The sequence below is a fragment of the Exiguobacterium sp. s6 genome (assembly GCF_018618155.1).
Taxonomy (GTDB): domain Bacteria; phylum Bacillota; class Bacilli; order Exiguobacteriales; family Exiguobacteriaceae; genus Exiguobacterium; species Exiguobacterium mexicanum_A.
The window spans coordinates 1601266-1658936 of the sequence record NZ_JACSLN010000001.1 but is presented as its reverse complement, the minus strand read 5'-3'; the positions used below and the strand labels follow the sequence as shown (position 1 = coordinate 1658936).

The window sequence follows — 57671 nt, the reverse complement described above, 5'->3', positions numbered from 1 at the left end:
CAGACGCCGCCATACGTCGCTCAAGCATTTCACATACCGCAATTAGGACCGTTTGAACAAGTCCGATTCCGCCTCGAGGCGCCGAAGGGCGAGATGATTGACGCCGACCACGCACGCATCGTCCTATTTTTGGAGACACCGAAGTTTGGAGAGACGGGTATCGATTTGCTCGTCCAAAAGCGACACGTCTCGATCAAAGTGTTCAATGAACGGCACGATTTGAGCCCGTTCGTCAACGCTTATGAGCCGTCGCTCAGCAAGGCGCTTGAAGCGAGCGGCTATGAACTGTCACGCTTCTCGTTCGAAGAAAAGCGGGAATCCGTGCCAGACACGTTCGCCCCGCTCGGAAAGGTGGACCAACGCATATGACGGACCGTAAGCAAGCGATCGCCTTGTCCTACGAGCAATCGATGGATTCCCCACGTGTCGTCGCCAAAGGGGGCGGACTCGTCGCCGAGCGCATGCTCGCGCTCGCGCAGGAGAACGGGGTCCCGATCCATGAGGACCCGGCGCTATTGTCACTATTGTCCGCTTTACAGATTGAGGAGCATATTCCGGACGACCTTTATCAGGTCATCGCCGAGCTTTTCGTGTTTCTTTATCAGATGGAACAAGGAAAAATCGAAGATGTCTAGGGGTAGATGTGAAAAAAAGATGAAAACTTAAAGCAAGAACGATAGACAGCGCTTTCAGTTTTTCGTTACAATAGACGTGCCGATATTAAAGGGGACTAAGGGGGAAACGAAATGAATATCCATGAGTATCAGGCGAAAGAATTGCTTCGTGCGTTCGGAGTGGCCGTACCTACGGGCTATCCGGCGTTTAGTGTTGAAGAAGCAGTTACAGCCGCTGCCAAGCTAGACGGTGAACTAAAAGTTGTCAAAGCCCAGATCCACGCAGGGGGCCGCGGGAAAGCCGGCGGTGTCAAACTTGCGAAGACGGATGAGGAAGTCAAACAGTATGCGTCAGAGATTCTCGGCAAGACGCTCGTCACGCACCAGACTGGACCTGAAGGAAAAGTCGTGCAACGCCTTTACATCGAAGAAGGATCTGCGATTGATCAAGAATTCTACTTAGGACTTGTGCTTGACCGTTCGATCGGCCGAATTGTCATCATGGGTTCATCAGAAGGCGGTATGGACATCGAAGAAGTCGCTGAACATACGCCAGAAAAAATTCATAAAGAAGTCGTCGACCCGGTCGTCGGACTCCGTCCGTTCCAAGCGCGCCGTCTTGCCTTCAAGATGGAAGTGCCGACCAAGCTCGTCAACAAGTTCAGTGACATGGTCATGAAACTGTACAAAGTGTATGTCGAGACGGATTGTACGATCGCAGAGATCAACCCGCTCGTCACGACGAAAGACGGAAACGTCATCGCCCTCGATGCGAAGCTCAACTTCGACAGCAACGCGCTCTATCGTCATACAGACATCGTCGATCTTCGTGACACGACGGAAGAAGACCCGCGTGAAGTCGAGGCGTCGAAACACGACCTCAGCTATATCGCGCTCGATGGAAATATCGGTTGCCTCGTCAACGGAGCCGGTCTCGCTATGGCGACGATGGATATCATCAAGCACTACGGCGCCGAACCCGCTAACTTCCTCGATGTAGGCGGCGGTGCGACGAAAGAAAAAGTAACGGAAGCGTTCAAATTGATTTTGTCAGACGACCAAGTCAAAGGCATTTTCGTCAACATCTTCGGTGGCATCATGAAATGTGACATCATCGCTGAAGGTATCGTCGCGGCGACGAAAGAAATCGGTCTCGATTTACCACTCGTCGTCCGTTTAGAAGGCACGAACGTGGATGCGGGACGACGCATTCTCGATGAATCTGGACTTGCGATCACTTCGGCGAGCTCGATGGCTGACGGTGCAGAAAAAATCGCGGCACTCGTTCGATAAGGGGGAAACGACATGAGTATTTGGGCGAATCAAGATACAAAAGTGATCATTCAAGGGATCACGGGGAAACAAGGTCTGTTCCACGGCGAACAGATGCTGGCTTATAACACAAAATTGGTCGGAGGCGTGACACCTGGAAAAGGTGGCACGACCGTACTTGACGGCGTACCAGTCTTCAACACGGTGTCAGAGGCCGTCGAAGCAACGGGCGCGAACGCATCGATCATCTACGTACCACCGGCCTTCGCAGCCGATTCAATCATGGAAGCGGCCGATAGCGGGATTGAACTGATCATCTGTATCACAGAAGGCATCCCGGTCATCGACATGATTCAAGTGAAACGTTACCTCGAGGACAAACCGGCCCGTCTCATCGGACCGAACTGCCCGGGAATCATCACGCCAGGGGAAGCAAAACTTGGCATCATGCCAGGCTATATCCATACGAAAGGCCACGTCGGTATCGTCTCGCGTTCAGGGACGCTCACGTACGAGGCGGTCCATCAGTTGACGACGGCCGGGATTGGACAATCGACAGCGGTCGGAATCGGTGGAGACCCGGTCAACGGGACGAACTTCATCGATACGCTCCAAGCGTTCAACGAAGATGAGGACACGAAAGCGGTCATCATGATTGGTGAAATCGGTGGAACGGCCGAAGAAGAAGCTGCCGAATGGGTGAAGGCGAACATGACGAAGCCAGTCATCGGCTTCATCGGTGGTCAAACCGCTCCTGAAGGGAAACGGATGGGCCATGCGGGCGCCATCATCTCAGGCGGAAAAGGAACGGCCGCCGAGAAAATCAAGACGTTGAATGCCAACGGGATCGAAGTCGCCGAGACGCCTGCCGTCATCGGAGAGACGCTCATCCGGGTGTTGAAGCAAGAAGGATTGTATGAAGCTTGCGTGACGGGTCAACCGACCACGTAAACCATTCGGAAATGAGGGATGCGCGCCATCCCTCATTTTTTTAGAGGTGATTGTGATGAATCAAACAATCGCTCGATTCGCGGCTGAACGGCTGCCGGTCGAGTTCGTCCATCATTACTTATCGCATCCGGGTTCGAGCACTCGTCCCTTCCATCCGAACGTCTGGAACAAAGCAAAACGGGCGCTTCGTTCAACGGTCACGTACGACCGTTTTTTGACGTGGGAAGACGACGCGTTCCCGCGCGCGTTGCTCGACATTCCGAACCCGCCGTATTGTTTGTTTTACCGAGGCGATTTAGAGGTACTACAACAACAAACGACCGCTTTGGTCGGAAGTCGTGAATTGAATCGCATCAGCCATCGTCTCGTCGAGCATTTCTACCCTTTAATAGAAGAAACTGTCTCGGTATCGGGCGGTGCGCTCGGCATCGATGGTCTCGTCCATGAGTTGGCACTCCAGCATAACCGTCCGACGATCGCTGTCCTCGGAGCAGGCTTTTCACACATGTATCCTCAAGCGCATGCGCCGCTGTTCGAACGAATTTCGAGACACGGGTTACTCCTCACCGAATACCCACCGGAAACACCTGTCAAAAAATTTCAATTTTTAGAACGTAATCGTCTCGTCAGCGGACTCAGCGATCAGCTCGTCGTCATTCAGGCCCGTCAGAAGAGCGGGACGATGAATACGGTCGGACATGCGCTCGAGCAAGGAAAGACGGTGTTTGCGGTACCTGGAAGCCCGCTTGATCCGCTCGCGGCAGGTCCGAATCGATTGATTGAGGACGGGGCGATTCCATTGACGACTTCCGACCAAATTCTAATGCGTTCAAGGATTGGACGTTGACAAACGAGCGACAACATGAATATTATGGTAGGGATTTAAAACGACCTCTAAAAGGGGAGCAGATGTATGGCAAAATATTTGGTGATCGTCGAATCACCGGCGAAAGCAAAGACAATTAAACGTTATTTAGGATCGAATTACACGGTCAAAGCGTCAATGGGTCACGTCATCGATTTACCGAAAAGTCAACTCGGTGTCGACGTGGAACATGACTTTGAACCGAAGTACATTACGATTCGTGGAAAAGGCCCAGTTTTGAAAGAATTGAAGACGGCAGCCAAAAAAGCGACGAAAATCTTTCTCGCGGCTGACCCGGATCGCGAAGGGGAAGCGATCGCCTGGCATCTAGCGCGTGCCCTCGGTGTCGACGAAACGACAGAATGTCGGGTCGTCTTTAACGAGATCACGAAAGATGCGATCAAGGAGTCATTCAAGCACCCACGTAAAATCAATCACGATCTCGTCGACGCCCAACAAGCGCGGCGAATTTTGGATCGTCTCGTCGGATACGGGATGAGCCCATTATTATGGAAGAAAGTCAAAAAAGGCTTATCGGCCGGACGTGTCCAATCAGTGGCCGTCAAAATGATCATCGACCGGGAGCGGGAGATTAACGCCTTCGACCCAGAAGAGTATTGGACGATCAAACTCATGCTCAACCATGAAGGCGAATTGTTCGAGACTTCGTTTTATGGGAAAGACGGGAAGAAACTGGAGCTCAAGAGCGAGGCAGACGCCGACGCGGTGCTCAACGCGATCGACGACTCGTTCAAAGTCATCGATGTCACGAAGAAAGAGCGGAAGCGGAACGCCTCGCTCCCGTTTACGACAAGTTCGCTCCAACAGGATGCGGCCCGTAAGCTCAACTTCCGTGCCAAGAAAACGATGATGCTCGCGCAACAACTTTACGAAGGGATCGACCTCGGTAAGAAAGAAGGTACCGTCGGTTTGATCACGTATATGCGTACCGATTCGACACGGATCTCAGATTTGGCGAAAGAAGAAGCGAAATCGTATATCGAGTCCACGTTCGGTGAAGAGTATGTCGCATTGCAGAAACAAAAAGAGAAGAAGGCGGCAAACGCCCAGGATGCCCACGAAGCGATTCGTCCGACGTCGGCGTTACGTGACCCGGCCTCGGTCAAAGCATACCTGTCACGCGACCAGCTCCGACTGTACAAGTTGATTTGGGAACGTCTCGTGGCGAGCCAAATGGCGCCGGCCATCCTCGACACGGTAAAAATCGACGTCGAATCGAACGGCATGATTTTCCGTGCCAACGGATCGACCGTCAAATTCCCAGGTTTCATGAAAGTGTATATCGAATCGAAAGATGACGATATCGAAGATACGAATCCAGAAAAAGAAGGGTTGCTCCCACCGCTCGAAGTCGACGACCTCGTCAAGTTCGACACGATCGAGCCGAAACAGCACTTCACCCAACCGCCGCCGCGTTATAGCGAGGCACGGCTCGTCCGGGCGATGGAAGAGCTCGGGATCGGTCGTCCGTCGACATATGCACCGACGCTCGACACGATTCAAAAACGTGGTTACGTCGTCCTCGAAGAGAAGAAGTTCGTCCCGACGGAGCTCGGTGAACTTGTCATCGAGATGATTGACGAGTATTTCAACGATTTCATCACCGTACAGTTCACGGCCGACATGGAGACGCTCCTCGACTCGATCGAGAACGAGGAAGTCCAATGGACCGACGTCGTTGCCCCGATCTATCGCAGTTTCGAGAAACGCTTGAAACGGGCCGAGGCCGAGATCGAGAAGATCGAAGTGAAAGATGAACCGGCTGGTATCGACTGTGAAGTATGCGGTGCGCCGATGGTCATCAAAATGGGCCGCTACGGTAAATTTATGGCGTGCTCGAACTTCCCGAACTGTACGAACACGAAACCGGTACAAGTCGAGATCGGCGTCCCATGTCCGAGCTGCAAAGACGGACAAGTCGTCGAACGACGCAGTAAAAAAGGTCGTCTATTCTACGGCTGCTCGAACTATCCAGACTGTGAGTTCGTCTCATGGGACAAACCGGTCGCGAAACCGTGTCCGGAATGTGGTAAGATGATGGTCGAGAAAAAAATCAAAGACGGCGTGAAATATCAATGTACGAACTGTACCCATGCCGAGGTACATCAGTTAGAGGAGGATTAACTTTGCAGCAACGTGTAACTGTGATCGGAGCGGGCCTCGCCGGCTCCGAGGCGGCTTGGCAACTCGCGAAGCGCGGGATTCAAGTCGATTTGTATGAAATGAGACCGGTGCGAAAGACGCCGGCACACCATACGGACCAATTCGCGGAATTGGTCTGCTCGAACTCGCTCCGGGCGAACGGGCTCCAAAATGCGGTCGGTGTCTTGAAGGAAGAGATGCGTACGCTCGACTCGCTCATCTTGAAAGCGGCGGATACGGCGAGCGTACCGGCCGGCGGTGCTCTCGCCGTCGACCGTCACGACTTCGCAGGATTCGTGACCGACACGTTGAAAAACCATCCGAACGTGACCGTGCACAACGAAGAGATCACGGCGATTCCGGACGGGATCGTCATCATGGCGACCGGGCCGCTCACATCGCCTGACCTTTCGGCTTCGCTCAAAGCGTTCACTGGTGAAGACTATTTGTACTTCTACGACGCAGCCGCTCCAATCTTGGACGGCGAGACGATCGACCGGGACAAGGTGTACTTGAAGTCCCGTTACGATAAGGGCGAAGCGGCCTACCTCAACTGTCCGATGACGGAAGAGGAGTTCGACTTGTTCTATGACGAACTCGTCAAAGCCGAAGTCGTCCCGCTCAAAGAGTTCGAGAAAGAGATTTACTTCGAAGGTTGCATGCCGTTTGAAGTACTCGCCCAACGCGGCAAGAAGACGCTCTTGTTCGGACCGATGAAGCCGGTCGGCCTTGAAGATCCAAAGACGGGCAAACGTCCGCATGCGGTCGTGCAATTGCGGCAAGATAACTCGGCCGGGACGCTCTTCAATTTGGTCGGTTTCCAGACGCACCTGAAGTGGGGCGAACAGAAACGAATCATTCAATTGATTCCAGGTCTTGAGAACGCCGAGATCGTGCGTTACGGTGTCATGCACCGGAACACGTTCATCAACTCACCGAGCCTCTTGAAACCGACGTATCAGGCCCGCACACGCGACACGTTGTTCTTTGCCGGCCAGATGACCGGTGTCGAAGGGTATGTCGAGTCGGCGGCCTCTGGTCTCCTCGCCGGGATCAACGCGGCGAAGCTGATCGCTGGGGAAGAGCTTGTCGTCCTCCCGCGTGAGACGATGCTCGGTTCGATGGCGCACTACATCACGACAACGGACGGGAAACACTTCCAACCGATGAACGCGAACTTCGGTCTCGTGCCGTCGCTTGAAGACGCTCCGAAAAAGATGAAGAAACAAGAACGTTACGAGCGCTACGCGAACCGTGCCCTCGAAACGATTGAACAGTATAAAGAGATTTAAGGGAAAGGAGCCATTTTTTGGCTCCTTTTTGATGAATCTAAATTTCAATTGTGTAATTTGTACAACACTTTGAAAATTTTCAGATTATTGAAGAGGTATCTATTGTCACCTCTGACTGTGTATGCTATGCTAATTTCGATTTGACGGGAACATGCGTTTTTAAGCTGAAAACGAGGAGGCGAGAGGATGAGATTCGTTGACGATCAACAATCGTTTTTGCGCTATTGCCAAGTCGAACGCCGACTGTCTCCTCATACAAAACGCTCTTACGAGCAGACGCTCGACCAGTACGCCGTTTATTGCCAATCGACACATCAAGATCCTTATGATGTGCAGTCGGCGCGGCGTTATTTATATGCTCTTTATGAGGCAGACACCGCCACGACGACGGTCGCCCAAAAAGTATCGTGTCTCAAACAATTCGGGAAATTTGTGGCACGTGAAACGGGCGGTGAACCGTTGTTTCATGGTTTGACGTCACCGAAACGGCGAAAGTCGCTACCGACGTTCGCCGTGCCGAGCGAGGTCGAACAGCTTTTGAAGGCAGCCGAAGGGCAAGACGACCCATTCCTACGGGCACGTGATGTCGCAATCGTCGAGATGTTGTACGGGACAGGCATGCGTGTCGCCGAGTTGTGCGGCATGGACGTGTCGTCCTACGATGCGGGCCTCGCGTTCGTCCATGTCGTCGGGAAAGGGAAGAAAGAACGTTACATCCCAATCGGGCAGTTCGCCATCGAGGCGCTCGACCGTTACTTAGACATGCGGCAAACGTGCGCGACGACTCAGGAAACGGCATTATTTCTCAGTCAAAAAGGGAATCGGGTGACAACGGACCAAATTCGCTACGTCATGAAGCGACTCCGGAAGCTGGGAGGCCTTCACAAGCCGTTGACGCCACACTCACTCCGTCACAGTTTTGCGACGGACCTGCTCGAGCGCGGGGCGGACCTTCGCGCCGTCCAGGAACTGCTCGGACACGAGTCGCTCTCCACGACCGGACGTTATACCCACGTCTCGACCGAGCGTCTGCGAGCGGTCTATCAAGCTACACATCCGAGAAAGTAGGAGGTCATCAGATGTTTCATGCAACCACGATTTTCGCGGTCCGCCATAACGGACACGGCGCGATGAGCGGAGACGGACAAGTCACGTTCGGGAACGCCGTCATCATGAAAAACAAGGCCAAAAAAGTACGACGTCTTTATGGCGGCAAAGTCGTCGCCGGATTCGCCGGCAGCGTCGCCGACGCGTTCACCCTTTTCGAAAAGTTTGAATCGAAGCTTGAGATGTACAACGGAAACTTGCCGCGTGCGGCCGTCGAGCTGGCCAAGGAGTGGCGTGGGGATAAGATGCTCCGCCAACTTGAGGCGTTGTTGATCGTCATGGACAGTGATCACTTATTGCTCGTGTCTGGGAACGGGGAAGTGATTGAACCGGACGACGGCATCTTGGCCATCGGTTCGGGCGGGAACTACGCCCTCGCCGCCGGACGTGCCCTCGTGCGCCATTCGCCGGAGAAAACAGCAGAAGACATAGCCCGTGCCGCTCTCGAGATTGCCGGGGAACTGTGCGTCTACACGAACGACCAAGTCATCGTAGAAACGATCGGAGGCGATTCTGAATGAAACGTGAACTGACACCCCGCCAAATCGTAGCGGAGTTAGACCGCTTCGTCATCGGACAGAAAGATGCGAAGCGCGCGGTCGCGATCGCGCTCCGCAATCGCTATCGGCGTCAAAAACTGAGCGCCGACTTGCGCGATGAAGTGACACCGAAGAATATCTTGATGATCGGACCGACCGGTGTCGGGAAAACGGAAATCGCGCGACGGTTGGCCAAACTCGTCGGCGCACCGTTCGTCAAAGTCGAAGCGACGAAGTTCACGGAAGTCGGTTATGTCGGCCGTGACGTCGAGTCGATGGTCCGGGACCTCGTCGAAGATTCGGTCCGTCTCGTGAAGGAAGAGAAGAAAGAGGGCGTGAAAGAACAAGCCGAGGTCGCAGCGACCGAACGCATCCTCGACGCCCTGCAAGGGAAAGCCAAGGTCGAGCCGACCGCATCCAATCCGTTTGAGGCGCTGTTCGGGGGTCAAGGTCAAAAGACCGAGGAACCGACGAGCACACAGTCGTCCGATCGCGCGCAACTGCGCCGCTTGCTTGAACTCGGTGAGCTCGAAGAACGGTTGATTGAGGTCAACCTCGAAGAAAAACAGACCGTCGACCTGTTCCAAGGACAAGGCATGGAAGGGTTATCGAATCTCCAAGACATGCTCGGTCAAATCGTGCCGAAAAAACGGAAAAAGCGCAAACTGCCAGTCCGTGAAGCACGACCGCTCATCGTCGCTGAAGAAGCGGAGAACTTGCTCGACATGAACGAGGTTCATGACGAGGCCGTCCGCCGCAGTGAACAGATGGGCATCATCTTCGTCGATGAGATCGACAAGATTGCGACGAAGTCGCAAGATCACGCAGGTGTCTCGCGGGAAGGGGTCCAACGTGACATCCTCCCAATCGTCGAAGGGTCGACCGTCGTGACGAAGTATGGCCCGGTCAAGACGGACCACGTGCTGTTTATCGCCGCCGGCGCATTCCATATGGCCAAACCGTCCGATTTGATTCCTGAACTTCAAGGTCGGTTCCCGATTCGCGTCGAATTGGGCAGCTTGACCGAAGAAGACTTCGTCAAGATCTTGACCGAGCCGTCCCAAGCACTCATCAAGCAGTACACCGCTCTTCTCGAGTCTGAGGAGATCAGTGTCGAGTTCACGCATTCGGCCATCGAAGAGATCGCTCGTATCGCCACGCACGTCAACCGAGAGACGGACGACATCGGGGCCCGCCGCTTGTACACGATCATGGAGCGTGTGCTTGAGGACTTGTCGTTCGAGGCGGCCGATATGCCGCAGACACACGTTCAAATCACACCGGCTTATGTAAAAGAAAAAGTCGGATCGATCGCGGAAGATCGAGACTTGAGCCAATTTATACTATAAGATTCTGTATGCACATACAGGGAGGAAAATAAGAATTATGAACTTACTAGACAAAACACGCCAATTGAACACGATGCTTCAACAAGAGGCAAGCGCACACGTTGATTTTAAAGAAATGGCGGACAAAATGCGCGAAGTACTCGAAGCGAATACGTTCATCGTGAGCCGTCGCGGCCGCTTGCTCGGTTTCGCGATCAAACAACAGATCGAGAACGAACGGATGAAGGCGTTTTTAGTCGACCGCCAATTCCCGGAGCCTTATGCCTCGAACTTGTTCAACGTGAAAGAGACGACAGAAAACATCGGCATCGACAGTGAATATACAGCCTTCCCGGTCGAGAACCGTGAACTGTTCCTCGACTCGATGACGACGATCGTCCCAATCATCGGAGGCGGTGAACGTCTCGGGACACTCGTACTCGGCCGTCTCAACAATGAGTTCACGGAAGACGACCTCGTCTTGGCAGAATATAGCGCGACGGTCGTCGGAATGGAGATCCTGCGTGAGAAAGCGGCTGAAGCCGAGGCGTCGGCTCGTAAGAAGGCGGTCGTTCAAATGGCGATCAACTCGCTCTCTTATTCAGAGCTCGAAGCGATCGAACATATCTTCGAGGAGCTCGGTGGAAACGAAGGTCTGTTAGTTGCTTCCAAAATTGCCGATAGAGTGGGAATCACACGTTCGGTCATCGTCAATGCGCTCCGCAAATTGGAAAGCGCAGGCGTCATCGAATCACGTTCGCTTGGTATGAAAGGAACGTATATTAAGATACTAAATGACAACTTCTTGTTCGAATTACAAAAGTTGAAATCGAATTGAAATAAAGACAATTCAGTATATGAATTATAGGAAAGTCTATTGAATTAGGACTTTCGACTTATAAAGTCGCTTCCGATACGTCGGGAGCGACTTTTTTTAGTACAAAAGTAATTATTTTCAGAATTCGTCGTAAATTCGACAAAAACAGAAGATAGCATTTACCTGTTTTAACAAAAATATCTTTCAACACTGTTACAGATTTGTTTCAATGTAATAGTAGATTTTCCAAATAAGGTATATACATGCATTCTTTTGGTGAAAGTGAGTGAAACGCATGAATTGGATCGGCACCGACTATCAATTAATGAAGCAAGCGATCAATCATTCGGTCGTAAATCAGAAGGTCATCAGCCATAACCTGTCAAATATCGATACCCCGAACTTCCGGGCGAAACAAGCCGTGTTCGAACAGACGTTGAACAACGAGATGCGTCTCAAATTGGCGGGTGGACGTCCGAGCGAGCGAGCGGCAACGACGATCACGGACCGGGCCGGAGGAGCGATGCGAAGTGACGGGAACAACGTCGACCTCGACTATGAAATGAGCGAGTTGGCCCGGAACCAACTTCAATACGAAGCGATGATGGAACAATTGAACCGCCGGCTCGGCGGACTCAAGACCGTCATTAGAGGAGGACGTTAACGATGGGGATGTTTGATAGTTTTCATATCTCGGCGACGGCATTGACGTCACAGCGGCTTCGGATGGACACGGTATCCGCAAACATCGCGAACGCCCAGACGACACGAGGCAAACTCGTCGACGGAGAGTGGCAACCGTATACGCGGAAAATGACCGTCTTGCAGGAAGCACCGTTTCGACAACAGTTGTCCGCCGTCAGCGGCGGCGTCGAAGTATCACAAATCGTGGAAGATGAAAGCCCGTACAAGCTCGTCTATGACCCGAGCCATCCAGATTCGGATGACCGCGGCTACGTTCAAATGCCGAACGTCGACCTGTTGAAAGAAATGGTCGATTTGATGGGGGCGACCCGGTCATACGAGGCAAACATCGCAGCAATGAACGCCACGAAAGCGATGCTCGTCAAAGCGATGGAAATCGGTAAAGGATAAGGAGTGACAAACGATGCAAATTAACCCGATACAGTTGATCGGTACACAACCGACCGTCACGCCGACGGTAAAAGAGACACCGTCTCAGTTCGGTACGTATTTGAACGAGGCGATGCGCTCGTTGAACGATGTCCAACAAGCGACGAGTTCAGCCCGGGCCGACCTTGCTGTCGGCAAAGCAGATTTACATCAAGTCATGATTCAAAGTGAAGAGTCGTCGATTGCGATGCAACTCGCCATTGAGGTGCGAAACAAAGCGGTCGAGGCCTATCAAGAAATGATGCGAATGCAAGTTTAATGTAGAGGATGACGAGTTGCGATGAATGAAAAGTTAAAAGAACGATTCGGTTCACTGACCGGTTCCCTTCAAACGATGAAGACGAACCGTAAAATCTTTTGGGGCCTCGTCATCGCCGGCGTACTTCTCGTCGCGGTGGTCTTGACCGTCTGGCTGTCGCGCCCGAACATGGCTCCGCTTTATACGAACCTGTCCGCCCAAGAAGCGGGCGAGGTGACGGAGAAGCTGACGGCTGACGGTGTGAAAGCCGAAATTAAAGCGACATCGAACGGCGTGAGTGTATACGTACCGAGCGAACAGGTCGATCAATTGAAAGTCAGCCTCGCGGCAGCGGGCATCCCGAAGTCAGGCGCAATCGACTACAGTTTCTTCAGTGAAAATGCCGGTTTTGGAACGACCGACCGCGAGATGGCCGTCATCGAACGGAGTGCGATGCAGACCGAGCTCGAGCGGTTGATCACACAGATCGAAGGGATCAACCAAGCGAAAGTCATCATCTCGATTCCTGAGAAATCGGTCTTCTTGGCGGAAGACCAGGGCGAGCCGACGGCGTCGATTGTCTTAAATTTAGGAGCAGGTACGAATCTTGAACCGGCGACGGTCAAAGGGCTCTACCATTTGATTAGTAAGAGCGTACCGAACTTGAAACCAGAAAACATCTCGGTCATGGACCAATATTTTACGTATTACGATTTGGACCAAACGACGACGGCAGGAGGATCATCCACCGATCCGCTCGTCTTGAAGCGTCAAGTTGAGAAAGATGTCCGTCAACAGATTCAACAGATGCTTTCCGTCCTCTTAGGAGAGCGGAGCGTCCTCGTCTCGGTTACGGCCGATATCGACACGACGCAAGCGGCAGAAGAGCAGAACCTCGTGACACCTGTCAACGAGGACAGCATGGAAGGGATCGTCACATCGGCCGAACGAATCGCCGAAGCGTACACCGGCGGTACCGGCGCGGCGACCGCGGCGGGCACGGCCGAGAATGACACGGTCAATTTCCCAGCCGCCACCGGCACCGGGGAAGAAGAAAGCGAAAAGAATCATGAAATCATCAATTATGAAGTCAACCGCATCACGAAACAGATTCAAAACGCACCGTACTCGATTCGTGATCTCGGTGTTCAATTGATTGTCGAACCGCCAAACGGGGCGACGACGATTGACCCACAACTCGAAGGTGACCTCGAGACGATGATGTACTCGATTATCCGGACGTCACTCGCCAAGACCGGCGAGGCGCTCACAGAGGCGGAACTTGAACAGAAAGTCGTCGTCGTATCGCGTCCGTTCGCTGAGACGGAAGAAGCGGCTGCGGTCGAACAACCTACCCAGTGGTGGATGTATGCAGCAGCAGCAGGGGCCGTCGTCTTGCTCGCGCTATTGTTCTTCGCGATGCGTAAACGCAAACGTGAACCGATTGCCGAGTCGAACGAATGGGAAGTTCCATATGAAGACGAAGTACCGGACCTCGACCTTGAAGAACGAGGCGAAGGGGCCGTCAAGAAGAAACAGTTGGAGAAATTGGCAGAGAGCAATCCTGAAGAGTTCGCCAAACTTCTCCGTACTTGGATGTCTGAGGAGTGAGTACTGTGAATTACGCAAAACAAGCGAACCGGGAAAAAGCGGCCATGCTCATGATCTCGCTTGGACCTGAGGTGGCTGCGAACGTCTACAAACATCTGTCGGAAGAAGAGATGGAACAGTTGACGTTACAAATCTCGGCCTTGAAGAAAGTATCGTCCGAACAAAAAGAAGCGATCATGGGCGAGTTCCACGAGCTCGCCATGGCACAAAGTTATATCACGCAAGGCGGGATCGGGTTTGCGAAAACGGTGCTCGAGAAAGCGGTCGGAGAAGAGAAAGCGATGGCCCTCATCCATAGGCTCACATCGACGCTCCAAGTTCGACCGTTCGAGTTTGCCCGTAAGGCCGACCCGAAGCAGTTGCTCAACTTTATCCAGAACGAGCATCCGCAGACGATCGCCTTGATCTTGGCGCATCTCGAACCGGTCAAGTCGGGACAAATCCTATCGGAACTCCCGCCTGAGATTCAATCGGAAGTCGCCAAACGGATCGCGACGATGGATCGACTCAATCCGGACGTCATTCACGAGATTGAACAGATTCTCGAGAAAAACTTGTCCCAGACCGATATGCAAGACTACGCCCAGTCTGGCGGCATCGAAGCGGTCGTCGAAGTGCTCAACGGGGTCGATCGTACGACCGAGCGCACCATCCTCGATGCGCTTGAAATTGAAGACCCGGAACTGGCCGAGGAAATCAAAAAACGGATGTTCGTCTTCGAAGATATCGTCACGCTCGATTCACGTGCGATTCAACGAATCATCCGCGAAGTGGCAAACGACGACCTATTGCTTGCCCTCAAAGTATCGTCCGAAGAAGTCAAACAGATCATCTTCAAAAACATGTCACAGCGAATGGTCGAAACGTTCAAAGAAGACATGGAATTCATGGGGCCTGTCCGGTTGCGTGACGTTGAAGAAGCGCAAAGCCGTATCGTCGGCATCATCCGTCGCTTAGAAGACGTCGGAGAGATCGTGATCAGCCGCGGCGGAGGAGATGACATCGTTGTCTAACGTGATTAAACGCTATTACGCGACACCGCTCGAACCGCAACGGATCGACTCGAAACCGTTTCTTGAGCCGGTATCGGTGGAGCATTACGACCAAGAAAATGAGCAGTTGGAACAAAAGCGTGAACAACTCCGGTTAGACGAAGAAGCGCTTCAGAGTCGCCGTGCCTCGATAGAACAGGAACTCGCGGTGCTGAGAGAGGAAGTGTTGACGTCAGCCCGACAAGAAGGGTTTGACGCAGGGTTTGACCACGGTAGACGGGAAGGCAAGGCGGAGTACGACGAGTTGACGACGCGGCTGAACACCGTCGCCGTCGAACTTGAACAACTGTTCGATACGAAGTGGCGGGACGCGGAGCGACAACTCGTCGCCCTCGCCCTCGAGGTCAGCGCCCGCGTCACAACAGAGCTTGTCCGGAAAGATGAGGCGCTGTTCGCCGACCGGATTCGAGAACAGTTGCTCCGTCAGCTCGACGCCGAGTCGTTGACGGTGTACGTCCATCCGACCCGTCTCGCTTCGATTCAACGTTTCGATTCGGAGTGGGCGACACCAGACGGTCCGCCTTTGAAATATCGGGCGGATGCCGGTTTGAGCGAGACGAGCGTCCGGATCGAGACACCTCACCACGGTGACGAACTCGATTTGACTTACAGCTTTGAACGCATCCAATCCAAAATCGAGGAGGTTTTGGCCGATGGCGCTTATTGACCACGTCCTTCAGTCGATCACGGCATCCGCCGAGGACGAATACGTCCGGAAAGTCGGCCGGGTCTGTCGAGTCGTCGGACTGATGATTGAATCGACGGGGCCGAGCGCTTTTATCGGAGAGCGCTGTCTGATCGAACTCCCGTCCGGCCAACATGTCGAGGCGGAAGTCGTGGGATTCAATGAGGCCCGCGTGCTCCTCATGCCTTACGGGGAGACGACCCAAATCGCTCCGGGCTGTATGGTCAAAGGGACGGGTCGGATGCTCCAAGTCCCGGTCGGTGACGAACTGATCGGACAAGTGCTCGATGGTCTCGGCCGTCCTTTGTCCGGTGAAGCAGTCACTCCGGGAAAACGCTACGATGTCCTTCGGAAGCCACCGAACCCGCTCGAGCGACCGCGGATTTTAGATGTCTTGTCGACCGGCGTCCGCGTCATCGACGGTCTGTTAACGGTCGGTAAAGGGCAACGGGTCGGGTTGTTCGCGGGTTCAGGAGTCGGGAAGTCGACTCTGCTCGGGATGATCGCCAAACGCTCATCGGCCGACATAAACGTCATCGCTTTAATCGGTGAACGTGGCCGTGAAGTGAAAGAGTTCATCGAGAAAGAGCTCGGACCAGAAGGGATGGCCCGCTCGGTCGTCATCGTGGCGACGAGCGACCAACCGCCTCTCGTCCGATTGAAAGGGGCTTATACGGCGACGGCCATCGCTGAATACTTCCGGGACCAAGGCAAGGAAGTCGTCCTCATGATGGACTCGGTGACCCGCTTTGCCATGGCGCAACGGGAAATCGGTCTTGCGACCGGTGAACCTCCGACGTCAAAAGGGTATACCCCATCCGTGTTCGCGATGTTGCCGCAACTGTTGGAACGAAGCGGTACCGCTGTGACGGGCTCGATCACCGCTTTTTACACTGTCCTTGTCGACGGGGATGATATGAATGAACCGATCGCAGACGCGGTGCGAGGCATACTGGACGGCCACTTCGTCATGGACCGTTCGCTCGCGAACCGTGGCCAGTTCCCCGCGATCCACGTCTTAAAGTCGATTAGCCGTGTCATGAACCAAATTGCGGGGCCGATGCACCGTGAGGCCGCCCAAACGTTCCGCGGCTGGTTGGCGACGTACTTGGACGCCGAGGACTTGATCAATATCGGGGCCTATAAAAAAGGGACGAACCCGGCAATCGATACGGCGATTGAGCAATACCCAGCGTTATTGACTTTTTTAAAGCAATCCATCGAAGAAGAGGCCCCGCTCGAGCAATCGCTCGAACGTTTGGCCAAGATCGTGCGAGGTGAACCATGAACAGACTATTGTTAGAACGCATCATGCCAATCGCGGAACATGAGAAAGAAGAGTCCGCGACGGAGATGAGACAACAGAAAGCACGGTTCGAGACGGAGATGGAGGCGCTCTATCGGCTCGTGTTGACGTACGAGTCGCTTATGAAGAGTCAAGATGAACAGGATGGCGTCATCGACCTGCTCATGTCGCAATATCGTGAGCAGACACGCGAACGGCTGAAACGTCAAATCGAGACGCAACAGCTCGTCGTCCAGCAGGCGCGCAATCGGTACCATCTGTCACAAGAGCGCTTGCTCGGAAAAGTCGTTGAGGAAAAGAAATATGTAACGCTGCATGAAAAAGTCAGTCAACATGAAGTGGCTGCGACGAAGCTCATCGAGCAACATTTCATCGATGAGCTGGCAGTGATTCATCACGGGAAAGGGAAGTAAACCGATGGAAAAAGACAACTCGAAGCGGGGAAGACAGCTACTGGTCGCGCTCGTTCTCGTCCCGGCCATCTTTCTACTCGTTGGAGGGATCGTCGTCATGAACTATGCGATGGACCGTCCGTTGTTATCGGTCCCGTTTCTAGAGATCGGTGCGAAACAAGAGCCGGAAGAAAAAGTGAAGACGGACGTGAACGTGACCGGAATCGACGCGGATACCGCGAATCGTTTGAAAGTGGCGAACGCCGAGATTGAGAAGCTTCGAGCGGACAATGTCGAGTTGACGAACGAAGTGAAGGCGCGCCAAGAGGAAGTATCGAAGTTGATCAAAGAGCGTGACCGGCTCGTCGCGGAATTGGCGACGGCAAGTGCGGTCGAAGAAGAAACCTCGGACGTCTCTCGCGTCTATGAAGAGATGTCCGCGAAACAAGCTGCTGCCATCATGAATGAACTCGAGAGCCCGCAAGTGGCCAACTTATTGAAAGAATTGTCACCGAAGCAACAAGCCGACATTTTAGGACGGATGGATGCCCAACAGGCCGCCGTCGTGACCCAGTTGCTCCAATGACAGGAAAGGAGGACGTGATGATGAATATCGCCTTACTCGCCCAATCGCTACAAGGGACGACCCAAAAAGGCGGGGAAGCGGCTGCGACCCCGACCGGACAGTTTTTGGAGTTGCTCTCGGCGATGCTCGGGACCTCGACGCCATCTCCAGAGGTGGCGGTCGCCACGGAAGACGAGGAACCGCTTCCGCTCGAGAATGTATCGAACCGATTGGAGCAATGGCTCCAACAGCCCGACAGCCTGCAATGGTTGAAATCACTGCCGGCAGATGCTTACCGAAAGTTTATGGATGCTTATATTGGGATTTTAAATCAAGTCGCCCCGGATCAGTCAGCGGCAACTCTTGAGACGACATCGGCCGTGACGCCCGCACTCCTCGCTGGACAAATGGCGGCGCCGACAATCTCGTTCACGCTGACGAAAAAGGAAACGGAAGCACTCGTTACACCCGTGCCGACCGATCAAGTGGAAGAGAACGTGCGCATCATCCAACAAGTCGTTGCGCAGTTTAAAGGGACGCTCGGACAGACCCCTAAATCTATACCCGGACTTACTCAAACCGAAACACAAGTTGCGCAATTGCAACCCTCGGTAAAAGAGACCGAATGGATGCCCAAAGGGATGACCTGGTCGAAACCGCAAATTGATTCGGAAATGGTGATGTATGCCTCAAAAGGTTCACTGCCGGAGAATTTGCAGGCCCGAATCGAAGCCGCTTTGCAACGTGCACCGTTCAAGAGTGGAGCCGACGGATCCAAAGTGTTCACGGTCCGCCTCTATCCTGAACAGTTAGGCGAGCTCGTCGTCAAACTCGAACGTCAAAATGGGGAACTCGTCGTCAAACTGTTTGCGAGCAACCAAGAAGCGAAGCAGTTGCTTCAGTCACAGGTCCAACAGTTGCAACAGACGCTTCAACCGCTGACGCAAAACGTCCGTGTCGAGATCAACTTGACCCAACAGGCGCTCGAGACGAAAGGATCCGGATTCAACGAGTTCGACCAGCCGGAACCGGAGCAGCAGGAACAACCGAAAGGAGAACCAGAAGATGACGACCATCCAGCCGAAGACGAGTGACTATACGTTACCGGATCAATCGATGCCTAAAGCAACGAACCAATATGATCAAAGCATGTTCTTGAAGCTGTTGCTCGCGCAACTCGCCAACCAAGACCCGATGTCACCGATGGAAGACCGTGAGTTCATCTCCCAGATGGCCCAGTTCTCTTCTCTCGAACAGATGCAGACGATTTCGAAACAACTCGATTCGGCCCTTGTCGATCGGCAAATGGCTTCGATTTCGGAGTTCAGCAATATGATCGGTCAAACGGTCGATTATATGACGGAGACGGAAACCGAGACGATTGAAGGATCGGGTCGTGTCCTCTCGATTTCGAAGACCGAAGCTGGCTATGTCGCCGACCTTGAGGACGGGACGTCCATCAACGTGTATAACATCACTTCCATCAAACAAGCATAGGAGGATTCATCATGTTAAGAGCAATGTACTCAGGAATCAGTGGTTTAAAGAACTTCCAATCCAAGCTTGACGTCGTCGGGAACAACATCGCCAACGTCAACACGTTCGGCTATAAAAAAGGTCGGGTCACGTTCAAGGACCTCGTCAGTCAGCAAGTCGGTAGTGCGACCGCGGCGAACGGAGTCAGCGGCGGGGTCAACCCGAAAGAAGTCGGTCTCGGGGGCACGATGGCGACCGTCGACAACGTCTATAACCAAGGAGCCATGCAAAACTCAGGGCGAGCACTTGACGTCGGGATCTCAGGAGAAGGATTCTTCGCCTTGGATGTGAACGGTCAAACGCAATACACACGGGCCGGTAACTTCTATACAGATAACACGGGCGACCTCGTCAATGGAGATGGAGCCTACGTCCTCAGTACGACGGGTGACCGCCTCAACATCCCAGCCGGTGCGAAGTCACTCTCGATTGGTAAAGACGGACAAGTCAGCTATGTGAACAATGCCGGGGAATCGACGGTCGTCGGTCAAATCCAAGTCGTCACGTTCGCCAACAATGCCGGACTCTCGAAAGTCGGAGCAAACAACTTCATTCAATCGCAAAACTCAGGTGAACCGAACATCGGCATCCCTGGACAAGATGGACGTGGAGAACTCGTCTCGGGCGCGCTCGAGATGTCGAACGTCGACTTGTCGGAAGAGTTCACAGAAATGATTGTCGCTCAACGTGGTTTCCAAGCGAACACTCGTATCATCACAACATCGGACGAGATCCTCCAAGAACTCGTCAACTTGAAACGCTGATGATTCGCGTCACGACACTCCGGGGTGAAGAACTCGTATTGAACGCCTTGTTCATCGAGACGGTCAAGGCCGAACCGGATACGATCATTCACTTGTATAACGGAAAAACGTATATCGTCAGCGAGACGAAACAACAAATCATCGACCGGACGACGGCATTTTATGCCTCGATCGGTCTGATTGGAACGACAGGCATACGAGGTGAAGAAGATGAGTGAAGAAAAACAAAAAGGTGGCGCCATGAAGATGGTGCTCATCTTGCTAGTCGTCCTGCTCGTCATGGGCGGGGCCGGATTCATGACTTATAAATATTTGTTCGGAGACAACGTGACGGCGAAAACGAAACCGGTCACCGCCGAAGAGTTGGCCGAACGTAGCTTCACGACGGATGACATGACAACGAACATTCAAGATGAGCGTTTCATCAACGTCCAGTTCACAATCGTGACCGATGCCGCTGAAACGAAAGAAGATCTCGAACTTCGCAAGTTTCAAGTGCATAACGTCATCCTTGGTGATTTGGCCGGCATGACGAAAGCCCAGTTGACGACGAAGGAAGACATGCAGAAATTTGAGCAGTCGCTCCGTAAACAATTAAACGGACTGTTGGAGTCAGGTGAGGTCCAACGAGTCTATATGACGAAGAAAATCATACAGTGAGGTGGCATCATGGGAGAAGTCTTATCTCAACAAGAAATTGATGCCTTGCTATCGGCGTTAAGCAGTGGCGACGTCGAAGCCGACTCCTTTTTAAATCAAGAAGAAGAGCGGAAGGTTCGGCAATATGACTTTAAACGGGCGGTCCGCTTCTCGAAAGACCAAATCCGAAGTCTGACCCGAATCCATGAACATTTCACGCGCATGTTGACGACGTTCTTTTCGGCTCAGCTCCGGACATACGTGCAGTTCACGGTCAATTCGGTCGAGCAGCTCCCGTACGATGAATTCATTCATTCCATCCCAAGTATGACGATGATCAACTTGATTGAGGCTCCGCCGCTCAACGGCCGCTTCATCATCGAGGTCAACCCGAACATCTCATATGCGATGCTCGACCGTCTGCTTGGTGGTCCAGGGGTCGAAATCGAAAAAGTCGAGAGCTTCACAGAAATCGAGATGCGCATCTTGACCCAGTTATATAAACGAGCGTTTGCCGGATACGGGGAGGCGTGGGAGTCGATTGCCGAGATCAAGTCAGAGATGACCGCGGTCGAGGTCAATCCGCAGTTTCTTCAACTCGTCTCGCCAAACGAGACGGTCGTCCTTATCTCGATCGGTGTCACCATCGGCGAAGTGAGCGGCACGATCAACGTCTGCTTGCCGTTCGTGACGATCGAGCCGGTGTTATCCAAACTGTCGAGCCATTACTGGATGCAGGAGGCCAACCGCCGCAATGCGAGCGGCAACAGCAAGGAACCGCTCAAAGCCCAATTGATGAACTCGACGGTTGAGGTCGTTTCTCTGCTCGGTGAGACGACGATCACGTTCGGTGACTTGTTACATTTAGAGGTCGGGGATTGTTTGACGCTCGACCAATTGGTGAAAGACCCATTATCCATTATGGTAGGGGAAAATAAAGTGTTCAAAGGGCAAGTCGGTGTGAGCGGGAAGCGGATGGCCGTCCAAGTGCTCCACCGGCTGAAGGAGGAAGAGCAATGAGTGAGATGTTGTCACAAGATGAGATAGACGCGTTATTACGAGGGACGAGCGACTCGTCAAAACCAGAGGCGAAGCCCGAAGAGCATCTTGACTCGATGGAGAGCGACGCCTTAGGAGAGATCGGGAATATCTCGTTCGGTAACTCGGCGACGGCACTATCGACGTTACTGCAACAAAAAGTAGAAATCACGACCCCAATCGTCAGTGAAGTCACAATCGATGCGCTCCGTGAGCGTTATCCAACACCGCACGTGGCGCTTCGCGTCGGTTACACAGAAGGTTTGAAAGGCGAAAACGTCCTCGTGTTGACACGTGAGGATGCGGCCATCATCTCGGATTTGATGCTTGGCGGGAACGGGATCGATGTCGATCCGGAAGGGTTGGACGAAATTCGACTCTCGGCCGTGCAAGAAGCGATGAACCAAATGATGGGGGCAGCGGCGACATCTTTGTCGACGGTGTTCTCAAAAAAAATTGACATTTCACCGCCGCTCGTCGAAGTGTTCGATGCGACGAAGACCCAAACGATCATCGATCGTCTCGAACTTTGGGAGACGATGGTGTTGATCGAGTTCAATTTGAAGGTCGGTACGTTGATCGACTCAAAAATCGTTCAAATCGCACCGATTCAATTCGGGAAACAGCTCGTCAATGAATTGATGACGGCCACATCCCCTCAGCCGGTCGTGCCCGCTGCGGCCGCCCCGAAGCAAGAAGCGCCAAAAGCACCGGCCGCACCGGCTCCCCAACAACCTGTACGTCAGGAAGTGAAGTCGGCACCGGAAGTCGCTGTCAGTCAAGCGGAATTCATGCCGCTGCATGCGCCTGCGACGAACGATTCGATTCCAGCGAACCTCGGTCTGCTGTATGACGTGCCGCTCAGCGTGACGGTCGAGCTCGGACGGACGAAACGTTCGGTCCGCGAAGTGCTTGAGTTGTCGCAAGGCTCGATCATCGAACTCGATAAACTTGCCGGTGAGCCGGTCGATATTTATGTGAACCAACAACGGATTGCCCGCGGCGAAGTCGTCGTCATCGAAGAGAACTTCGGGGTCCGTGTAACAGAAATTATCCAACCGCACGAGCGGATTGGCATCGTTTAAGGAGGAAGAACAATGAGTGCAAAAATTTTGGTGGTAGATGATGCGGCGTTCATGCGCATGATGATTAAGGATATCTTGACAAAGAATGGATTTGAAGTCGTAGGGGAAGCGGAGAACGGTGTGGATGCGGTCGCAAAATATCGTGAACTCATGCCGGACCTCGTCACGCTCGACATCACGATGCCAGAGATGGACGGTTTGGCCGCTTTGAAAGAAATTCGTGGCTTTGATTCAAACGCGAAAGTAATCATGTGTTCTGCGATGGGACAACAAGCGATGGTTATCGACGCAATTCAAGCTGGGGCGAAAGACTTCATCGTCAAGCCGTTCAATGCGGAACGGGTCGTCGAAGCGGTTTCGAAAACGGTCGCACAATGAACAAGTGGTGGTTGATTATCCTTCTCGTGGTCGGGCTAAGCGTCCCGGCCACGGTCGAGGCCGCCACCGTCGATCAACAGTTCGAGCAACAACAGCCAGACGCTGAAGACCAGCCGGTGAAATCGGCCGTCTCATCGGTCGGGACAGCGATCAAGCTCATCTTGAGCATGGTCGTTGTCATCGGCGGTTTTCTCGTCCTCGTGCGTTGGTTGAACGCACGCACGCAAGGCGTCAAAACGGCACAGCATTTGACACATCTCGGCGGGGTACCGCTCGGCAAAGACCGATCGGTGCAACTCGTCAAGCTCGGCGAACAAGTTTACGTGCTCGGAGTCGGTGACTCGATTCAACTGCTTGATCGGGTCGATGCCGAAGCGATGGATGAAGCGGTCCACGACGCGCCAGCCTTGAACAACTCGAACACATCGGCTTTTCTCGACACGTTTAAACAGCAATTGGCCCAGATTGAAGAAGTGAGGAAGAAACGATGACGACGATTGAACAACTGATCAACCTAGAGACGCCAGACAGCACATCGACTTCGATCAAATTGTTAGTCGTGTTGACACTGCTCACGCTCGCGCCATCTTTCTTAATCTTGATGACTTGTTTCACGCGCGTCGTCGTCGTACTTTCCTTTATCCGTCCGGCGCTCGGTACGCAGCAAACGCCGCCGAACCAACTGATTATCGGGCTCGCCCTGTTCATCACGTTGTTCGTCATGTCACCGGTGCTATCGGAGTTGAATGACAAGGCACTATCGCCATACATGGACGACCGAATCAGTCAAGACGAGGCGTTCGAAGAGGCGGGGAATACGATGAAGCGGTTCATGGCCCAATACACGCGCCAAGAAGATTTGCAATTATTCATTAAATATGGGAACTATGAGCAACCTGAGTCGGTCGAAGACGTCCCACTCCTCGCGATGGTCCCGGCCTATGCGATTAGTGAACTGAAAACGGCATTTCAAATCGGATTCATGATCTTCTTGCCGTTCTTAATTATCGATATGGTTGTGGCGAGTGTCCTCATGTCGATGGGGATGATGATGCTTCCACCGGTCATGATCGCCTTGCCGTTCAAACTGTTATTGTTTGTGTTGGTGGATGGATGGCACTTGATTGTGGAGTCCTTGCTTAGAAGTATGTAGGAGGAACGAATATGACGCAGGAAATGGTCATCTATTTGGCGACGGAGAGTGTGTGGACGTTATTAAAAATCTCGATGCCGCTCTTGTTGATTTCACTCGTCGTCGGTCTCGTCATTTCGATTTTACAGGCGACGACACAGATTCAAGAGCAGACGTTATCGTTCGTCCCAAAAATCGTCTCGGTGTTTATCGGGCTCGTCATCTTTGGGCCTTGGATGCTGCAACAGATCGAAGGGTTCACCCGATTGATTTTTGAACTGATGGTCGAGGTCGCCTCGAAATGAACGTGGTCGATTTTATCAGTCTATACGGTTTGACGTTCGCACGTCTGTCCGGTTTCTTCGTGAGCGTCCCGTTGTTTTCATCCCGACAGCTACCTGTCATGCATCGCGTCGCTTTCAGTGCTTTTTTAGCCTACTATGCGATGTTCACGGTGACGGAGCCGCTCGAGCTCGGGCAAGCCTATATCTTGCAAGTGTTATACGAAGTGCTGATCGGCTTGGTGCTCGGCATATTGATCAATATTTTGTTCTTTGCGCCCCAGATTGCGGGAGGGGTCATCGATTTGCAGCTCGGACTCGCGATGGCATCGGCGTATGACCCGATGTTCGGAGGCCAGTCGCCATTGATCGGACGTTTTTATTACATCTTCACATTGTTTATCATGCTGTCGAGCAATTTACATTTACTGCTGATCGATGGCATCTATTATAGCTTTCAAATATATCCACCGGGCCAGCCGATCATCAACTTTAGTGAAGCGTCGCTCATGATGGCCGTGAAGGTCGTCACGATGACGATGATGGTCGCTTTACAGCTCGCCTTTCCGCTCATGGCATCGCTCTTGCTTGTCGACATGGCGCTTGGGTTCTTGGCGAAATCGGCCCCGCAGTTCAATATTTTTGCGATCGGATTCTCATTCAAACTGATTGCAGGTTTCTCGGTCATGGTCGTCATGATGGGGTTGACCTTGAACGGCATCAGCCAGTTCATCCCGATTTTACAAGAAGTGTTGCGTGATTTTATGACATTGCTAGGAGACGCCTCATGAAGCCTCTATATACCTTATCGGTCGATCTTCAATTTTTTGCAGGAGAAAAAACCGAAAAAGCGACCCCGCGTAAGCGGGAGGACTCGCGCAAGAAAGGGCAAGTCGCCAAGTCGGCCGATTTGACCGGCGCGTTCGCCTTGTTCGCGATGTTTCTCATGTTATCGTTTTTAGGTCCGTATCTCGGCAAGCAACTGTTCGGGTTGACGAAAGATTTGCTCGGTACGAGTTACTTGTTGTTCGATTTATCGAATGGATTATCCGGAATGCTTACCGACTTGTTGCTTCGTGTCGGTTTGATTGTGGGACCGTTCTTCGTCGTCGCGGTCGTGTTCGGGATCTTAATCAACTATCTTCAAATCGGGACGTTGTTCTCGGCAGAGGCGATCCAACCGAAACTCGAACGCATCGACCCGATCAAAGGGGTCAAGCGGATTATCAGTATGAAAGCGGTCGTCGAATTTTTAAAGTCCTTATTCAAATTATTGATTATCCTGACGACTGCTGTTGCCGTGCTCTGGCAAAACCAAAAAGAGCTGTCCCGGATGGCTGTCGAACATGTCCGTGAATCGGTCATCGCGCTCGCGAGCATCACGATCGAACTTGGACTATGGGTGAGCGTCGCCTTGCTCGCACTCGCGTTGCTCGACTTTTTCTATCAACGATTCGATTTTGAGAAATCGATTCGCATGTCGAAACAAGATGTGAAGGACGAGTATAAAAACAGTGAAGGTGACCCGCTCATCAAGTCAAAAATCAAACAACAACAACGGGAGATGGCGATGCGCCGCATGATGCAAGAGATTCCGAACGCGGACGTCGTCATCACGAACCCGACCCATTATGCCGTCGTCATTCGCTATGACGACACGAAAGACTTTGCGCCGCTCGTCGTCGCCAAAGGTGTCGACCAAGTCGCCTTCAACATCCGCGACGTGGCCAAAGAACATGACATCCCGATTGTGGAAAATAAACCGTTGGCCCGCGCACTTTACGCCCAAATGGATATCGGGGAAGTCGTTGACGAGTCGTTTTATCAGGCGATCGCTGAAGTGCTCGCGTTCGTCTATCAATTGAAACAACCGTCTTGAGGAGGAGTATGTGTTGGCTGTAAAAGCGAAAGATTTCGCGGTATTGATCGGCGTTCTTATGATCGTCGTTATGCTCGTCATCCCGTTACCGGGGTTCATATTAGATTTTTTAATCATTGTTAATATACTAATCGCCTTGCTGATCCTGCTCGTCGCGATGAACGCCCGCGAAGCGCTCGACTTCTCAGTCTTTCCTTCGCTCTTGTTGATCGTGACGCTGTTCCGGCTCGGATTGAACGTGTCGACGACGCGGTCGATTCTTTCGACCGGGTACGGGGGAGAAGTTATTGCGACGTTCGGGAACTTCGTCGTCGGAGGAAACGTGCTCGTCGGGTTCGTCGTCTTCCTCATCCTCGTCATCATCCAGTTCGTCGTCATCACGAAAGGGGCGGAACGCGTGTCGGAAGTATCGGCCCGCTTCACGCTCGATGCCATGCCTGGTAAACAGATGGCGATTGATGCCGACTTGAACTCAGGATTGATTGACGACAAGGACGCTCAAATCCGTCGGAAAAAAATTCAAAGTGAAGCTGACTTTTACGGATCGATGGACGGGGCCTCGAAGTTCGTCAAAGGGGACGCCATCGCCGGGATCATTATCGTCGTCATCAACTTGATTTTCGGAATCATCATCGGGACCGTCCAAATGGGTCTCCCGGTCGGTGAAGCGTTCCAGACGTTCTCACTCATGACGATCGGGGACGGGCTTGTCGGTCAAATCCCGGCGCTCCTCATCTCGACGGCGACCGGCATCATCGTCACGCGTGCCGTGTCGGATGGGAATTTAGGAGAAGACGTCGTCGACCAGCTCGGTCAAAACCCGACGCTCCTCTATATCGCCGGCTCGATTGTGATCATGCTCGGGTTCATCTCACCGAGTCTGCTCCCGGTGACGGTCATCATCGCCGGAGTCGCTTTCTATGGGGCGTATGCGATGCGCCGCAACATGAAACGAGTTATCGATACACCGCTACCGGAAGAAGAACCAATGGCACCGACCGAGACCGTCGTGTCGCTGCTACAAATCGATGCCATCGAGTTCGAGTTCGGTTACGGACTCATCCCGCTCGCCGATGAGTCGCAGGGCGGCGACCTGCTTGACCGGGTCGTCATGATTCGTCGTCAGCTCGCGCTCGAACTCGGCTTCATCTTGCCGACGGTCCGAATCCGAGATCATTTGCAACTGTCTCCGAACGCGTACCGCATCAAAGTGAAAGGCAACGTCGTCGCTGAAGGGGAGCTGTTGCTCGATCATTACTTGGCGATGAGCCCTGGCATTGAAGACCCGGAAGTATACGGCATCGAAACGACGGAACCGGCGTTCGGCCTCCCGGCTCTCTGGATCGACGAAGAGACGCGGACCCGCGCTGAAATGAGCGGGTACACCGTCGTCGATCCGCCATCGGTCGTCGCGACGCATTTGACGGAGACGCTCAAGAAACATTCGGCAGACCTTCTCGGCCGTGAAGAGACGAAACAACTCGTCGAACACTTGAAAGAGACGCACCCGGTGCTCGTCGAAGACGTGACACCATCCGTCCTATCGATTGGCGACATTCAAAAAGTGCTCCGTCATCTATTGAAAGAACACGTCTCGATTCGCAATTTACCGCTCTTGTTCGAGACGATGGCCGACTATGGAAAAGTGACGAAAGATGCCGATATCCTCGGCGAATATTGCCGCCAAGGCCTGTCCCGTCAATTGACGGACCAAGTCAGCCCGCCGGACGGACCGCTCTACGTCGTCACACTCGGTGGCCAGACCGAACAGCTCATTCAAGACGCCGTTCAAAAAACCGAGTTCGGCAACTATTTAGCGCTCGACCCGGAACAGGCGCGCGAGATTATCGAACGCTCGGGTGAGCAACTGTCGATGTTCGAACGCTACGGGGCTTCGGCCGTCATTTTATGCTCGCCGACGATCCGTTTGTTCGTGAGACAACTGCTCGAACGATATTATCCGGACGTGCCGGTTCTCGCCTACAACGAGCTGCTCAGCTCGATTGAAGTGAAAAGTATTGGGGTGATTTAAATGCAAATCAAAAAATATACCGGCAAGACGATGGCGGAAGCGATGGCGAAAGTCAAACAGGAGTTTGGTGACGACGCCGTGATTTTGAACTCCCGTCAAGTGAAGAAAGGCTGGCTCGGCCTGTTCGCATCGCAACACGTCGAAGTCATCGCTGCGCTCGAGAAAGCACCGCTCGCTGTCAAACCGCGTGCCGCGACGAAACCCGTCACACCATCGAAGCCCGTGAAGGCTCCGACGCGTCCACCGCAACAAACGAACGAATCAAGTCAGGCGGCGACCGTGTCGACGTCGAGACGGTTGCCCGCAGCGCTGGCGCATGTCGAATCACTGCTCGCCTCCGAGTCGTTCCGTGGTGAGACGTGGGACGAAGCGATCAACGAGCTGTATTACACGACAAAATCGGTGGAAGTCGTCGAACGCTACGTGCGTGATCAAATCCGGAGTTCCTTCTTGGCTGTCCCTGAACCGAAACGGTATATGATGCTCGTTGGTCCGACCGGGGTTGGCAAGACGACGACGCTCGCCAAACTTGCCGCTCACTACAAACTCGAGCATGGGCTCTCGGTCGGTCTCATCACGACGGACACGTACCGGATCGCGGCAATCGAACAATTGAAAACGTACGCCGAGATTTTAGACATCCCGGTCGAGGTCGCCTATGACTTCAATGACTTCAAACGAGCGAAACAACTGTTCGCACGGAAAGACATCATCTTGATTGATACGGCCGGTCGCAACTTCCGCGACGAGGCGTACGTCGAACAGTTCGAGCGACATCACGATTTCTCGGAAACGAGCTTGTCGCTCGTCCTCAGCTTGACGTCGAAGATGCGGGATATGGACATGATCTATCGCCAATTCGAACCGTTGCCGCTCCAGTCGCTCATCTTCACGAAAGCCGATGAGACGAGTGACATTCACGCGATGTATCGGATGGTTCGCGAGAGCGGACTGCCGGTCGCTTGGCTGACGGACGGACAAGAAGTGCCGGACGACCTTGTCGCCGGAGAGCCGGACCGATTGACGGATCGTTTACTTGAGAAAGAAGGGTGGACCCAATGGACCAAGCAAGACGTCTGAGGGCGAAAACGGAGACCGCACCGACGACAATCGCTTTTGCGAGCGGGAAAGGCGGGGTCGGTAAAACGAACGTCTGCGTCAATACGGCCATCGGTCTCGTCGAGCTCGGGAAACGTGTCTTGATCGTCGACCTCGACATCGGGATGGCAAACGTGCACATCTTATTGAACGCGTCGCGGTCACGAACGATGATGGATTCGGTAAAAGCGCGAATTCCGCTCGCCGCCTCGGTTCAGAAAGACGTGCATGGTGTCGATATATTACATGGGGGAAGTGGGCTCGACGAACTAGTCCAATTCTCACATGCAGATATGCAATTTTTTATGCGTGAACTCGAAGTGCTGACCGAATACGATTATGTGTTATTCGACATGGGGGCCGGTGCGACAGACACGTCGCTCCAGTTCATCGAGGGATGCGATGAGATGTTCCTTATCTTGACGCCTGAACCGACCTCGCTCATGGATGGATATGCCTATACGAAGCTCGTTCATCGTCAAAGTCCGGACTTACCGCTCGGTGTGATCGTCAATCGGGCCCAATCGGGTGAAGAAGCGCTGCAATGTTTTGAACGAATGGAAGTTGCATGTGAGCAGTTTTTAAAGAAATCGATTCGATTCCTCGGGTATTTACCAGATGACGCCACGGTCAGACGAGCGGTCATCGCCCAAGTCCCGTTTTACCATCTGGACCGGAAGAGTGACATCAGTTGGCGGCTTGAACGGATTTTAACGACATTGACCGGGACGCCACCGAAACCACGTCATTTTATGGAACGCTTGATGGGGAACTTGAAACGTCAGTGGAACCGAGTCTAACGACAGGGAGGCATTATAGATGGACGTGAACGAATACTTAGGATTGTTTTTAGACGAATCTCAAGAACATATCCAATCGGTTAACACCCAGCTGTTGAAACTAGAACAGACGGGCAGTCAGGAAGCGATTCAAGAGATTTTCCGCTCGGCACACACGCTCAAAGGGATGTCGGCGACGATGGGATACGAGAGTGTCGCCAACTTGACGCATGAGATGGAGAGCGCGCTCGATTTGGTTCGAGCCGGAAAGAAAGAGAGCAACCAGTTGTTGCTCGATACGATGTTCTCGGCAATGGAGCAAATCGAAGAGATGATCGCTGATATCGAGACGGGAGGCAGAGGCGCAAACATCGATGTGACGGCGACAGTGTCCGCGTTCCAGTCATTTATCGGTAGTACTCCGAAAGCAGTCGAGGTGGTCGATGAGACGGTCTTCACGGCCGACCTATATACCGATTCGGTCATCACGCAAGCGAAAGAGACCGGCTTCGAAGCGTTCCAACTTCATGTGAAGCTATCGGATGCCGTCGTGTTGAAAGCGGCGCGCGCCTACATGGTGTTCGATCGCCTCCAAGAACTCGGCGAAGTCGTCCGGACGGTTCCTGAGACCGAGGCGATCGAGCAAGAACAGTTCGATCTCTCATTTGACGTCTTGTTTGTGTCTCAAGAGTCAGCGGACGTGATTGAGCATGCCGTGTCCCAAGTGTCGGAAGTCGAGCACGTCCAAGTGACACCTTACACGAGTGCGGCAGCCGGTGCGCCGGAAGTCGCCGTCAGTGCCGAGAGCGTCGCCGTGGCCGAAGTGAAACCGAAAGCGGTGGAGACGGACGAACCGAAAGAACAGGCCGTCGCACAAGCGAAGACGATTCGTGTCAACTTAGAGCGGATCGACCGTCTGATGAACTTGTTCGAAGAATTCATCATCGATCGCGGTCGTCTTGAGCGGCTCGCCGACGAAGTCGGTCAACCTGAACTGAACGAAACGGTCGAGAAAATCAAACGCGGTACGAACGAACTTCAATCGCTCGTCTTGACCCTCCGCATGATGCCGATCGAGCAAGTGTTCAATCGCTTCCCGCGCATGGTGCGTTCGGTCGCGAAAGATATCCATAAAAAAGTCCAACTTGAGATCACCGGTGCTGAGACCGAGCTCGATCGGACAGTCATCGATGAGATTGGTGACCCGCTCGTCCATTTGATTCGTAACGCCATCGACCACGGCATCGAGTTGCCGGAAGTCCGCCTCGAAGCCGGGAAGCCGGAGCAAGGTCGACTCGCGCTTCGCGCTTACCATGGCGGTAACCGTGTCTTCATTGAAATCGAGGATGACGGGGCAGGGATCAATGTCGATAAAGTCCGCTCAAAAGCACTCGAACGAGGCGTCATCACGTCTGAAGAAGCGACGGCGATGACGGACAATGAAGTAGCCATGCTCATCTTCGCACCTGGATTCTCGACGGCAGACGTCGTCACCGATCTTTCAGGTCGCGGCGTTGGACTAGACGTCGTCAAAAACAAAATCGAATCGCTCGGCGGGGTCGTCACGCTCGAGACGGTCGTCGGACAAGGGACGAAATTCCAAGTCAGCTTGCCACTCACGCTCTCGATCATCTCGGCGATGCTCGTACAAGTCGGCGATGAGACGTACGCCGTTCCGCTGTCATCGATTCTCGAGACGACGCTCCTCGAAGAGGCCGACATATTGACGGCCCATCGCGAACGCGTCTTCGACTTCAGAGGTCAGCTCGTCCCGCTCGTTTATTTGAAAGAAATGTTCGCGATCGAAACGGAAACGAAGACGCAATTCCCGGTCGTCGTCGTCCGCAAAGGAAACAAGCTCGTCGGTGTGGTCGTCAATGACTTGATTGGCCAACAAGAGATTGTCATGAAGCCGCTCGGAACTTATCTCGAGGGCATCCCGGCCATCTCTGGTGCGACGATACTCGGAGACGGGCGTGTCGCCTTGATTGTCGACAGCAACGATCTGTTCTAAGGAGGAAGAAGGATGGAACAAAAATGGGTAGTCTTTTCATTGGGATCGAACACATACGGAATCGATGTCCAGTCAGTCCGCTCGATTGAACGGGTACAACCGGTCACACGCGTCCCGAACGCGCCGGCTCACGTCAAAGGTGTCATCAATCTGCGCGGGGTCGTCACACCGGTCATCGACCTTCGGCTCCGTCTCGGTTACGAGGCAGTCGAACCGACCGAAGAAACACGGATTTTGATCGCTTCGCTCAATCAAGGCGATGCCGGCTTTATCGTCGACCGGGCCAACGAGGTCGTGGAAAGTGAAGACGTTCGCATCGAGCCGATTCCGGAGTCGAGCCGAGACATGTTGTCGGCTCACTTGACGGCGATCGCCAAAGGCGAGGACAAATTGTTCTCGCTCCTCGATGCCAACGCATTATTCGAGGAACAGCATGCTGAGTGAGTTCGAGCAAGATTTATTGAAAGAACTCGGCAATATCGGTTCTGGTCATGCCGCGACGGCGTTGTCGACGCTCTTGGGCAAGCCGGTCACGATCACCGTCTCCTCGGCGGAGATGGAACCGATCACGTATTTGCCGGAACGCGTCGGCGGGCCGGAACGTCACGTGGCGTCCGTCTTGTTGGAGCTCGGCGGTGACATTAGCGGCATGATTCTCATCTTGTTTCCGGTCGATGATGCCGAAACAATGGTCGCTTCCCTCATCGGAAGCACGTTCTCGTTCCAAACGGCGGACGAGCTCGGCCAGTCGGCATGGGAAGAAATCGGAAACATCATGAGCGGGGCTTACGCCCGGGCACTCGGGGATTGGCTCGATACCCCAATCTCCATCCAAGTCCCGGCGACAGCGGTCGACATGGCGGGTTCGATCGTCGAATTCGTCGTCACGTCGGTCCAACCTGAGGAAGACGCGGCACTCTACATCGATACGACGTTCCGCATCGATGAGAAAGTAAGTGCTGGGCATGTGTTGTTCCTACCGACGCATGGCTCGCTCGAACGGATACAACAGCGGTTGATTGGCCATGGCTGAAGTCATCAAAATCGGCATCGCGGAATGGAAGCAGACGACCGCGCCGAACAAATTGCGAACGGCAGGACTCGGTTCGTGCGTCGGCGTCATCTTGTATGACGTCCGGCTCCAAATCGCGGCGATGGCCCATGTCATGTTGCCGGATTCGGCGATTGCCCGGAAACACCAAACGGTTGAAGTAGGAAAATATGCGGATACGGCCATCGATGCGCTCGTCGCGTCGTTGAAACGGTCCGGAGCCGGTCGGCTGCAAGCGAAGATGGCCGGCGGCGCCCAAATGTTTCAATTCAAGTATGAGAACGAGGCGATGCGGATCGGTGAACGAAACGCCGAAGCCGTGCGCAACGCACTGAAAGCGCACCGTATCCCGCTCATCGCAGAAGACTGTGGCGGGCATAACGGACGGACGATCGAATTTGATGTGGCGACTTGCGTCCTGTCGATTCGAACGGTCAGCGTAGGAACTAAGGAAATCTAGGGGGGATCGACATGACGACTCAGCTTACCGAGTTGTGGGATCGTTGGAACACTGACCGCGATATGGATACAGCGAATGAACTATTGGCGCACTACGAGTTCCTCATCCATTATCACGTGCAACGAATGATCGTGACGCTCCCGAAGAGCGTCGAACGCGACGAATTGAAAAGTTTGGGTTACATGGGATTGTACGATGCCCTCATGAAATATGATCCAGAACACAACAACAAGTTTGACACGTACGCGGCGTTTCGGATACGTGGCGCCATCATCGATGGGCTGCGGAAAATCGATTGGTTACCGCGTTCGGTGCGCGAACGCGTGAAAAAAATTGATCACATCGCCGAACAACTCGAGCAGAAGTTACACCGGGCCCCGACGAAAGAAGAACTCGCGAGCGCCTGCGAACTACCGGTGTCGGAAATCGAGAAGGCGATGGCGGAAGGGTACTTCGCGAACATGTTGTCGATCGATGAAGCGGTGACGCTTCAAGAAGAAGGCAAGGTCATGTCCGTCACGTATTTCGACCCTGACTCTGAGAAACCGGAGGATACGCTATTGCAGCGCGAGCTGCTCGACGTGCTGACGACCGAAATCGAGCACTTGTCCGAGAAAGAACGTCTCGTCGTCTCGTTGTTCTACTTCGACGAGTTGACGTTGACCGAGATTGGCGAAGTGTTGGAACTGTCGACGTCACGTATCTCCCAAATCCATTCCAAGGCGTTAAAGACGTTAAAGCTTGCACTTGGACGTTCGTATTTAGAAGAAAAGACATCGTGAAGGAGGGATGGAGATGACCATCGTATATATCGCAATCGCCTGTATCGTCGCTTACGGACTGCTGATCTTATTTCGTCAAGTCCAGGCGTTGACCGCTCGCGTCACGCAACTCGAGCACGAGAAACGTGAGACCGAGGCCCTCCTGTTGTCGTTCATGGAATCGATGAACGATGTCGTGAAACAACCAGCGTCCTCAAACGAAGAGGTTGCAGGTGCTCAGTCGATCCATGCGGACCCAAAGCGAGAGACATCGGACGACGATACGCAATCAGCCCCGCACGTGGAGGATGTGTTATTGCACCATTCGGTCCGGGAGACGGCCCGACTCCTTGGAAAAGGCGAAGGAGAAGTCGCCTTATATGCCAAACTTCGTAAAAAGTGAGAGTTGCCGGATTGGCGGACATATGCTATAGTATTTTTTGGTGTTAAACACATCACACACGTCTCGGGATGGTATTCCTCGGTGCCGAAAGGTCGGAATACAACGATGAACGAGGCGGAGGACTTTTTTAAACCACAAGGAGGAAATTTATCATGGCAGTAATTTCAATGAAGCAATTGCTCGAAGCTGGTGTACACTTCGGTCACCAGACACGCCGTTGGAACCCAAAAATGGCGAAATACATCTTCACGGAGCGTAACGGCATCTACATCATCGACCTTCAAAAAACGGTCAAAAAAGTAGACGAGGCGTACAACTTCGTTCGTGAACTCGCGGCAGAAGGCGGAAACGTCCTCTTCGTAGGTACGAAAAAACAAGCTCAAGACACAATCAAAGAAGAAGCACTCCGTTCAGGTATGTACTTCATCAATGAGCGTTGGTTGGGTGGAACACTCACAAACTTCTCAACAATCAAAAAACGTATCAACCGTTTGAAGCAGCTTGAGAAAATGGAAGCTGACGGTACGTTCGAAGTACTTCCTAAGAAAGAAGTCATCATCTTGAAAAAAGAAATGACACGTCTTGAGAAGTTCCTCGGCGGAATCAAGGACATGCCAGGTGTTCCTGATGCCCTCTTCATCGTTGACCCACGTAAAGAGCGGATCGCGATTGCAGAAGCTCACAAATTGAACATCCCAATCGTTGCGATTGTCGACACAAACTGTGACCCAGACGAAATCGACTACGTCATCCCAGCGAACGACGATGCGATTCGTGCGGTTAAATTGCTCACTTCGAAGATGGCAGATGCAATCATCGAAGCGAAACAAGGCGAAGAAGAAGTAGCTGAAGAAGCGGTAGCTCCAGAAGCTGAAGCGACAGAAGCTGAGTAATCAGTCAGACAACAGGTGATAAAGGGAAAGCCTTTTATCACCTTTTTTTAGGACACGTATATAAAGCCTTAGTGCTTTTTCTTAAAAATTCGTAAGTTTTACAAGGAGGAATTTCCGATGGCAGTTACAGCAGCAATGGTAAAAGAACTTCGTGAAAAAACAGGCGCAGGTATGCTCGATTGCAAAAAAGCACTCACTGAAACAAACGGTGACATGCAAGCAGCAATCGACTTCCTTCGTGAAAAAGGGATCGCGAAAGCAGCAGCTAAAGGCGACCGTATCGCAGCAGAAGGTTTGACGGCAGTAGCGGTTGACGGCAACAAAGCTACGCTCGTCGAAGTTAACTCAGAAACAGACTTCGTTGCGAAAAACGAGAAGTTCCAAACACTCGTTTCAGACGTAGCAAAAGCTGTTCTTACTTCAGGCGCAACGACAGTTGAAGCGGCACTCGCTTCTGAATTCGTAGCTGGTAAAACGCTTGAAACACACATTCAAGAAGAAGCTTCGACAATCGGAGAGAAAATCTCACTCCGTCGCATCGCTGTCCTTGAAAAAGCGGACGATGCAGTCTTCGGCACGTACCTCCACATGGGCGGCCGCATCGGTTCAGTCGTTGTCCTCGACGGTACAACAGACGAAACAGTTGCAAAAGACGTAGCTATGCACGTTGCAGCAGCACGCCCACTTTACGCTACACGCGACGAAGTATCGGCTGAAGAAGCAGATCGTGAGAAGAAAGTCTTGACTGAGCAAGCCCTCAACGAAGGCAAGCCTGCCAACATCGTCGAGAAGATGATTGCGGGACGTATGAACAAGTATTTCGAGGAAATCTGCCTCGTCGACCAAACATTCGTTAAAGACGCTGACTTCAAAGTTGGGAAATACGTAGAGTCTAAAGGCGGCCGTATCAACTCATTCGTACGTTACGAAGTTGGAGAAGGTATGGAAAAACGCGAAGAAAACTTTGCTGAAGAAGTAATGAACCAACTTAAAAAATAATCTGCATCATTCACATGGTGCTATCAAAATTGGGAACACGTCTGTATAACCTTGAGTTAGTTCGTTAAGGGAGCGTGTTCCCTTTTTTCAAGCAAGAGGAGGCAAAGTATGGAACCGAAATATAAGCGAATTGTGTTAAAATTGAGTGGGGAAGCGCTCGCTGGAGATCAAGGGTACGGGATCGACCCGGCCATCGTCAATTCGATCTCTGGGCAAATTAAAGAATTGGTCGCCATGGGCGTCGAAGTTGCCGTCGTCGTAGGCGCCGGGAACATCTGGCGCGGCAAGACCGGTAGCGAGCTCGGCATGGACCGAGCGAATGCGGATTACATGGGCATGCTCGCCACGGTATTGAACTCGCTCGCGCTACAAGATAGCCTTGAAACGAACGGTGTCCAAACACGCGTCCAAACCTCAATCGAAATGCGCCAAGTGGCTGAACCGTACATTCGTCGCCGGGCGATGCGTCACCTTGAAAAAGGTCGCGTCGTCATCTTCGCGGCAGGGACGGGGAACCCGTACTTCTCGACAGACACGACAGCGGCACTCCGCGCAGCGGAGATTGAAGCTGACGTCATCTTGATGGGAAAAAACAACGTCGACGGCGTCTATTCGGCCGATCCGAAACTCGTTCCGGATGCAGTCAAATACGACACGCTCACGTACTTGGACGTCTTAAAGGACGGTCTCCAAGTGATGGATTCGACAGCCACGTCACTATGTATGGACAACCATATCCCACTGATTGTATTCTCATTGCTTGAAGAAGGAAACATCAAACGTGTCGTACTCGGGGAACATATCGGGACGGTAGTAGGAGGAATCAATTCATGAGTGTAAATGACGTATTGAAAACTGCTGAAGAGAAAATGGAGAAAGCCGTTTCCGCGCTGAAGCGTGACTTCGGGACACTTCGGACGGGCCGCGCGAGCGCGTCGATCTTGGACCCGGTTCAAGTCGATTACTACGGCGTACCGACACCGCTCAATCAAGTAGCGAACATCAATACACCGGAAGCACGCCTTCTCTTGATTCAACCATGGGACAAGTCGATGGTGTCTGACGTTGAGAAAGCGATCCAAAAAGCCGACCTTGGTCTCTCGCCGTCGTCGGACGGGACCGTCATTCGTCTCGCCATCCCAGCTTTGACGGAAGAGCGTCGCAAAGAGCTCGTGAAAGTGACGAAGAAATATGCGGAAGAAGCGAAAGTCGCTGTCCGTAACGTTCGTCGTGACGCCAACGAAAACTTGAAGAAGCTTGAAAAAGATGGGGACTTGACTGAGGACGACCTTCGCGGTTACGCGGATGACGTTCAATCGTTAACGGATTCGTATATCAAAAAGATTGATGAATCTGCAGCGACGAAAGAAAAAGAAATCATGGAAGTGTAATCACGGAAGTGGTATACCAAAAAGCTGTGTGGGGACCCTTTTACTGAGAGGGTCCCTCTTTCATACAATCAGGAGGATAGAGTATGTTTAAATGGGTGAATCCTAAAACGAAGACCGAGGCGGAACTGAGCATCCCCGAACACGTCGCCATCATTATGGACGGCAACGGCCGTTGGGCGAAAAAGCGTGGACTCCCTCGCATCATGGGTCACCGGGAAGGGATGAAATCGGTCCGGGAAGCGGTTCGCACCGCCCAAGAACTCGGGATCCGTTCGTTGACGCTCTATGCGTTCTCGACGGAGAACTGGACGCGTCCGGAAGAAGAAGTCAACTTCTTGATGAAATTGCCGAAACAATTTTTAGAGACGGACTTAAAAGAACTGGACGAACAAAACGTTCGCGTCCTCGTCGCAGGTGATGTGTCAAAATTACCGCGCGGCACGCGGGATGCAGTCGATGAGGCTCGTACGCGAACGGCGACGAACACAGGTCTGGATCTCGTCTTTGCCTTAAACTATGGTGGCCGCGACGAGCTCGTACAAGCGATGCGCCATATCGCCAGCGATGTAGCGGCAGGGAAGATTCAACCGGACGACATCGATGACGCCATGATTGGACATCGTCTCATGACAAATATGCAAGACGTCGATTTGATTATCCGGACGAGCGGAGAACAGCGTCTCTCGAACTTCTTGCTCTGGCAAGGGGCGTACGCTGAACTCCATTTCACAGACGTGTTATGGCCTGAGTTCAAACGAGACCACTTCGTCGAGGCAATCGAAGCGTATAACGCGCGGACGCGCCGGTTTGGTGGGGTGTGACATGAAAACTCGAATTATTACCGGTCTTTGGGCCGGTGCCATTTTTGTCAGCTTGATCGCCCTCGGGGGCAGTCCGTTCGTCATCTTGATGGGTGTGCTCGCCTTGATTGGACTGAGCGAGTTCACGATGATGCGCAATCACAAGTTGACGGCGTTTCCGTTCCTTGTGACGTCGCTCCTTGTAGCCTTCCCGTTCGTATTGATGTTGCTTGAGCGACAGCTTGTCATGGGCGAGATGCCGATGTCGACGAATCAATGGATGGTGCTCGGTTTAATGCTCCTCCTGTTTTGGACGGTCGTCACAAAAAACCGTTTCACGTATGAAGACGCGAGTTTTTATTTTGTATCTGCTGTCTATCTCGTCATCGGTTTCTCTAGTTTTGCGCTCGTCCGTCTTTCGGAGGATGGGCTCGTCAAAGTACTTCTCGTCCTGTTCATGATTTGGGCGACCGACTCGGGTGCTTACTTCACGGGCAAAGCAATCGGTAAGACAAAACTGTGGCCCTCAATCAGTCCGAACAAGACGATTGAAGGGGCGGTCGGTGGGATCATCTCGTCTATCGTCGTCGGTCTCGTCTACGTCCTCGTCGAACCGGTGTTGCCGATTCTCGAAGTATTGGTGCTCGCGGTCGTCGTATCCGTCGTCGGGCAACTCGGGGACTTGGTGCAGTCGGCGTATAAACGTCAATTCAACGTAAAAGATTCGGGTCATCTGTTACCGGGACACGGTGGCATTTTGGACCGCTTTGATAGTATGATCGCGGTATTCACCGTCATCTGGGTATTTAATTTGTTATAAAGGAGTGTCAAGATGAAGCGAATCAGCTTAATCGGGGCGACTGGTTCGATTGGCGTACAGACATGTGACGTCATCGAACAGCACCCCGACTTGTTTGAACTTGAGGCCTATGCCTTCGGAACGAATGTAGATGTGGCCGAGGAATGGATCAACCGCCTGCGGCCGAAATACGTGTCCGCCAAAGACATCGAAGTGCTCGAACAACTCAAACCACGACTTACATACGAACCACTCTTTTTTATCGGACTTGAAGGGTTGATCGAATGTGCGACCGCAGAGCGGGCTGACATCGTCGTCACAGCCGTCGTCGGGGCTGTCGGTCTTGAGCCGACGCTCGCTGCCATCGAGGCAGGTAAAGACATCGCTTTGGCGAACAAGGAGACGCTCGTCACGGCGGGCCATCTCGTCACGGCAGCCGTCAAGAAGCATGGGGTCAGCCTGCTTCCAGTCGATAGTGAACATTCAGCCATCTATCAATGTTTGAACGGTGAACGCCGAGAGGACGTCTCGAAAATCATCTTAACGGCATCAGGCGGGAGTTTCCGTGACAAGTCGCGGGATGAATTAGACGGCGTGACCGTCGCAGAGGCGCTCGCACATCCAAACTGGTCGATGGGGGCGAAAATCACGATCGATTCGGCGACGATGTTCAATAAAGGACTCGAAGTCATCGAAGCGCACTGGTTGTTCGATATCGATTATAATGATATTGAAGTGGTGCTACATCGTGAGTCCATCATCCACTCGATGGTCGAATTCAAAGACGCCGCCGTCATGGCGCAGCTTGGAAATCCGGATATGCGGGGACCGATCCTCTATGCGCTCTCAGGCCCGAAACGTCTTGAAATCGACGGGAACAAGCGGTTAAACTTGAGAGAAATCGGAACGCTTCACTTCGCAGAAGCCGACTTGACGCGTTATCCGGCCTTACGCCTCGCGTATGAGGCCGGGCGCGCCGGTGGTTCGATGCCGACGGTGCTTAATGCGGCCAACGAGGCGGCTGTCGAGCTGTTCTTGAACGGGGAGATCGCTTTCCTCGATATCGAACGGATCGTTGAACAAGCGATGGAGACACATACGGTAATTGCAGAACCGACGCTCGAACAGATCCTTCAAGTCGACCGAGCGGTTCGAGAACAAATTCAGCAAGGAAAGTGAAGGTGGGGAATAAACAATGACGACTTTTATCGCCATCGTTTTGATGTTTGGGGTACTCATATCGGTTCATGAATGGGGACACCTCGTCATGGCGAAACGGGCAGGGATTCTCTGTCATGAATTTGCAATCGGGTTTGGACCGAAAATCCTCTCGTTCAGAAAGAATGAGACGCTGTATACGATTCGCTTATTGCCAATCGGTGGGTATGTCAAAATGGCAGGAGAAGATTTTGAGCCGATCGAAGTGAAAGCCGGTCAACACGTCGGGTTACGCCTGACGAACGCCGGCACGGTCGATCGTGTCTACTTCCAGCCGGACCAGGCAAAAGACGTGCACGTCGTCGGGACGGTCGACAAGTTCGATTCGATTCGCGAATTGAAGATCCAGTTACTCGTCGATGATGAGGTCCGTGTCTATTCACTTGAACGGGACACGCTTCTCGTCGACCAAGGCATGGAAATTCAAATTGCCCCATACGACCGCACGTTCGGAGCTCAATCGGTATGGAAACGTGTGCTCGCGATTGCAGCCGGCCCAGCGATGAACTTCGTCCTTGCCTTCATCTTGCTTGTCATCGTCGGTCTCGTCCAAGGGACGCCAACGGACGATGGACGAATCGGTACGGTGCAGCCAGATTCGGCTGCAGATCAAGCAGGTCTCATGGCGGGAGATGAAATTGTCTCCATCGAAGGCGAGACGATTGATGACTGGCTCGACCTTCGGACTGTGCTTGCCGACCGGGCTGACACGCCAATCGAAGTGACGTATATTCGGGATAATGCAGAACAAACGGTGACGCTCACGCCGCAAGCGGTCGAACAAAACGGCGAGACGGTCGGGATATTGGGCGTGACGAACGCGCTCGAGCGTTCACCGGCGAAAGCCTTCACGACTGGGGCTGAGACGACGTGGACGATGTCGACGCTCATCTTTTCCGCGGTCGGTGATTTGGTTACCGGTCAAGTCGGCGTCGACCAATTGGCCGGACCGGTCGGGATTGTCCGCATGACCGATGAAGTGGCGGCGAGCGGGCTCATCATGCTCCTCAACTGGACGGCACTTTTATCAGTCAACTTGGCCATCTTTAACTTGTTGCCGCTCCCGGCACTTGATGGAGGACGACTCATCTTCCTCTTGTTCGAAGCGGTGCGCGGACGGCCGATCGATCCGAAAAAGGAAGGATTCGTCCACTTTATCGGGTTCGCTTTGCTCATGCTCCTCATGTTGATCGTCACGTGGAATGATATTCAATCATTCTTTAAATAATAAAAGTAAGATCTAATCGGGTTATAGAAGGGAAACGTTGATACCTATGAAACAATCGAGACTGTTCATGCCTACGCTTAGAGAAGTGCCGGCCGACGCAGAAGCCGTCAGCCATCAACTCCTCGTCCGCGGGGGCTTCATGCGCCAAAACGCCGCTGGAATTTATTCGTATCTTCCACTCGGCCACCGCGTGTTACAAAAGATTCAAACGATCATCCGCGAAGAGATGAACCGGGCCGGTGCCCAAGAATTGCTCATGCCAGCGATTCAACCGGCGGAACTGTGGGAAGAGACGGGTCGCTGGGGTATTTATGGTCCTGAACTTATGCGATTGACCGATCGTCACGATCGTCGCTTCGCCCTCGGTGCGACGCACGAGGAACTCATCACGTCGATCGTGCGCGATGAACTCAACTCCTACAAAAAGTTACCGGTCAACTTGTATCAGATTCAAACGAAATATCGCGACGAGCGTCGTCCACGTTTCGGACTGCTCCGGGGTCGTGAGTTCTTGATGAAAGATTCGTATTCGTTCCACGCCACACAAGATGACTTGGACGACGAATACAAGAACATGTATAACGCCTATTCCAACATCTTTGACCGCATCGGTTTAAAATATCGCCCGGTCGTAGCTGACTCGGGTGCCATCGGCGGGAAAGACACGCACGAATTCCAAGCGCTTGCCGATATCGGGGAAGACACGATTGTCTATACGGACACGTCGAACTACGCCGCCAATATCGAGATGGCAGAAACGCTCGACCGCTATGACATGCAAGCGGCCGAAGTGCTTGCCCTCGACAAGGTCGACACGAAAGACAATAAGACGATTGAAGATGTGGCGCGCTTCTTGAACATCGACACGAAGACGACGATCAAGTCGGTCCTCTTCAACGTCGATGGCGAGACGATCATGGCCATCGTTCGAGGTGATCACGAGGCGAACGACGTCAAAGTGAAGAACGCCCTCGGCGGACTCGACATCCAAATGGAAGAAGAAGCGACGATCATCGATTTGTTCGGCTGTGAGCCGGGCACGCTCGGACCGATTCATGCACCGGTCAAAGTCGTGGCCGATTACGCCGTCAAATATTTGGTCGACGCGGTATGTGGGGCCAACGAGGCGAACACCCATTATACGCACGTCAACGCCGAACGCGACTTGTCGCATTTGACGTATCATGACCTCCGTTTCGTCGTCGAAGGCGACATGGCACCTGACGAGTCGGGTCCGGTCCGCTTCGCTCGCGGGATTGAAGTCGGACAAGTGTTCAAGCTCGGCACGCGCTATTCAGAAGCGATGGGTGCGACGTTCTTGAACGAAGAAGGTCGGGCCGAACCGCTCATTATGGGTTGCTACGGCATCGGCGTCTCACGCACATTGTCGGCCGTCATCGAGCAACATCATGACGATCGCGGTATCGTTTGGCCGAAGAGCGTCGCTCCGTTCGATGTGCACTTGATTGCCATCAACACGAAAGACGAAGCGCAAGTCGAACTCGCGAACCGTTTGTACGATGAGCTGTCATCGACGTACGATGTGTTGTATGATGACCGTAAAGAACGGGCTGGCGTCAAATTCGCCGATGCTGATTTGATCGGTCTTCCGATTCGTATCAACGTCGGGAAAAAAGCGAGCGAAGGTATCGTCGAAGTGAAAGTACGTGCCACTGGCGAAGTCCTTGAGACGACGGTAGATGAGTTGCCACGTGTGATCACGGCGCAACTGAACGAGGCAAAATGATCGATGAAGGTGACGGTTTCTTGCCGTCACCTTCATTTTTCGACATCGAATGATAAAAGGGGGGACTTCTTACCCGTGGAAGCTAATCAAAAAATGCAATTGCTCTTGACCGATCTCGGCATCACAACCGAGACGGAACAATTCGACGATGCGGAATTGACGCGACTTGTCGTCAACAAGCAGCGCCGGACGTGGACGTTTTATTTCCAGTTGCAGCGCGTGTTGCCGTACGAGGTGTATCAACTGTTCATGAGCCGAATCGAGAGCCGGTACGCGACGTTCGCTGACGAGGTGTACGCGCGTTTCACGACGACCTCAGGCGGTGCCGAACAGGATTATATCGACTATTGGCCGCGTATCGTCAGTGAACTCAGCCAAGTGTCGGGTGCGATGCGCAGTTATTTCGCATCGGTCTCACCGCGCTTTGAGCAGAACAAATTGCTCATCCCGGTGCGCTCGGCCCCTGAGGCGAACTATGTCGATAAAGAGTTATGTCAAGAAGTCCAAGCGCTCTATAGCGCCTACGGCTTTATGAAGAAACCTTGCCAAGCGCTGTTCTCGGAGAATGAAGAAGCAAACCAAGCGCTCCGTGAACAAGTCGTGCAAGAAGATTTGGAACAAGCGAAGCTCGCGCTCGCAGCGCAATTCGCGAAGGCGACCGAGACGAACGACGAACCGGTCACCGAGGTACGGATGGGCGCCTTGATCAAAGACGAGATCGTCCCGATTAAGACGATCATCGAAGAAGAACGACGCGTCGCCATCCGTGGCCTCGTCTTCTCGGCCGAACGGAAAGAACTGAAGAGCGGGAAGAAACTGTTCACGTTCAAGATGACAGACTATACCGATTCACTCATCGTCAAAGTGTTCGCACGCGATGACGATGATGACCGGATGCTCAGCGCCGTCAAAAAAGGCATGTGGATCCAAGCGGCCGGCCGGGTCGAGGATGACAGCTTCATGCGCGAACTGTGCATGATGGCATCGCAACTGCAAGAAGTGAAAGTCGAACCGGCCCGTGACGAGTGGGCCGGTGAGAAACGCGTCGAATTACACGCACATACGCAAATGAGCCAGATGGACGCGGTCACGAACGTATCGGCGCTCGTCGCCCGGGCGGCCAAATGGGGCCATCGCGCCATCGCCATCACCGATCACGCCGGCGTCCAGTCGTTCCCGGAAGCCTATTACGCCGGGAAAAAGAATGACATCAAAGTGCTGTTCGGGGTCGAGGCGAACGTCGTCAATGACGGCGTGCCGGTCGCGTATCACCCGACCGATGTCCCGCTCGATGATGCGACATATGTCGTCTTCGACGTCGAGACGACCGGACTTTCGGCCGTCTACAACAAAATCATCGAACTTGCCGGGGTCAAAATTAAAGACGGTGAAATCATCGACCGGTTCGAGGCGTTCGCCGATCCGAAACATCCGCTCTCGGCTACGACGATCGAGCTGACGGGCATCACGGACGACATGGTCCATGGCCAGCCCGATCCCGAAGTCATCGCCAAACAGTTCGTCGATTGGTGCGGGGACGGCATCCTCGTCGCCCATAACGCATCGTTCGATATGGGCTTCTTAGAAGCGACGCTTCGGAGCGGGGGGCACGAGCCGGATGACTATCCCGTCATCGACACGCTCGAACTCGCCCGGACGATTTTACCGACGCTCAAAAACCACCGCCTCAACACGCTCGCGAAGCGATTCGATATCGAGTTGACCCAGCATCACCGGGCCATCTATGATGCGGAGGCGACGGCGTATTTGCTCATGAAACTGCTCGAACTCGCCAAACAGATGTTTGAGATGCAGACGCATCGCTCACTGAACGCGAAAGTCGGAAGCGACGTCTCGAAAATCCGTCCGTTCCATGCGACGATTTATGCGAAAACGAAAAAACCGGGACTTCGTCACTTATACGAACTAATCTCGTTGTCCCACATCGATTACTTGTTCCGGATGGCACGCATGCCGCGCTCGGAAATCGTGAAGCGCCGTGAAGGACTTCTCATCGGTTCGGCGTGTGACAACGGTGAAATTTTTGACGCCGCCCTGAACAAGTCAGACGAAGAGCTTGAGAAGATGATGGCGTTCTACGATTTCATCGAGATTCATCCCCCGGCGCTCTATATGCATTTGATCGATAAAGAGATCGTCGCCAACGAGCTTGAGTTACGGGAAATCATCAAGCGGATCATTCGCGTCGCCGGACAGGCCGGCCTGCCGGTATGTGCGACCGGAAACGTTCATTACCTTGACCGGACAGACCGCTCGTACCGAGAGATCTTGATTCGGACGCAAGGTGGTGCCAACTTCATCAACACGCGGAAAGAACTGCCGCACGCCCATTTCCGGACGACGAAAGAGATGATGGAAGAGTTCAAGTTCCTCGGGGACGAACTCGCCCGCGAAATCGTCATCACGAACCCGAATGCAATCGCCGATCAAATCGAGTCGATTCAAATCATTCCGGACGATTTGTACACGCCGAAGATTGAAGGCGCAGACGATGAGGTCCGGAACATGAGTTACGACATGGCCCGTTCGATTTACGGGGACGAACTGCCGGAAATCGTCGAGGCCCGGCTCGAGAAAGAGCTGAAATCGATTATCGGACATGGCTTTGCGGTCATCTATTTGATTTCGCATAAGCTCGTCAAGAAATCGCTCGACGACGGCTATCTCGTCGGTTCACGTGGTTCGGTCGGCTCGAGTTTCGTTGCGACGATGACCGAAATCACCGAGGTCAACCCGTTGCCGCCGCATTACGTCTGTCCGAAGTGCCAACACTCGCACTTCTTCAATGACGGTTCGGTCGGGTCCGGGTATGACTTGCCGGACAAACAATGCCCGGAGTGCGGGACCTGGTATACGAAAGACGGTCACGATATCCCGTTCGAGACGTTCCTCGGTTTCAAAGGGGACAAGGTCCCTGATATCGACTTGAACTTCTCGGGTGAATATCAACCGCACGCCCACGCCTATACGAAAGTATTGTTCGGTGAAGAGTATGTGTATCGTGCCGGTACAATCGGGACGATTGCCGATAAGACGGCGTATGGATATGTGAAAGGTTATGCGACCGAGAACGATAAGATTTATCGGAACGCCGAAGTCGATCGGCTCGTCTCGGGCGTCACCGGCGTCAAACGGACGTCGGGACAACACCCGGGGGGGATTATCGTCGTCCCGGATTATATGGACATCGCCGAAATTTCGCCGATCCAATATCCGGCCGATGATAAGTCGTCCGAATGGAAGACGACCCACTTCGACTTCCACTCGATTCACGACAACTTGCTCAAACTCGATATTCTCGGTCACGATGATCCGACCGCGATTCGCATGCTGCAAGATTTATCGGGTATTGATCCGAAGACGATTCCGACAGACGATCCGACGGTCATGAAAATCTTTTCATCGCCGGAAGTACTCGGTGTCACGCCGGAGCAAATCGAATCGAAGACGGGTACGCTAGGGATTCCGGAGTTCGGGACGAAGTTCGTCCGGCAGATGCTCGAAGAGACGAAACCGTCGACGTTCTCCGAACTCGTTCAAATTTCGGGACTGTCTCACGGGACAGATGTCTGGATTGGGAACGCGAACGAACTCATCTATAACGGGACGTGTGAATTGAAAGACGTCATCGGGTGTCGTGATGATATCATGGTCTACTTGATTTATGCGGGCCTCGAACCGTCATTCGCCTTCAAAATCATGGAGTCGGTACGGAAAGGGAAAGGCTTGTCGGAAGACATGGAGACGGAGATGCGGGCCAACGATGTCCCGGAATGGTACATCTCGTCTTGTAAGAAGATCAAGTATATGTTCCCGAAAGCGCACGCCACGGCGTACGTGCTCATGGCCGTCCGGATCGCCTACTTCAAAGTGCATCATCCGATTTTGTATTACGCGACGTACTTCACGGTCCGGGCCGGCGACTTCGATTTGTCGGCCATGATCAAAGGGTCACAGGCCGTGCGTAAAGCGATGTCGGATATCCGTGAAAAAGGGTTCGAAGCCACGGCGAAAGACAAAGGGCTTCACACCGTGCTCGAGCTCGCACTCGAGATGTTAGAGCGCGGCATGAAGTTCCAGAACATCGATTTGTACCGTTCGAGCGCGACCGAGTTCTTGATTGAAGGGAACACGCTCATCCCGCCGTTCAATGCCGTCGATGGTCTCGGTACGAACGCGGCGAAAGCGATTGTCGAGGCGCGCGCCGAAGGACAGTTTTTATCGAAAGAAGACTTGCGCAAACGGGCCAAGTTGTCGAAGACGATCGTCGAGACGCTCGATACGATGAAATGTCTCGAAGGCCTCCCGGATGAGAACCAACTCTCGTTCTTTGATTTTGGGGTGTAAGTTGCGAAAAACCGGGAAAATATGATATATTGGTATCGAACAATGTTGGATACTACGACGGAAAGGAGTAGGGAACCCTACTCCTTTCTTGTATGTAAAAGCCAGAAGGAGGGATGAGAGTGTCCAAAATAACAGAAGTCGTCGAAGCGATCGCGTTGCCGATCGTGGAGCGTGAGAACATGGAATTGGTCGATGTCGAATTCGTGAAAGAAGGGCCAGATTGGTTCTTGCGCGTCTATATCGACAAGCCGGGGGGCGTCGATTTAGATGATTGCGTCAACATCAACGAACAACTCTCGGAAAAACTAAACGATAGCGATCCGATCGAACAAGCCTATTATCTTGACGTCTCGAGTCCCGGTGCCGAGCGACCACTGAAAAAGCCGACCGACTTTGAACGTGCGATTGGGAAGAATGTCTATATCAAGACGTTTGCCCCGATTGAAGGTGCCAAAGAGTTCGAAGGCATTTTGACGGAATATGACGGCGAGACCGCCGTCGTCGAGACGCGCATCAAGACAAGAAAAAAAGCGATATCGCTACCGGTAGACAAAATTGCACAAGCCCGCCTAGCGGTCACGTTTAGTTAAGGAGAGGTAAAGATGGGGCCACAATTACTCACAACAATCGAACAGATTGCTAACGAAAAAGGAATCGAGAAAGAGATTATCATCGATGCGCTCGAGCAGGCGCTCATTTCGGCATATCGTCGAAACGTCGCCAACCCGAATGAAAACGTAAAAGTTGAATTCGACCAAGTGACTGGTGATATTCGTGTCTTCGCACTTCTCGAAGTCGTTGAACGTCTCTCGCATCCGGAGCAACAATTGTCGCTCGAAGAAGCGCATGAGATTGACCCGAACTACGAGTTAGGAGACTTCCATAAAGAAGAAGTCACACCGAGCGACTTCGGTCGCGTCGCGGCGATGACAGCCAAACAAGTCGTCACGCAAAAGATGCGGGAAGCCGAGCGCGAGCGCATTTATAACCACTTCGTCGATAAAGAAGACGAGATCATGACGGGGATTGTGGAACGGTTCGACCCACGCAACTTGTATATCGGTCTTGAAAACAATATCGAAGCGGTGCTCACACCGAACGAACAGATGCCGAATGAATCGTACCAGATTCATGACCGTATCAAAGTGTACGTGACGAAAGTCGATTCGACGACGAAAGGTTCTGGCGCAGCCATTCAAGTCTCGCGGACGCATCCAGGTTTGTTGCGTCGTCTGTTCGAGCTCGAAGTGCCAGAAATCGCGAGCGGTACGGTCGATGTTATGTCGGTCTCACGTGAAGCGGGTGATCGTTCGAAGATTGCCGTCCATTCAGACATCGTCGATCCAGTCGGCGCTTGTGTCGGTCCGAAAGGGCAACGTGTCCAAACGATCGTCGATGAGCTCAACGGTGAGAAAATCGATATCGTTCGTTGGTCGAACGATCCGAAAGAGTTCGTGAAAAACGCACTCAGCCCGGCTCAAGTCGTTGACGTGTACGTCAATGAACCGAATAAGTCGACGACGGTCGTCGTGCCAGACTATCAATTGTCACTCGCCATCGGGAAGCGTGGTCAAAACGCCCGTCTTGCCGCTAAATTGACGGGATGGAAAATTGATATCAAGAGCGAGACGGATGCAGAAGGCATGGACTTATATGATACGTACGCCGAAAAAGTTGAACCGGAGCCAGAAATTGTTCACAATGAAATGGAACAAACTGACTCGGTTGACGTCGCCCTCGAGCCGACAACGGTGAAAGAAGAGGAATGACCATGAAGCAAAAGAAACTTCCTTTGCGCAAATGTGTGGTCACGCAAGAAATGTTACCGAAACAAGCGTTGATTCGTGTCGTTCGGACGCCGGAAGGCGATGTCGTCATCGATACGTCCGGTAAATTGAACGGGCGTGGAGCGTATTTGTCGAAAGATGCGGATGTGATTCGTTTAGCAGAGAAAAAACGGACACTCGATCATCATTTAAAAGTCAAGACGAGTGACACGCTTTATGAGCAGCTGCTTCAAGCTGTTACAGGAGCCGAATCATGAGTCAGTGGGAATCATTGTTAGGCCTCGCCGCACGGGCGAGGAAAGTAACGATGGGAGAAGAGTTTGTGTTGAAGGATGTGCGAGCTGGCCGAGCCAAACTCGTCATCCTTGCCGGAGACGCTGGAGCGTCTACGAGAAAACGGGTTACCGACAAATGTACATCGTATGGTGTTCCATTGATTGAAGTGAGCGACCGATATACGATCGGGGCTGCTTTAGGTAAAGACATGCGAGTCGTCGTGTCTGTGACAGAATCCGGATTTGCGAACAAGCTTAAGCAACTTCTCTCTTAACTATTAACGGAGGTGGATGCTTTGGGAAAACGCGTCTATGAATTTGCAAAAGAACAGAATGTAACAAGTAAACAAGTCATTACTCAGCTCGAGAAAATGAACAAGCCAGTGAAAAACCACATGGCTGTCTTAGATGAGGAATCGGTCAAGCAACTCGACCGTGTCTTCAATCCTGAGAAATACCGCTCGGCTGATAAGCAAGAAAAACCAGCTGCAACGAAACCAGCTGCAACGAAGTCGGCCGAGTCAAAACCGGCTGACGCGAAACCTGCTGCCAAGCAAGAAGCACCGAAAGCACGCCCACAAGCGTCTGGCGGTCAAAGCAACCAAGCGGGCAACCGTGGTGGCAACCGCTTCGGCAACAATCGCAACGACAACCGCAACAAGAAACGCGGTGGTAAATTCAAAGGCAAGCCTGCGAAAGCAGCCGTGCCATTGGAAGCGGATCCGAATTCAAAAACGAGTCAACGTAAAGCAGCTCGTTTAGCGCAAGAGTCTGAAATGGGCAACGTCATCAAGTACGATGATGTCCTCAGCGTATCAGACCTCGCTGCGAAGATGGATAAAAAGCCAAACGAGATCATCATGAAGTTGATGGGTCTTGGTGTCATGGCGACGATCAACCAAACGCTTGATGACGAGACGATTGAGTTGCTTGCAACTGAATTCGGTTACGAAGTTGAGAAAGAAGTACTCATCGATGAGACGGACTTTGAAGAAGTGGAAATCGACTTCTCTGAGTACGAGCTTGTTGAGCGTCCTGCTGTCGTCACAATCATGGGTCACGTCGACCATGGTAAGACAACACTTCTTGACTCGATCCGCAACACGAAAGTCGTTGCTGGTGAAGCCGGCGGAATCACGCAGCACATCGGTGCTTATCAAGTTGAAGTCAACGATAAAAAGATCACGTTCCTCGACACACCAGGTCACGCCGCCTTTACGACGATGCGTGCCCGTGGAGCCGAAGTGACAGATATCGCGATTATCGTTGTCGCAGCGGATGACGGCGTGATGCCACAGACAGAAGAAGCCATCTCACATGCGAAAGCGGCAAACGTGCCGATCATCGTCGCCGTGAACAAAATGGATAAAGAAGGCGCAAACCCTGACCGCGTCAAACAAGAATTGACAGAGTTCGGTCTCGTACCGGAAGAGTGGGGCGGCGAAACGATTTTCGTACCGATCTCAGCTTTGAAAGACGAGGGGATCGATGAGTTGCTCGAGATGATCTTGCTCGTATCAGAAGTCGAAGAGTACAAGTCTACGCCTGAAATGCCAGCTCGCGGTTCGGTCATCGAAGCGAAGCTCGATAAAGGCCGCGGTCCTGTCGCCACGCTTCTCGTTCAACACGGGACACTCCGGATCGGTGACTCGATCGTCGTCGGCAGCACGTTCGGACGCGTCCGGGCCATGGTCAACGATATCGGTCGTCGTGTGAAAGAAGTCGGTCCATCGACGCCAATCGAGATCACAGGATTGAACGATGTCCCACAAGCCGGGGATCAGTTCATCGTGTTCGAAGATGAGAAAAAAGCACGTGCAATCGGAGAAAAACGTTACCAACGTTACCTCGAATCACAGCGTCGCGAATCGGCTAAAGTTAGTCTTGATGACTTGTTCAGCCGCATTCAAGAAGGCGAAGTCAAAGATTTGAACGTCATTATCAAAGCAGACGTTCAAGGTTCGGCGGAAGCACTCGCTGGTTCACTCCGCAAAATCGACGTCGCAGGCGTTAAAATCAACATCGTCCACCAAGGTGTCGGTGCAATCACAGAAGGTGACGTCATTCTCGCTTCGGCGGCAAATGCGATCATCATCGGATTCAACGTTCGCCCAGATGGTAACGCCCGGTCGATGGCCGAGCAAGAGCATGTTGAAATGCGTCTGCACCGCATCATCTATAACGCGATCGATGAAATCGAGAGCGCGATGAAAGGGATGCTCGACCCTGAGTTCGTTGAAGAAATCACAGGACAAGTTGAAGTCCGTGACGTCTTTAAAGTCTCGAAAGTCGGTACGATTGCCGGCTGTTACGTCACAGAAGGTAAAATCTCACGCGACGCCGGCGTCCGCATCATCCGTAACGGGATTGTTGTGTACGAAGGAAAACTCGATACGCTCCGCCGCTTCAAAGACGACGTCAAAGAAGTCGCGACAGGTTACGAGTGTGGGATTAAAGTAGAGAAGTTCGACGACATCAAAGTGGAGGACGTTATCGAAGCGTTCATCATGAAAGAAGTCGAACGTAAATAAAGCGAGGAGGGAACACGTATGAACATTCGTGCCCAACGCGTCGCAGAGCAGATGCGTAAAGAGATTACAGATATCTTGCTCCGTGAAGTCAACGACCCACGTACGAAGAACGCTACAATTACAAGCGTCGATGTGACGGGAGATTTGCAGCAAGCGACAGCCTACTACACGGTGCTCGGAGACGACGCCGAAGTGAAGGCTGAGACGCAAGCTGGTCTCGATAAGGCGAGCGCATTTATTCGCCGCGAGATCGGGAGCCGCATCCGTCTTCGGAAAACGCCAGAATTGTCGTTCGAATACGATTCATCGGTCGCATATGGTAGCCATATCGATTCATTGATTCGTGACTTAAATCGGAACGACCAATAAATTGAAGGGGGGACTCGCGTCTCCCCTTTTTTGATGGGAGGAATCCAGATGGAACCAACAGGTGTATTGATTTTAGATAAAGACAGCGGCATGACGAGCCACGACTGCGTGTTCAAGCTCCGTAAATTGTTCCAAACGAAGAAAGTCGGTCATACCGGCACGCTCGACCCCGAAGTGACCGGTGTCCTGCCGATCTGTCTCGGCCGGGCGACAAAGCTGTCACGTTTTCTGACCGATGAAGGCAAACGGTACGCCGCCGAGATTACAATCGGGACGGCGACGATGACCGAGGATGCCCATGGCGAGGTCGTCGAGACGCGCGAAGTCGGTCCGGAGGCGTTCACTGCTGCAGACATCGATCGCGTCCTCGAGACGTTGACAGGAAAAATCGAGCAAATCCCACCGTACTTCTCTGCCGTCAAAGTGAACGGCAAGAAATTGTACGAATACGCCCGGAAAGGTCAGACGGTGGAACGACCGCGCCGCATCGTCGAGATTCATCGCCTCGTCCGGACGAATGACCCGGTCATCGAAGACGGTGTCTGCCGTTTCCGTGTCGACGTCGAGTGTGGCAAAGGCACATTCATCCGGACGCTCGCCGTCCAAATCGGGGAGCGTCTCGGCTATCCGGCTCATATGAGCGACCTGCGGCGGACGCGGTCTGGTTCGTTCGAGGAGACGGCCGCTGTCACGTTGCAACAACTCGCCGACCTCGAGACGGTCGAGGAACGCATGAACCACCTCATCCCGCTCGAAGAGGTCATCAAGCGTTGGCCTGCCATGACGATTCCGGCCAATCGGGAGCGGTATATTCGAAACGGGGGACGTTTGAACGACGTCTCGCTCGAATTTGAACTGTTTACTGTCTATAATGAAGAAGGAATTCCACTTGCCCTCTATCGACGGCTTGACGGAACAACAGACGCAAATGTCGAGGTCATGTTGACCATCGACTAAAGGGGAGATTGAAGTATGGAAACGATCCATCTGACGTATCCTGAGACACCAGACCTGGTCCCTTCGGTCATGGTGCTCGGATTTTTCGACGGCGTCCACACCGGACATCAGGCCGTGATTCGGCATGCACAGGCGCAAGCGAAACAGCTCGATGTACCCGTGACCGTAATCACGTTCGACCCGCACCCGAAACAAGTGCTCTCAAACAAACTGGATGCGGTCCGTTATATCACACCGCTCCAGCGGAAATTGAACCGAATTGCCGGACTCGGTGTCGAACGGTGTATCGTCATCACGTTCACGAAAGAGTTGGCGAGCCTGTCACCGCAACAATTCGTGGATGACTATTTGATTGGTGCCGGTGCGGTCCACGTGACGGCAGGTTTTGACTACTCGTACGGTAAATTTGGCGAAGGGACGATGGAGACGCTGCCGTATCATGCGCGCGGTCGCTTCACGACCTCGGTCGTCGCCGAACAGACGAGCGGCGGCGAAAAAGTGTCGTCGACGCGGATTCGTCAATTGCTCGGTGCCGGTGACGTCGATGTGGCGAGCGAGTTGCTCGGTACGCCGTACGTCATCTGCGGGGAAGTCATCCACGGCGACGCCCGTGGCCGGACGATCGGTTACCCGACAGCGAACGTCGTCATGGACGCCTCGTATGTCATGCCGCGTCTCGGTGTCTACGCGACGCGTGTACGGCTTCAGGACGGCCGGACGTTCGACGCGATGACGAACGTCGGTCGGCGGCCGACGTTTTATGCGACCGGGGACGTCTCAATCGAGAGCCACTTGTTCGATTTCTCAGAGGATCTATACGGGCAACTGATCGAGATCGAATGGATGCATTACTTGCGTGACGAGCGGGCCTTCGACGGACTCGACGCACTCATCGCTCAACTCAAGCAAGATGAGACAGCCGCCCGGGCAATCCTGTCTTGACTTTGAATGGGTGGTACGGTATCCTAATTTGGTACGCAAAGTACACCGCTTCGCTTGGCTGGACGATTCACCAACGACGGCTCGGCAACGCGGCAATTTTCTATTAAATGGAGGTGGAGAGGCAATGGCACTCTCAAAAGAACGTAAAAACGAAATCATCGCGGAATACGCGACAAAACAAGGTGACACTGGTTCACCGGAAGTTCAAGTTGCAGTATTGACTGAACAAATCAACACTTTGAACGATCATCTTCGTACACACAAGAAAGACCACCACTCACGTCGCGGTCTTTTGAAAATGGTTGGACGTCGCCGTAACTTGCTTACGTACCTTCGTAACAAGGACGTTACACGTTACCGTGAATTGATTCAACGCCTTGGTCTCCGTCGTTAATCCGAACGGACCATGTGACGGACTGGGACACTTGTTCCTAGTCCGTTTCTTCTTTTTTGGGAGGAAAATCATTAGACATTCATATGAATGAGTTACATAATAAACTAGATAAGGTTTGAGAGGAGAATGTTCATGTTAGGTACGAAACAAGTCTTTTCTACTGAATGGGGCGGTCGTCCGCTATCTGTAGAAGTCGGGCAACTTGCGAAACAAGCAAACGGCTCGGCACTCGTCCGTTATGGGGACACGGTCGTGCTCGCCACGGTCACAGCATCGAAAGCGCCGAAGGATTTAGATTTCTTCCCGCTCACGGTCAACTATGAAGAAAAATTATACTCGGTCGGTAAAATCCCAGGAGGTTTCCTCCGTCGGGAAGGACGTCCTGGAGAGAACGCGATTTTGACATCACGTCTCATCGACCGTCCGATCCGTCCGCTTTTCCCTGACGGATTCCGTCACGATATTCAAGTCATGATCTACGTCATGTCGAACGATCCAGACTGCTCGGCTGAAATGGCCGGTATGCTTGGAACGTCGATCGCACTCTCAATTTCGGACATCCCGTTCGACGGGCCGATCGCCGGAGCGACAGTCGGACGTGTCAACGGTGAGTTCGTCGTCAACCCGACGACAGCTCAACTCGAACAGACGGACCTTGAGCTCCAAGTCGCCGGAACAGCAACTGCGATCAACATGGTTGAGGCAGGCGCGAACGAAGTACCGGAAGACGTCATGCTCGAGTCAATCTTGTTCGGTCACGAAGAGATCAAGAAATTGGTCGCGTTCCAAACAGAAATCGTCGAAGCTGTCGGGAAACCGAAGTTCGAATATACGGTATCGAAGTTTGATGATGCTTTGTCGGCTGAGCTCGAAGCAGCACGTCCAGAAATCAACGCCGCGGTTCAAGTCGAAGAGAAGCATGCACGTGACGCAGCAATCAACGAAGTGATTGCTAAATACGTAGCTGCATACGAAGAATCACTCGCTGACGAACCGGCCAAGTTGAAAGAAGTATCTGGCATCTTGAACAAGTTCGTCAAAGACGAAGTCCGCCGTTTGATCACGGTCGACAAAGTTCGTCCGGACGGTCGTCGCCCGGAAGTCATCCGCCCGCTCGCATCAGAAACGGGCTTGTTGCCACGCGCCCACGGCGTTGGGTTATTCACACGTGGACAAACACAAGTCATGTCGGTCGCGACACTCGGCGTCATCGGAGATGCTCAAATCATCGACGGCATCGGGTTAGAAGAGAACAAGCGCTTCATGCACCACTATAACTTCCCGCCGTTCTCGGTCGGAGAAGCTCGTCCGGTGCGTGCGCCAGGTCGTCGTGAAATCGGTCACGGTGCCCTCGGAGAACGTGCACTTCTTCCAATCATCCCGAAAGAAGCCGACTTCCCGTACACGATTCGTCTCGTCTCGGAAGTACTCGAGTCGAATGGTTCGAGTTCACAGGCGTCAATCTGTGGTTCGACACTCGCCCTCATGGACGCAGGTGTGCCGATCAAGGCACCAGTTGCCGGGATCGCAATGGGTCTCATCATGGAAGGCGAACACTATACGGTCCTCACTGACATCCAAGGTCTCGAAGATCATCTCGGAGACATGGACTTCAAAGTAGCAGGAACGAAAGACGGGATCACGGCGCTCCAAATGGACATCAAAATTGCCGGGATCACGCGTGAGATCTTGGAAGAGGCACTCGAACAAGC

At 52.9% G+C, this 57671-nt stretch carries 62 protein-coding genes (2 of these 62 only partly in view); all 62 read left to right on the top strand.

The genetic code is table 11. From position 1 onward, the window contains the following. Positions 1–369: the 3' portion of a hypothetical protein gene (locus KNP75_RS08595; RefSeq protein WP_215190220.1), read on the top strand. Its footprint begins 480 nt before the window's first position; the window shows 369 of its 849 coding nt (coding positions 481–849); its start codon lies off the left edge, out of view; it ends in the stop codon at positions 367–369. Beyond that, positions 366–635 (top strand): EscU/YscU/HrcU family type III secretion system export apparatus switch protein, encoded by a 270-nt coding sequence (locus KNP75_RS08590; protein WP_034777170.1) that lies wholly within the window; start codon positions 366–368, stop codon positions 633–635. Before KNP75_RS08595 ends, KNP75_RS08590 begins: the two co-directional genes overlap by 4 nt. Positions 636–746: 111 nt before the next feature. Beyond that, positions 747–1907 (top strand): ADP-forming succinate--CoA ligase subunit beta, encoded by a 1161-nt coding sequence (gene sucC, locus KNP75_RS08585; protein ID WP_034777171.1) that lies wholly within the window; start codon positions 747–749, stop codon positions 1905–1907. A 12-nt stretch (positions 1908–1919) separates the two neighbouring features. Continuing rightward, complete coding sequence (gene sucD, locus KNP75_RS08580) at positions 1920–2837, top strand: succinate--CoA ligase subunit alpha (RefSeq protein WP_034777173.1); 918 nt, start codon at positions 1920–1922, stop codon at positions 2835–2837. 55 nt (positions 2838–2892) lie between these two features. Beyond that, the gene (dprA, locus tag KNP75_RS08575) at positions 2893–3684 is read left to right on the top strand and encodes a DNA-processing protein DprA (protein ID WP_215190219.1); all 792 of its coding nucleotides are present in this window, start codon (positions 2893–2895) and stop codon (positions 3682–3684) included. A 66-nt stretch (positions 3685–3750) separates the two neighbouring features. Next, complete coding sequence (gene topA, locus KNP75_RS08570; protein ID WP_034777177.1) at positions 3751–5847, top strand: type I DNA topoisomerase; 2097 nt, start codon at positions 3751–3753, stop codon at positions 5845–5847. Between the two features lie 2 nt (positions 5848–5849). Beyond that, entirely contained in the window at positions 5850–7157 is a 1308-nt protein-coding gene (trmFO, locus tag KNP75_RS08565; RefSeq protein ID WP_251128219.1) for an FADH(2)-oxidizing methylenetetrahydrofolate--tRNA-(uracil(54)-C(5))-methyltransferase TrmFO, read from the top strand. A 186-nt stretch (positions 7158–7343) separates the two neighbouring features. After that, positions 7344–8225, top strand: coding sequence for a tyrosine-type recombinase/integrase (locus KNP75_RS08560; protein WP_052090099.1), 882 nt, complete (start codon positions 7344–7346; stop codon positions 8223–8225). An 11-nt stretch (positions 8226–8236) separates the two neighbouring features. Continuing rightward, complete coding sequence (gene hslV, locus KNP75_RS08555) at positions 8237–8785, top strand: ATP-dependent protease subunit HslV (protein WP_214752711.1); 549 nt, start codon at positions 8237–8239, stop codon at positions 8783–8785. Continuing rightward, positions 8782–10152, top strand: coding sequence for an ATP-dependent protease ATPase subunit HslU (gene hslU, locus KNP75_RS08550; protein ID WP_214752713.1), 1371 nt, complete (start codon positions 8782–8784; stop codon positions 10150–10152). The genes hslV and hslU overlap by 4 nt, the downstream gene beginning before the upstream one ends. A gap of 37 nt (positions 10153–10189) precedes the next feature. Beyond that, positions 10190–10969, top strand: coding sequence for a GTP-sensing pleiotropic transcriptional regulator CodY (gene codY / locus KNP75_RS08545; protein ID WP_016508279.1), 780 nt, complete (start codon positions 10190–10192; stop codon positions 10967–10969). 274 nt (positions 10970–11243) lie between these two features. Further along, positions 11244–11612: a flagellar basal body rod protein FlgB gene (flgB, locus tag KNP75_RS08540; RefSeq protein ID WP_034777185.1), complete on the top strand. Its 369-nt coding sequence runs from the start codon at positions 11244–11246 to the stop codon at positions 11610–11612. A gap of 2 nt (positions 11613–11614) precedes the next feature. After that, positions 11615–12043 carry a flagellar basal body rod protein FlgC gene (gene flgC, locus KNP75_RS08535; RefSeq protein ID WP_034777187.1) on the top strand — a complete coding sequence of 143 codons (429 nt, stop codon included), beginning with the start codon at positions 11615–11617 and terminating at the stop codon, positions 12041–12043. A gap of 13 nt (positions 12044–12056) precedes the next feature. Continuing rightward, the gene (fliE, locus tag KNP75_RS08530; protein WP_034777189.1) at positions 12057–12341 is read left to right on the top strand and encodes a flagellar hook-basal body complex protein FliE; all 285 of its coding nucleotides are present in this window, start codon (positions 12057–12059) and stop codon (positions 12339–12341) included. A 21-nt stretch (positions 12342–12362) separates the two neighbouring features. Beyond that, positions 12363–13931 carry a flagellar basal-body MS-ring/collar protein FliF gene (fliF, locus tag KNP75_RS08525; RefSeq protein ID WP_214797027.1) on the top strand — a complete coding sequence of 523 codons (1569 nt, stop codon included), beginning with the start codon at positions 12363–12365 and terminating at the stop codon, positions 13929–13931. 5 nt (positions 13932–13936) lie between these two features. Beyond that, a complete protein-coding gene (fliG, locus tag KNP75_RS08520; protein ID WP_034777193.1) occupies positions 13937–14944 on the top strand; it encodes a flagellar motor switch protein FliG in 1008 nt (335 codons plus the stop codon). After that, positions 14928–15650, top strand: a complete 723-nt coding sequence (locus KNP75_RS08515; protein WP_215190218.1) for a FliH/SctL family protein — start codon at positions 14928–14930, stop codon at positions 15648–15650. Before fliG ends, KNP75_RS08515 begins: the two co-directional genes overlap by 17 nt. Continuing rightward, a complete protein-coding gene (gene fliI / locus KNP75_RS08510) occupies positions 15637–16956 on the top strand; it encodes a flagellar protein export ATPase FliI (protein WP_034777197.1) in 1320 nt (439 codons plus the stop codon). The genes KNP75_RS08515 and fliI overlap by 14 nt, the downstream gene beginning before the upstream one ends. Continuing rightward, on the top strand, positions 16953–17387 hold the full coding sequence (locus tag KNP75_RS08505; RefSeq protein ID WP_034777199.1) for a flagellar FliJ family protein: 435 nt from the start codon (positions 16953–16955) through the stop codon (positions 17385–17387). The genes fliI and KNP75_RS08505 overlap by 4 nt, the downstream gene beginning before the upstream one ends. 4 nt (positions 17388–17391) lie before the next feature. Further along, positions 17392–17952, top strand: coding sequence for a MotE family protein (locus KNP75_RS08500; protein WP_215190217.1), 561 nt, complete (start codon positions 17392–17394; stop codon positions 17950–17952). Between the two features lie 20 nt (positions 17953–17972). After that, complete coding sequence (locus KNP75_RS08495; protein ID WP_232939361.1) at positions 17973–19025, top strand: flagellar hook-length control protein FliK; 1053 nt, start codon at positions 17973–17975, stop codon at positions 19023–19025. Beyond that, the gene (locus KNP75_RS08490; protein WP_034777205.1) at positions 18997–19428 is read left to right on the top strand and encodes a flagellar hook capping FlgD N-terminal domain-containing protein; all 432 of its coding nucleotides are present in this window, start codon (positions 18997–18999) and stop codon (positions 19426–19428) included. The genes KNP75_RS08495 and KNP75_RS08490 overlap by 29 nt, the downstream gene beginning before the upstream one ends. A gap of 11 nt (positions 19429–19439) precedes the next feature. Continuing rightward, the gene (gene flgG, locus KNP75_RS08485) at positions 19440–20231 is read left to right on the top strand and encodes a flagellar basal body rod protein FlgG (protein ID WP_138859600.1); all 792 of its coding nucleotides are present in this window, start codon (positions 19440–19442) and stop codon (positions 20229–20231) included. After that, the gene (locus KNP75_RS08480) at positions 20231–20449 is read left to right on the top strand and encodes a flagellar FlbD family protein (RefSeq protein WP_034777209.1); all 219 of its coding nucleotides are present in this window, start codon (positions 20231–20233) and stop codon (positions 20447–20449) included. The genes flgG and KNP75_RS08480 overlap by 1 nt, the downstream gene beginning before the upstream one ends. Next, positions 20442–20891 carry a flagellar basal body-associated FliL family protein gene (locus tag KNP75_RS08475; protein ID WP_034777211.1) on the top strand — a complete coding sequence of 150 codons (450 nt, stop codon included), beginning with the start codon at positions 20442–20444 and terminating at the stop codon, positions 20889–20891. Before KNP75_RS08480 ends, KNP75_RS08475 begins: the two co-directional genes overlap by 8 nt. 9 nt (positions 20892–20900) lie before the next feature. Continuing rightward, the gene (gene fliM / locus KNP75_RS08470; protein ID WP_215190215.1) at positions 20901–21890 is read left to right on the top strand and encodes a flagellar motor switch protein FliM; all 990 of its coding nucleotides are present in this window, start codon (positions 20901–20903) and stop codon (positions 21888–21890) included. Then, on the top strand, positions 21887–22993 hold the full coding sequence (gene fliY / locus KNP75_RS08465) for a flagellar motor switch phosphatase FliY (RefSeq protein WP_034777215.1): 1107 nt from the start codon (positions 21887–21889) through the stop codon (positions 22991–22993). The genes fliM and fliY overlap by 4 nt, the downstream gene beginning before the upstream one ends. 12 nt (positions 22994–23005) lie before the next feature. Next, complete coding sequence (locus KNP75_RS08460; protein ID WP_021067131.1) at positions 23006–23371, top strand: response regulator; 366 nt, start codon at positions 23006–23008, stop codon at positions 23369–23371. Continuing rightward, positions 23368–23862 carry a flagellar biosynthetic protein FliO gene (locus KNP75_RS08455; protein WP_034777217.1) on the top strand — a complete coding sequence of 165 codons (495 nt, stop codon included), beginning with the start codon at positions 23368–23370 and terminating at the stop codon, positions 23860–23862. Before KNP75_RS08460 ends, KNP75_RS08455 begins: the two co-directional genes overlap by 4 nt. After that, a complete protein-coding gene (gene fliP, locus KNP75_RS08450; protein ID WP_034777218.1) occupies positions 23859–24524 on the top strand; it encodes a flagellar type III secretion system pore protein FliP in 666 nt (221 codons plus the stop codon). Before KNP75_RS08455 ends, fliP begins: the two co-directional genes overlap by 4 nt. 11 nt (positions 24525–24535) lie before the next feature. Then, positions 24536–24808 (top strand): flagellar biosynthesis protein FliQ, encoded by a 273-nt coding sequence (fliQ, locus tag KNP75_RS08445; RefSeq protein WP_034777219.1) that lies wholly within the window; start codon positions 24536–24538, stop codon positions 24806–24808. Further along, positions 24805–25575 (top strand): flagellar biosynthetic protein FliR, encoded by a 771-nt coding sequence (gene fliR, locus KNP75_RS08440; RefSeq protein WP_215190214.1) that lies wholly within the window; start codon positions 24805–24807, stop codon positions 25573–25575. Before fliQ ends, fliR begins: the two co-directional genes overlap by 4 nt. Next, positions 25572–26663: a flagellar biosynthesis protein FlhB gene (flhB, locus tag KNP75_RS08435; RefSeq protein ID WP_034777221.1), complete on the top strand. Its 1092-nt coding sequence runs from the start codon at positions 25572–25574 to the stop codon at positions 26661–26663. Before fliR ends, flhB begins: the two co-directional genes overlap by 4 nt. A 58-nt stretch (positions 26664–26721) precedes the next feature. Continuing rightward, entirely contained in the window at positions 26722–28695 is a 1974-nt protein-coding gene (flhA, locus tag KNP75_RS08430; protein ID WP_251126271.1) for a flagellar biosynthesis protein FlhA, read from the top strand. Next, positions 28696–29775, top strand: coding sequence for a flagellar biosynthesis protein FlhF (locus KNP75_RS08425; protein WP_215190213.1), 1080 nt, complete (start codon positions 28696–28698; stop codon positions 29773–29775). It begins immediately after the preceding gene. Continuing rightward, a complete protein-coding gene (locus KNP75_RS08420) occupies positions 29754–30593 on the top strand; it encodes a MinD/ParA family protein (protein ID WP_034777227.1) in 840 nt (279 codons plus the stop codon). Before KNP75_RS08425 ends, KNP75_RS08420 begins: the two co-directional genes overlap by 22 nt. Before the next feature lie 19 nt (positions 30594–30612). Then, on the top strand, positions 30613–32586 hold the full coding sequence (locus tag KNP75_RS08415; RefSeq protein ID WP_215190212.1) for a chemotaxis protein CheA: 1974 nt from the start codon (positions 30613–30615) through the stop codon (positions 32584–32586). 12 nt (positions 32587–32598) lie between these two features. Then, positions 32599–33030 (top strand): chemotaxis protein CheW, encoded by a 432-nt coding sequence (locus KNP75_RS08410; protein WP_034777232.1) that lies wholly within the window; start codon positions 32599–32601, stop codon positions 33028–33030. After that, positions 33020–33619: a chemotaxis protein CheC gene (locus KNP75_RS08405; protein WP_138859595.1), complete on the top strand. Its 600-nt coding sequence runs from the start codon at positions 33020–33022 to the stop codon at positions 33617–33619. The genes KNP75_RS08410 and KNP75_RS08405 overlap by 11 nt, the downstream gene beginning before the upstream one ends. Further along, on the top strand, positions 33612–34097 hold the full coding sequence (locus KNP75_RS08400; protein ID WP_215190211.1) for a chemotaxis protein CheD: 486 nt from the start codon (positions 33612–33614) through the stop codon (positions 34095–34097). The genes KNP75_RS08405 and KNP75_RS08400 overlap by 8 nt, the downstream gene beginning before the upstream one ends. Positions 34098–34108: 11 nt before the next feature. Beyond that, entirely contained in the window at positions 34109–34879 is a 771-nt protein-coding gene (locus tag KNP75_RS08395; protein ID WP_034777239.1) for a FliA/WhiG family RNA polymerase sigma factor, read from the top strand. 13 nt (positions 34880–34892) lie between these two features. Beyond that, positions 34893–35261 carry a hypothetical protein gene (locus tag KNP75_RS08390; protein WP_215190210.1) on the top strand — a complete coding sequence of 123 codons (369 nt, stop codon included), beginning with the start codon at positions 34893–34895 and terminating at the stop codon, positions 35259–35261. Positions 35262–35413: 152 nt separating this feature from the next. Further along, entirely contained in the window at positions 35414–36154 is a 741-nt protein-coding gene (gene rpsB, locus KNP75_RS08385) for a 30S ribosomal protein S2 (protein ID WP_021067146.1), read from the top strand. Between the two features lie 117 nt (positions 36155–36271). Then, positions 36272–37153, top strand: coding sequence for a translation elongation factor Ts (tsf, locus tag KNP75_RS08380; RefSeq protein WP_034777244.1), 882 nt, complete (start codon positions 36272–36274; stop codon positions 37151–37153). Positions 37154–37261: 108 nt separating this feature from the next. After that, complete coding sequence (pyrH, locus tag KNP75_RS08375) at positions 37262–37987, top strand: UMP kinase (RefSeq protein WP_034777246.1); 726 nt, start codon at positions 37262–37264, stop codon at positions 37985–37987. Further along, entirely contained in the window at positions 37984–38544 is a 561-nt protein-coding gene (gene frr, locus KNP75_RS08370; protein WP_034777248.1) for a ribosome recycling factor, read from the top strand. The genes pyrH and frr overlap by 4 nt, the downstream gene beginning before the upstream one ends. Before the next feature lie 83 nt (positions 38545–38627). Beyond that, entirely contained in the window at positions 38628–39365 is a 738-nt protein-coding gene (locus tag KNP75_RS08365; protein ID WP_214797019.1) for an undecaprenyl pyrophosphate synthase, read from the top strand. A gap of 1 nt (position 39366) precedes the next feature. Beyond that, complete coding sequence (locus tag KNP75_RS08360; protein ID WP_034777254.1) at positions 39367–40164, top strand: phosphatidate cytidylyltransferase; 798 nt, start codon at positions 39367–39369, stop codon at positions 40162–40164. Between the two features lie 12 nt (positions 40165–40176). Further along, a complete protein-coding gene (gene dxr / locus KNP75_RS08355; protein WP_034777257.1) occupies positions 40177–41322 on the top strand; it encodes a 1-deoxy-D-xylulose-5-phosphate reductoisomerase in 1146 nt (381 codons plus the stop codon). A 16-nt stretch (positions 41323–41338) separates the two neighbouring features. Then, positions 41339–42589, top strand: coding sequence for an RIP metalloprotease RseP (rseP, locus tag KNP75_RS08350; protein WP_215190209.1), 1251 nt, complete (start codon positions 41339–41341; stop codon positions 42587–42589). A gap of 46 nt (positions 42590–42635) precedes the next feature. Continuing rightward, a complete protein-coding gene (locus KNP75_RS08345) occupies positions 42636–44336 on the top strand; it encodes a proline--tRNA ligase (RefSeq protein WP_215190208.1) in 1701 nt (566 codons plus the stop codon). A 75-nt stretch (positions 44337–44411) separates the two neighbouring features. Further along, positions 44412–48704, top strand: coding sequence for a PolC-type DNA polymerase III (locus KNP75_RS08340; RefSeq protein ID WP_215190207.1), 4293 nt, complete (start codon positions 44412–44414; stop codon positions 48702–48704). A gap of 119 nt (positions 48705–48823) precedes the next feature. Beyond that, entirely contained in the window at positions 48824–49294 is a 471-nt protein-coding gene (rimP, locus tag KNP75_RS08335; RefSeq protein WP_034777274.1) for a ribosome maturation factor RimP, read from the top strand. A 12-nt stretch (positions 49295–49306) separates the two neighbouring features. Continuing rightward, positions 49307–50473, top strand: coding sequence for a transcription termination factor NusA (nusA, locus tag KNP75_RS08330; RefSeq protein WP_034777276.1), 1167 nt, complete (start codon positions 49307–49309; stop codon positions 50471–50473). Beyond that, positions 50470–50748: an RNase P modulator RnpM gene (gene rnpM / locus KNP75_RS08325; protein ID WP_215190206.1), complete on the top strand. Its 279-nt coding sequence runs from the start codon at positions 50470–50472 to the stop codon at positions 50746–50748. Before nusA ends, rnpM begins: the two co-directional genes overlap by 4 nt. Next, positions 50745–51041: a YlxQ family RNA-binding protein gene (locus tag KNP75_RS08320; RefSeq protein ID WP_021067159.1), complete on the top strand. Its 297-nt coding sequence runs from the start codon at positions 50745–50747 to the stop codon at positions 51039–51041. The genes rnpM and KNP75_RS08320 overlap by 4 nt, the downstream gene beginning before the upstream one ends. A gap of 21 nt (positions 51042–51062) precedes the next feature. Beyond that, complete coding sequence (infB, locus tag KNP75_RS08315; RefSeq protein ID WP_034777280.1) at positions 51063–53297, top strand: translation initiation factor IF-2; 2235 nt, start codon at positions 51063–51065, stop codon at positions 53295–53297. Positions 53298–53315: 18 nt separating this feature from the next. Next, positions 53316–53666, top strand: coding sequence for a 30S ribosome-binding factor RbfA (gene rbfA / locus KNP75_RS08310; protein ID WP_034777282.1), 351 nt, complete (start codon positions 53316–53318; stop codon positions 53664–53666). A gap of 48 nt (positions 53667–53714) precedes the next feature. After that, the gene (gene truB / locus KNP75_RS08305) at positions 53715–54623 is read left to right on the top strand and encodes a tRNA pseudouridine(55) synthase TruB (protein ID WP_214763895.1); all 909 of its coding nucleotides are present in this window, start codon (positions 53715–53717) and stop codon (positions 54621–54623) included. A 15-nt stretch (positions 54624–54638) separates the two neighbouring features. Then, a complete protein-coding gene (locus KNP75_RS08300; protein ID WP_215190205.1) occupies positions 54639–55565 on the top strand; it encodes a bifunctional riboflavin kinase/FAD synthetase in 927 nt (308 codons plus the stop codon). Between the two features lie 124 nt (positions 55566–55689). Further along, complete coding sequence (gene rpsO, locus KNP75_RS08295; RefSeq protein ID WP_015881433.1) at positions 55690–55959, top strand: 30S ribosomal protein S15; 270 nt, start codon at positions 55690–55692, stop codon at positions 55957–55959. A gap of 132 nt (positions 55960–56091) precedes the next feature. Continuing rightward, positions 56092–57671, top strand: the 5' portion of a protein-coding gene (gene pnp, locus KNP75_RS08290; protein ID WP_138859580.1) for a polyribonucleotide nucleotidyltransferase. 637 nt of this gene lie beyond the right edge of the window; only the first 1580 of its 2217 coding nucleotides appear in the window; its start codon is at positions 56092–56094; its stop codon lies beyond the right edge, outside the window.

What these genes read in the sequence shown, in the direction of transcription:
- topA (WP_034777177.1), top strand. Translation starts at nt 3,751, where the DNA reads ATGGCAAAATATTTGGTGATCGTCGAATCACCGGCGAAAGCAAAGACA.
- fliI (WP_034777197.1), top strand. Translation starts at nt 15,637, where the DNA reads ATGGCGCTTATTGACCACGTCCTTCAGTCGATCACGGCATCCGCCGAG.
- rpsB (WP_021067146.1), top strand. Translation starts at nt 35,414, where the DNA reads ATGGCAGTAATTTCAATGAAGCAATTGCTCGAAGCTGGTGTACACTTC.
- hslV (WP_214752711.1), top strand. Translation starts at nt 8,237, where the DNA reads ATGTTTCATGCAACCACGATTTTCGCGGTCCGCCATAACGGACACGGC.
- frr (WP_034777248.1), top strand. Translation starts at nt 37,984, where the DNA reads ATGAGTGTAAATGACGTATTGAAAACTGCTGAAGAGAAAATGGAGAAA.
- KNP75_RS08425 (WP_215190213.1), top strand. Translation starts at nt 28,696, where the DNA reads ATGCAAATCAAAAAATATACCGGCAAGACGATGGCGGAAGCGATGGCG.
- KNP75_RS08320 (WP_021067159.1), top strand. Translation starts at nt 50,745, where the DNA reads ATGAGTCAGTGGGAATCATTGTTAGGCCTCGCCGCACGGGCGAGGAAA.
- KNP75_RS08415 (WP_215190212.1), top strand. Translation starts at nt 30,613, where the DNA reads ATGGACGTGAACGAATACTTAGGATTGTTTTTAGACGAATCTCAAGAA.
- KNP75_RS08400 (WP_215190211.1), top strand. Translation starts at nt 33,612, where the DNA reads ATGGCTGAAGTCATCAAAATCGGCATCGCGGAATGGAAGCAGACGACC.
- KNP75_RS08475 (WP_034777211.1), top strand. Translation starts at nt 20,442, where the DNA reads ATGAGTGAAGAAAAACAAAAAGGTGGCGCCATGAAGATGGTGCTCATC.
- KNP75_RS08345 (WP_215190208.1), top strand. Translation starts at nt 42,636, where the DNA reads ATGAAACAATCGAGACTGTTCATGCCTACGCTTAGAGAAGTGCCGGCC.
- fliY (WP_034777215.1), top strand. Translation starts at nt 21,887, where the DNA reads ATGAGTGAGATGTTGTCACAAGATGAGATAGACGCGTTATTACGAGGG.
- pyrH (WP_034777246.1), top strand. Translation starts at nt 37,262, where the DNA reads ATGGAACCGAAATATAAGCGAATTGTGTTAAAATTGAGTGGGGAAGCG.
- fliF (WP_214797027.1), top strand. Translation starts at nt 12,363, where the DNA reads ATGAATGAAAAGTTAAAAGAACGATTCGGTTCACTGACCGGTTCCCTT.
- sucD (WP_034777173.1), top strand. Translation starts at nt 1,920, where the DNA reads ATGAGTATTTGGGCGAATCAAGATACAAAAGTGATCATTCAAGGGATC.
- flhB (WP_034777221.1), top strand. Translation starts at nt 25,572, where the DNA reads ATGAAGCCTCTATATACCTTATCGGTCGATCTTCAATTTTTTGCAGGA.
- rseP (WP_215190209.1), top strand. Translation starts at nt 41,339, where the DNA reads ATGACGACTTTTATCGCCATCGTTTTGATGTTTGGGGTACTCATATCG.
- flgG (WP_138859600.1), top strand. Translation starts at nt 19,440, where the DNA reads ATGTTAAGAGCAATGTACTCAGGAATCAGTGGTTTAAAGAACTTCCAA.
- fliQ (WP_034777219.1), top strand. Translation starts at nt 24,536, where the DNA reads ATGACGCAGGAAATGGTCATCTATTTGGCGACGGAGAGTGTGTGGACG.
- KNP75_RS08460 (WP_021067131.1), top strand. Translation starts at nt 23,006, where the DNA reads ATGAGTGCAAAAATTTTGGTGGTAGATGATGCGGCGTTCATGCGCATG.
- KNP75_RS08480 (WP_034777209.1), top strand. Translation starts at nt 20,231, where the DNA reads ATGATTCGCGTCACGACACTCCGGGGTGAAGAACTCGTATTGAACGCC.
- codY (WP_016508279.1), top strand. Translation starts at nt 10,190, where the DNA reads ATGAACTTACTAGACAAAACACGCCAATTGAACACGATGCTTCAACAA.
- fliM (WP_215190215.1), top strand. Translation starts at nt 20,901, where the DNA reads ATGGGAGAAGTCTTATCTCAACAAGAAATTGATGCCTTGCTATCGGCG.
- rpsO (WP_015881433.1), top strand. Translation starts at nt 55,690, where the DNA reads ATGGCACTCTCAAAAGAACGTAAAAACGAAATCATCGCGGAATACGCG.
- KNP75_RS08455 (WP_034777217.1), top strand. Translation starts at nt 23,368, where the DNA reads ATGAACAAGTGGTGGTTGATTATCCTTCTCGTGGTCGGGCTAAGCGTC.
- sucC (WP_034777171.1), top strand. Translation starts at nt 747, where the DNA reads ATGAATATCCATGAGTATCAGGCGAAAGAATTGCTTCGTGCGTTCGGA.
- KNP75_RS08505 (WP_034777199.1), top strand. Translation starts at nt 16,953, where the DNA reads ATGAACAGACTATTGTTAGAACGCATCATGCCAATCGCGGAACATGAG.
- fliP (WP_034777218.1), top strand. Translation starts at nt 23,859, where the DNA reads ATGACGACGATTGAACAACTGATCAACCTAGAGACGCCAGACAGCACA.
- KNP75_RS08590 (WP_034777170.1), top strand. Translation starts at nt 366, where the DNA reads ATGACGGACCGTAAGCAAGCGATCGCCTTGTCCTACGAGCAATCGATG.
- nusA (WP_034777276.1), top strand. Translation starts at nt 49,307, where the DNA reads ATGGGGCCACAATTACTCACAACAATCGAACAGATTGCTAACGAAAAA.
- truB (WP_214763895.1), top strand. Translation starts at nt 53,715, where the DNA reads ATGGAACCAACAGGTGTATTGATTTTAGATAAAGACAGCGGCATGACG.
- rbfA (WP_034777282.1), top strand. Translation starts at nt 53,316, where the DNA reads ATGAACATTCGTGCCCAACGCGTCGCAGAGCAGATGCGTAAAGAGATT.
- KNP75_RS08365 (WP_214797019.1), top strand. Translation starts at nt 38,628, where the DNA reads ATGTTTAAATGGGTGAATCCTAAAACGAAGACCGAGGCGGAACTGAGC.
- flgC (WP_034777187.1), top strand. Translation starts at nt 11,615, where the DNA reads ATGGGGATGTTTGATAGTTTTCATATCTCGGCGACGGCATTGACGTCA.
- dprA (WP_215190219.1), top strand. Translation starts at nt 2,893, where the DNA reads ATGAATCAAACAATCGCTCGATTCGCGGCTGAACGGCTGCCGGTCGAG.
- fliE (WP_034777189.1), top strand. Translation starts at nt 12,057, where the DNA reads ATGCAAATTAACCCGATACAGTTGATCGGTACACAACCGACCGTCACG.
- KNP75_RS08390 (WP_215190210.1), top strand. Translation starts at nt 34,893, where the DNA reads ATGACCATCGTATATATCGCAATCGCCTGTATCGTCGCTTACGGACTG.
- flhA (WP_251126271.1), top strand. Translation starts at nt 26,722, where the DNA reads ATGATCGTCGTTATGCTCGTCATCCCGTTACCGGGGTTCATATTAGAT.
- KNP75_RS08515 (WP_215190218.1), top strand. Translation starts at nt 14,928, where the DNA reads ATGACATCGTTGTCTAACGTGATTAAACGCTATTACGCGACACCGCTC.
- KNP75_RS08500 (WP_215190217.1), top strand. Translation starts at nt 17,392, where the DNA reads ATGGAAAAAGACAACTCGAAGCGGGGAAGACAGCTACTGGTCGCGCTC.
- KNP75_RS08560 (WP_052090099.1), top strand. Translation starts at nt 7,344, where the DNA reads ATGAGATTCGTTGACGATCAACAATCGTTTTTGCGCTATTGCCAAGTC.
- KNP75_RS08405 (WP_138859595.1), top strand. Translation starts at nt 33,020, where the DNA reads ATGCTGAGTGAGTTCGAGCAAGATTTATTGAAAGAACTCGGCAATATC.
- rnpM (WP_215190206.1), top strand. Translation starts at nt 50,470, where the DNA reads ATGACCATGAAGCAAAAGAAACTTCCTTTGCGCAAATGTGTGGTCACG.
- KNP75_RS08420 (WP_034777227.1), top strand. Translation starts at nt 29,754, where the DNA reads ATGGACCAAGCAAGACGTCTGAGGGCGAAAACGGAGACCGCACCGACG.
- KNP75_RS08495 (WP_232939361.1), top strand. Translation starts at nt 17,973, where the DNA reads ATGAATATCGCCTTACTCGCCCAATCGCTACAAGGGACGACCCAAAAA.
- flgB (WP_034777185.1), top strand. Translation starts at nt 11,244, where the DNA reads ATGAATTGGATCGGCACCGACTATCAATTAATGAAGCAAGCGATCAAT.
- KNP75_RS08410 (WP_034777232.1), top strand. Translation starts at nt 32,599, where the DNA reads ATGGAACAAAAATGGGTAGTCTTTTCATTGGGATCGAACACATACGGA.
- hslU (WP_214752713.1), top strand. Translation starts at nt 8,782, where the DNA reads ATGAAACGTGAACTGACACCCCGCCAAATCGTAGCGGAGTTAGACCGC.
- fliR (WP_215190214.1), top strand. Translation starts at nt 24,805, where the DNA reads ATGAACGTGGTCGATTTTATCAGTCTATACGGTTTGACGTTCGCACGT.
- KNP75_RS08395 (WP_034777239.1), top strand. Translation starts at nt 34,109, where the DNA reads ATGACGACTCAGCTTACCGAGTTGTGGGATCGTTGGAACACTGACCGC.
- tsf (WP_034777244.1), top strand. Translation starts at nt 36,272, where the DNA reads ATGGCAGTTACAGCAGCAATGGTAAAAGAACTTCGTGAAAAAACAGGC.
- KNP75_RS08490 (WP_034777205.1), top strand. Translation starts at nt 18,997, where the DNA reads ATGACGACCATCCAGCCGAAGACGAGTGACTATACGTTACCGGATCAA.
- KNP75_RS08300 (WP_215190205.1), top strand. Translation starts at nt 54,639, where the DNA reads ATGGAAACGATCCATCTGACGTATCCTGAGACACCAGACCTGGTCCCT.
- dxr (WP_034777257.1), top strand. Translation starts at nt 40,177, where the DNA reads ATGAAGCGAATCAGCTTAATCGGGGCGACTGGTTCGATTGGCGTACAG.
- KNP75_RS08360 (WP_034777254.1), top strand. Translation starts at nt 39,367, where the DNA reads ATGAAAACTCGAATTATTACCGGTCTTTGGGCCGGTGCCATTTTTGTC.